Genomic DNA, 57,671 nt, shown 5'->3' on the forward strand with positions numbered 1-57,671 from the left:
GGTAGAAATGAATAGGTTCTATCGTCACCAACACATGTCAGATTAAATCCGGCAACTACTCTCTTTTTTAAATTTTCAATATTTCGACTTAAATACACAATTGAACCGATCGTTTCCGGAATAATGACAAAACGAAAGCTGTGTTTTCTATTTTTAAGCTGCGAAACCCATTTTGCCAAAAAAGTGGTTACTACCGGACCAGAAAGTTCGTTATTAGCCATTGATGGATGGCAAAGGTAACTAGAAAAGAAAATTTCATCCTGAATTTCACCAGGAATATATATTTCCCCGTAAGTCAGGTTTCCATTTTCTAAAACGCTATCTATTACAACTTGATAATTCCCTTGCTTAAGCGTCTCTCTTTGCTGATGCGTAATACAAAAGCCCCAGCGTTCCTTATAATAAGAAGTCATGTATGGAATAGCATCGGGCTGGTCTGGCAGTGAATATAAATGCTCTTGCAATTCATTAAGCGTTACACTCTTATTTACTGGAATAGAATATCCCATCACATGTAAATTAGATTGCTTAAAATCACAAATCTTATTTCCTTCTGGATCTAAAATATATGCATCAGCAATATTCCACTCTTTAGGAACAGCCCAATCAAAACATTGCGTTCCCGAGGCGACTTCATGAATTTCTAGTTCAGGAACCAATTCTTTCAGCATATTCAATGACTGGCGGAATCCATTGCCTGTTATGCTACGACAAATTGGAAACAGTTCATGGCAAAATTGGTGCATCATGCTGCCTTCACTCGAATCATTCATTACTCTTCACCTTCAATCGAGTAAAGTAAACCCTTAGCATTACCTGATTTAATTACTTCTGCCACTGCATTAAAAATATCTTCTGCATAAACCCAGCGTAACCCAACATCTTCAGATGGGCGGAAACCATGATACAGGCCTTTTTCCCACAGAAGTTCTCCCATAGGATCAACATCTGTTAAAACCCCTTCCTCAACATTTCTTACAAACAGAGAGTATGTTTTATCAGAACTCAAGCCATTACTTTCTGTATAATTTCCAGTAAATTTTTTATAATATCGATATGAGACATTATGCATTTCTTCTACATAATGATAAAAAGTCATACTATCTTGGTCGGGCAATCCTAAAACAGCCACTTTCGCTTTATTGTGGTGAAGAATTCCAAAAGGAGAATCTTCCGCATAACCACTTACATTGTCGACGGATAAAAATTTATCGGCATTCTTACCTAAAGCAACAAATGAATAAATCGGGTGACCTGTTCTTACCGCACCTTCTCTTTTTCTAGCTGCCTCAGTTAAAACACCCATTTGTGAAGGTGTTGATCGGATATCAAAACCAGAACCACTAGTGAAATCAAAATTAAACAAAGGTAGTAACAATGTACCTTCAGAACCAACCGCTAATAATAGTGAGTCGAGAATATCATCAGGTGTTAATTTTATTTTCTGACGTAAATATCTGCGAATGGTATTTTTGATACTACTATGAAGAAGAATCATGTCGCCAGATTCAATTCCAGTTTTTTTCCAGTCTTCTGCTAGCTGTTGTACGCTCATTACAAACACCTCTTACTTCCGCAAGGTTTGGATTGTTCGATGATCCTTAAAGGCTGTGATCTCATCTAGGTCGTTGAATATTCCCATAAGATCTTGCTGCATTACAGCTTCACTTCTCTCAGAGATCATCTCATAGTCAGAGTCAACAATTCCGACCCAACAGTTCTTAAGCCAACTTTCGAAATGTTTTCTAATACTGTCAGGATTAATTTTTTCTTCAGAAATTTCTTTCAGGTTCAATTTAGGATTGAATTTATAAACACCTGGGAAACCATCATACCAAGCATCGCCAAATGTCAGTACAGGTCTTTTCAGGCGAATAGATTCCCAACCAGCAGTACCAGTTATGGTTGCAACTATGCATGATTTTTTAATCAACCATTTAGTATCAATGTTTTTCCCAACAAAAATCAAGTTATCGATACTATGCATTCGTTTAAAAAATTCATCGCCACGATAATAATAATCGTAATATTGCTTAGGGTTTTCCTTAACTACGATTTTCCAACCTTTTGGCAAGATCCTAGATAAATGCTCAATAGAAAGCATCTGATCTTTATAATCACCGCCCATCACTGAGGTCGTCATTTCAGGCTGAAGGTGTAGTGGATAATATATGAATTTTCCATAACCGACGGCCTTCTCAAGCTTTTTCTCATCCCAATGGCCAAAAGATTGCATATTATTCCAATATGCTTTTTCGCCAGCAATACGACGATCTATTTTCTCTTTAGGGTACTTTTTGAATCCTAAACGAGACTTCACCCACTGACGAAACCATTTAGCACGATCTGGCTTATCTCTCCATTCCTTTTTTTATTTTTCTTCATGTAAAACATTTCCTCAGCCTCGCAATCAGGCATCGGTAATATTAGTTCTTTCGGAGGAAATCGAATAGGATAAAGATCAGCATTGTAATCTTCATAAATTCTGAGTAAATTCGGGAAAAGTGTTTGCATTACATAGAATACTCTACAACCTTTCCACTTCAAGTAATCCGAGAGAATCTGATCAATACCAAAGTGAGGGACAATACTGAATAAAACCCACTGAATCGAAATGGTATCAATTTTTTTAATATACCACTTTAAAATATTAATAAAATGAGCTTTTGCTCGCTCTTCACCATGAATTTTATATAGTGTAGATCTTGAAAATTGCTCTAGGTATTGAGGAAGGTTATCCTCAAAAATTTGTTGCATAGCTTTGGGGATCTTAATATTTGAAACATCAATATTGTTATCGACAAAGAAAGCCTCAGTTTCCATTGTTTCAACACAGTAATCATAATCGACTGCATCACCATGATAACCGAACCACATTTTATCGATGTCCAGATTATTGACCGACTGAGCCAGTAGTCCTCCATCAAACCGCCATAAAATCTTGCACAATTTCTGTTGATCTTTCATTCTAAAACCTACTTATGATTAACAGCTTAACTTCATTCGCTGCTGCGTAAGATCTACAAATAATCGAGTAATCAGACTGATATTTTCTTTTAAATCGACGCCCGATGATTCATTGTAATCAGCATCAATGACACCACGATAGCATTTTTCAATAAATATCTGAAAGTCTTGTTCAAGTTGATTTATTGAAATAGTCGCGCTTGCCAGTTCATCCAGTTTCAGATTGGGATGATAAGGTGTGATTCCTTCAAAACCCTCATACCAAGCACGGCCAAACATTAGTGTAGGTTTTTGCATTCTAACGGCTTCCCACAAAGCTGTACCGGTAATTGTTGCTGTTATCTGTGATTTTGAAATCAACCACTTTGAATCAACTGAAGTGCTAGAAAACACTACATTCTGCAACATTTTAAGACGCTTAAAAAATCTATCATCTCGATATTGGAATGTCTGAATTGGATTTTCTTTGACTACTATCTTCCACCCTATAGGCAACTTCTCATGCAATACCTCTATAGCAAGCACTTGGTCTGAAAACACACCGCCTAGCGCTGATGTTGTCATTTCTGGTTGGTAATGTAGAGGGAAATAAACAAAAGGAATATCATCTTTAACAATCTTATCAAACTTATACTTATCTTTATTTATTTTATCTTCTATTCTTTTGAAATATTTTTTTCCGTCAAAATAAGCCATATCTGCCCATTGAACAGAGTAACGAGAATCTCCAAGGCCTGCTTTAGTTCTTGATTCCAACCACTTTAAAAAAGAAGGTTTTTTGAGTCGCAGTGTTTTCATGTAGAATAAAATTTCTTTTTCACAATGCGGCATCTCTTGTTTGCCAATATTTTTTAGCAAACTCGGCGCAGGAATAACATTCAAGTCAGTATCAGTAACCATATACAATGGAGGAAATAGCGTTTGCATTCCCCAACGAACCATCACACCTTTCCATTCAAGATAATCAGACAGAACCCGATCAACACCCAAATGTGGTGGCATAGCAAAAAACGCCCATTCTATATCAACATCTTGATATTTGTCGTACCACCACTTCAAAAGCAACAATATATGTTGTCTATTTTGCTCTGGAGTTCCAGTTCGACAACTGCGTGTTCTTGATAGTTGGTCAAAATAAACAGACATATTTTGATTAAATTTTCCCAACAACGATGCGGGTAATTGAATCTTTTTTATTGAGTCAGGCAGATTTTTGCTGAATGAAAAGAGCTCAAGTTCATTACGATTATAATCAACACGCGGAGAGTATTTCCCGATACCGTACCAATCAGCATCATCGAGCTTCGAAATGGCCTCTGCACCGCCAAAACCTTCAAAACCATATATAATTTTTTTTTTGTTCACCACGAAAATCTCTCTGTCATGTTAAACCAATACACTAATCAACAGCTGAAAGTCGATGCATTTCACAATACACATCAAACATGTTCTGCGACAATTCCTGCTCCGTTGAATCTGAAATGTTGACATAGTATTCATCAACAATCCCTTTCCAGACAGAACCAATAAATCTATCGAAATCTTTCTCTAATTTCTCATGATCAGTTTTACAACTTATAATTTTTTCTATATCAATTCTATAATCAAAAGAATACACGCCATCAAATTTAGCGTACCATGCTTTTCCAAAAGTTATTATCGGCTTTCCATATCTAATCCCTTCCCAGCCCGCAGTACCTGTGATGGTTGCAACCGCCGAACTTTTTTTAATCAGCCATTTTGAGTCAATACATTTACCAATAAACAACGCATTTTTTAAAGCTGACAATCGAGTGAAAAAAACTGAGTTTCTATATTGAAAAGTTTGCTTTGGATTTTCCTTCACAATTATCAGGTAATCTTTTGGCAACACCTTACTCAGTCTTTCCAGAGCAAGCATTTGATCGTCATATTCACCACCAAACATTGAAGTCGTGAGCTCAGGCTGATAATGAAGCGGAAAGTATATTATCTTTCTTTTGTTTAAAGTTCTCTCTAGCTTATCCTGAGTCCAAAGCCCTGCGGACTTGAGGTTTCTATAATATAAGTATTCCAATCTTAACTGTGTAATATTTACCCGGGAACGCTCACTGAAAGCAGTTAATGAATACTTAATTAGTCGACGCGTCCATCGCCAATACTGTGCTTTTGGCTTCCCATGAATGACTCCAACCATATATGATAACTCTTCATTATCTACATCGGGAAGATCTACTTTCATCTCAACCATTTTTGTTTTTGGCTGAATTTGATTAAGATTCTGATCATAAACTACAAATAAATCAGGGAATAACAATTGATATGAAAAATATGTTTTGCCCCCACACCAAACCACATAATCTGAAAGAATTAAATCAAAACCGAAATGAGGTGGCGCGACAAATGAAACATAATCAATTATTTCATTTTCAAACCGCTGGAAATACCATTGCAAAATTCGGTATAAATGAAGATAGACTCTAGGTTCATTTGTACTTTTCCCAATTCCTTTATGGCAACGGGAAAATTGTTTTCTATATAAAGAATACCGATCGTCAAATATCTCTTTAAGAGAATCAGGGATTGATACTTCACTAGAGTTTTTAAAGAATTTTTTTGTAAACTGGTCGTTCTCCATTTTGTCAATCCAAAATGAATCTGACTCGTCTAATAGACTTGTTGAGAAAAGCATCTTTTTATCAGCATATTGATTATATGCATGCATTTGAAAGCCTTCATTCAGCCCCCAAAATATACTAAGTCCCATAACAACCTCATCAATTTAGTATTTTTTAGCCATACATTCTTTCAGAACTGTTTCGAACTCTTCACCTAACTCTTGATCTCTTAGCGCATACTCAACATTGGCTTTCATATAACCTAACTTACTACCACAGTCGTAACGAGTACCTTCGAATTGATAACCAAAGACTCGCGCCTTCTCTAAAAGACTCGCAATTGCATCCGTTAACTGAATTTCACCGCCCGTTCCTTTTTGCGTTGCTTCCAACTCAGTAAAAATTTCAGGTTGCAATACATAGCGCCCAACTACCGATAAGTTAGATGGCGCATCTTGCATCGCTGGCTTTTCTACAATGCCTTTCAATTGATGTACTTGTTCGTGGTGAGTTACACCGCCTTCAGTGACTGGATCAATCACTCCATACTGATGAACTCGCTCCATCGGCACTTCTTCAACCGCCACTACTGATGATTGCTGTTTCTCAGCTAATTTGATCATTTCATCAAGGCATTGCTTTTCTTCACAATAAATCATGTCATCAGCCAGCAGCACTGCAAAAGGCTCATTACCAATTAAAGATTTTGCGCACAAAACGGCATGCCCAAGCCCTAAAGCTTCATGCTGACGAACATAAGAACAACTAATGCCTTTTGGAAGAATATTTTTAACCATTTCCAATTGTTCAAGCTTATTAGCTTTTTCTAACTTATATTCCAATTCAAAGTTACTATCGAAGTGATCTTCAATTGCTCGTTTTGACCAAGAAGTGACAAAAATTAATTCTGTTATGCCAGCAGAAACTGCTTCATCAACCGCATATTGAATTAGTGGTTTGTCTACCACTGGGAGCATTTCTTTAGGGCAAGCTTTTGTTGCTGGTAAAAAACGAGTACCCATTCCTGCAACGGGAAATACTGCTTTACGAATTCTTTTTGTCATAACTTTTCTTCCGAAGACGGGCTAAAAAACAAACTACCTTTAACTTCTGCCATACGCCTTTTTGATTTACCCAATGTGGTTAATTGACGTCTAGCCATTCTAAGCTGGCCATTAATTCTTCTCAATTTGCAAACATAGGTTTTTAATGAAGAATCGGCATCAGCGCGTAACGGCTTGGACTGTAGATTAATGGTGGAACCTGGATTAATAGGCGAATTAACATTATAAAAATCGCATCGATCAGCTTGAATCGCTGCTGCTGGCTCTACCTGATAACTATTGAGATTATAACTCGCACAGATTATTGCATCAGCCAAACCGGCCTTTCCTGCAACATTATCCAGCAGTTTTCTAGCTCCTGAAGGCCAGAGTACATATGCCGCAGCGCCTGTTCGATCTTGAAACAATCTTCTTAAAACAAATTGATTAAACAATGGATGGCTAGAACTAGAGAGGATTTTCTTACGTCCTCGTGCTTCCAGAGAAACATGATCAATTTCACGCATCGCCATTAAATTCTGAAGAATCGCTGAGGTATCATTTACAAGAATTGCATCATCTTCCAAAACCAATATGGGTTGTTTTGCTTGTGCAATTTGTTGCCAGACCTTGTAATGGCTTTTAAAGCAAGCCACCTCTGTCTCAAGCATTGGGCGTTCCCATGTACAATAAATAGATTGGTACTCTTGCGGCGAAATATCTGAGCAAGTCACTGCGCTAAATATTTCTAGTTCGAACCCTAGCGCTTTGGCTTGCTTGAGCTGAAATTCACGCCTTTCTAGCGCACTTTCAAGGTTAATAACTATTGCTTTCATACCGTTTATTAATTCCACCAACCAGTTCTGTCACGAACATGTCTTTTCTTAAAACGACCATATACAGTATCTTCGCCTTGAATCCGTTCAAAAATTTCTAGGAAAATCTCACCTGCAGGATTACCTTGGCAGTTACGGTCTATTCGCCAGCGCATATTACGAATCGTGTCGTCAGTACCTACAGCAAAACAGGACATGCCACTAAATAAATCAACTCGGCCACTTTGTAATGTTGCTTTAATCTCATCAGAGTCTGCAGCATCTTTGCTTTCTTGCAACAAACGTTCAGTTTCATGCAATTTGATGGTATTCATCATTACCGGAACAAGTAGTCCTAAAGCTTGAGTAGTTGGGTCTGAAGAATGATCAATGAAAGTATCTATGGCAGAAATAAGCCAGCGAATATTTAGATGTTGACGCAAAAAATCGCCTTGCTGATCCCACAGTTCAAAAAAACTTTGTAAAGACTGCTGCAGATTAGATTCTCGCCGAATCAAAACGATCAGCTTGGCGTGGTGGTAAACCAATTCTGATTGACCTGAAAATTCATGGCGCAGATGTTCAATATGTGTTTGTAGATCTTTATCTGCACCATGTGTGTATTTCAGTTTTGCATCATTGATCAGATTATTTTTCATTGCTTCATAATCAACTGAAACAAGCTGACTGATAAGCTTGTCTCCACCTTTTCTTTTTTGATGCCTACTTAGAGAAAAAAACTTGGCGAAAGAAGATTTTTCTTTTTTCATATTTTCCTTCCAACAACCATGCGGCTACTGTCGGTAGCCCACTAACGAAGAGGATGCGAAATCAATCACCACTCTTATAACAATCACCCTACTACTTCCAGTGATCCGCTAACCAAGGGCAAGGGCGAATTGGCCGATACCACTTGTGAGTGATCCCTGCAATTGCATGTTCCGGCAAAGGGTAACCGTGAAAAATAAGAATCTTTGTATTGGGTGGTACTTGCGGATCTTTGAAGTAGGCAATTGGCCACGGCGATACGCAATTATATTTGAAGCTAATACACCACTCTTCAGGCCAAAAGCTCAGTTTGTCTTTTTGATTAATTTGATCAGAAAGATAAGCCTGCTCATTTCTAAAGCTACTTTGTACTTTGGCAAAATTCTGTTGGAAATAACTAAGTACTTCTGGGTGCTCACCAATTCTAAAACGGTAGACGGATGAATTGCCAATCAAGCGGCGCTTAAATTTTTTGTCTCGAATGATTAAAAAATCACCCGGATGACTAAATAAATCATCTATATTGCCAACAATAACAACATCAAGATCAAGGAATAAAGTCTCACCAGATAACCCTGCGAGATCAGGTTCAAAGGTCGAGAGTTTATTCCAGCCTCGTTCTGGAGCACCTTCTGGTAAATCTAAAGAAGGCAGTGGCATCGCCTCAATTCCATCTTCCAAACCAGTATCGTCGTCAGTAAAACAAACAAAACGGAAGTTCAGGGTTAAGTGGCGTTTAACCATTCGATATAAGCGATTTGCATAATCAGCACCATACTTCTGGCCCCACTTCATACAAATAATATTCACCGGTTGCATTGCTTTAATGATCCTTTGGTAGCTTGGAACATAGTTGACCCACCCACAGCGAGATGAAGCCATATATATACCCAAACCACCCTAAGATGCAGAATTCAACTGAAACTAAAAGCATCTCAAATAGCTTGGGTATGAAAGCTGATCATGGCTGGGCAATCTTCGATGCTTTGCCCGTGAAATGATCAGATTCAAAGTCGAGCCAATATAACATTGATGCTAAATACTGTCAGGACTCAGCTTTGCTCAAAACATAGATCTCCATCTTATTTATCATATGATTTGTAACAAACAGGCGGCTTCTTGATGAAATTTCTGATAGATACAGGCAAAATCCAGATTGAATTTACTTTCATTGGGGCGATTTAGTCCTATACAGGTTGCATGGAAACAGCACTCTTCAAACCAGCCAACTGGCTACCATGGCTGGCTATGGTAGTACTTTGGTTGCTATCTCTTATTCCGCATTCAATACAACTTCTTCTTAGCAAGCTGCTTGGGCGTTTGTTAATGAGGCTATTGTCTGAGCGACGTCATATCGCCCAAACCAACCTCAAACTCTGTTTTCCTGAAATGCCTGAACAACAACGCGACCAACTACTCAAAGAAGTTTTCAGCAATACGGCAATGATGTTGTTTGAGTCGGGTATTGCTTGGTGGGGTTCAGATAGTCGTAAAAAGCCAATGCTTGAGGTGCGTGGTGAGGAACACTTGCGTCCCTATCTAGAACGCAAACAAGGTGTGATTTTACTCAGCGGGCACTTCACTCCAATCGAGATGGTTGGCAGCCTGCTGAAGTTTATCCATAGATTTACCATTGTCCGCCGCCGCAACAAAAACCCCGTCTTTGAACATGTTGCCCATACTAGCCGACTAAAAAGCTACAACATTATCGACAAATCATCACCACGTGAAATCGCTCGAGCATTGCGTAACGGTGAAGCTTTGTGGCTCAGCATGGACCAGGACCCCGGCAAAAAGTCACATGTATTTGCAGATTTTATGGGGGTGAATACCGCAACAATGACCGCAGCAACCAAGTTAGCACGCTTGTCAAAAGCAGTGGTTGTCCCCATGTTCTACTTCCGCGAAGGTAGTCGCTATGTGGTAGAGTTCATGCCTGCTCTGGATAACTTTCCCGGCGAGTGCGAGCAAGAAGATGCAAGGCGAATTAATCAGCTGATTGCAGATAAAGCACGCCAACATCCCACTCAATACTATTGGGTGCATCGTCGCTTTAGAACTCGTCCAGAAGGTGAATCACCCATTTACCCGCCGAGTCCTCGTCAAGTGAAACGAGCACAAAAACAGGCACAGTAATTAAGTGGCTAATCTAGTAGATAATACCACCCATTTCCGTCAGTTGAATGCAGGGAAAAACCTACTCTCGACTGACCAATAATAGAGATGAATCAATCCCAATGAGCCACCAATCTAGCTCAAAAAACCAAAAGTCCAGCTCAAAAAAGCCGCAACCTGATTCGACCAATAAAAATACTGGCAGTAACCAGGAAGACTTATGGCAAGTTTATTTACGCCTACTGGATTATATCAAACAACATAAAGGTGCTTTTGCTCTGAGTATGTTTGGCTTCGTACTTTTTGCAATTTCACAGCCAGGCTTTGCCCAGCTAATGGAATATTTTGTTGAAGGATTGCAAGGTGACGATGACAGTCTTATTTACTTAGTCCCAGTAGGTGCTATCGCATTAGCAGTATTCCGCGGTATTGGCAGCTATTTAGGTAATTATTATCTAGCCAAAGTGTCACTTGATATTGTTCATAAATTGCGCAGTGAAATGTTTCAAAAACTGATGGGATTACCACTCCCCTATTTTGAAAAATATAATTCTGGGCATATCATTTCTAAGCTAACTTACAATGTTGAACAGGTTACTAGTGCCGCAACAGAAGCATTAAAAATAATGGTGCGCGAAGGTTTCACTGTAATTGCACTATTAGTTTACTTATTTTGGAATAACTGGAAGCTTACTTTTATTCTATTAATCCTCGGCCCCGTTATTGCTTTTATTGTTAAAAAAGCTAGCAAGAAATTTCGAGCTATTAGCAAGCGAATTCAAGAGTCAGTGGGTGATGTTACCCATATTGCTTCCGAAACAATTCGCGGCATCGACGTAGTTAAAGGCTTCAGTGCTGAACAACAAGAAGCCAACCGTTTTTCCGATGCGTCCAAAAACAATCGTGACGCCAATGTTCGCTTGGCTCGCAACCAGTCAATTTTTACCCCAACACTGCAAATACTGGTAGTGACCGCTATGGCTGGTATTATGTTTTTGGTCTTGCTCATGCGTAATGAAGCATCGCCCGCAGAGCTAGTCGCCTTCATTACAGCTGCAGGCATGCTACCTAAACCGGTACGCCAACTAAGTGAAACCAACGCCAGAATGCAGCGAGGCTTAGTCGCAGCAGCCAGTGTTTTTGATGTGATTGATGAAACACCTGAAGCCGATAATGGTCAACTACTACTGAGTGCATGTCAGGGAAAGATCGATATTAAAAATCTCGGTTTTACCTACCCAGAACAAGACAAAGCAGCACTAATTGATATTAATTTATCAATTCATCCAGGACAAACCGTAGCCTTGGTTGGTAGTTCTGGCAGCGGAAAAACAACACTAACTAAATTAGTGAGCCGCTTTCTGGAACCGACTGAAGGTGAAATTCAACTAGATAGCACGCCCATTCAAAAAATCACTCGTGAAGATTTCCGAAAGCAAATTGCGTTAGTGAACCAAAACGTTATTTTATTCAGCGATAGCGTACGCAAAAACATTGCCTACGGTGAATTAGCCCTGCAAGAACAGCAGGCAGTCGATTCAGCAGCTGAACAAGCCCAAGCTCTGGACTTTATTAACAACCTGCCAGATCAAATGGAAACGGTACTGAGTGAAAACGGTGCTTCATTATCGGGCGGACAAAGGCAGCGATTAGCCATTGCCCGAGCACTGCTAAAAGATGCACCTGTGTTAATTCTTGATGAAGCCACTTCTGCACTCGATAGTGAATCAGAAGCTGCGATTCAGCAGGCTTTGGAAATTGCTACTCAGGACCGAACCACACTCGTGGTTGCCCACCGACTTTCTACCATTCGTAATGCCGATGTGATTGTCGTAATGGACCAAGGCAAGATAGTTGAAACCGGTTCTCACCAGCAATTACTGGATAAAAAAGGCGCTTATTATCGCCTGCATTCTTTACAGTATTTCCAGTCTTGATTTAAAAAAGCCCGGGAAATATTTCCCGGGATTTTTTAATCATTCAACAGTTTGAATTTTTTTATTAATCGATTCGTTGAGCTGTCTTCTACATCAGAAAAAGCATCTTCTGATAAGCAATCAAAAATCTTATTTCCCAAAACTTTCCCAAGCTCAACCCCCCACTGATCGAAACTGTTTAAATTCCAGATAATCCCTTGTACAAAAACCTTGTGCTCGTAAAGCGCAACTAGAGCACCAAGGTTTTCAGGCGTTAGCCTGTCCATGGTTAACATATTGCTGGGGCGGTTTCCTGGAATCACTTTTTGCCTTGCCAATGATTCAAGTTGTGATTCATTCAAACCTTTATTAGCTAATTCAGCTCGGGCTTGCTCCAGGTTTTTACCTTGCATTAAGGCCTGACTTTGTGCAAAAGCATGCGCAACCAACCAACGGTGTTGCGCTCCAATCGGGTTACAGCTTTGCAAGGGAACAATAAAATCTATCGGAACTAGGCGGCTTCCTTGGTGAAATAACTGATGATAAGCATGTTGACCATTCGTGCCCACATCCCCCCAAATGACAGCTCCTGTATGATAATGAACAGCTTCGCCATCACGGGTGACTGTTTTACCATTAGATTCCATATCCATCTGCTGCAAATGTTTGGGGAAAGTTGTTAGTCGGGAATCATATGGAATAACCGCATGACTTTCTGCACCAAGCCAGTTCTGGTGCCAAATGCCTAACAAGGCCATCACAACCGGCATATTTTCTGTAAAAGGCGCAGTTAAAAAATGCTGATCCATTGCACCTGCACCTTTTAACAGTCGTTCAAATACTGCATAGGATGTTGCCAGCGGAATCATTAAACCAATGGCGCTCCATAATGAATAACGCCCGCCAACCCAATCACCCATCGGAAAGATATTATCTTTGGCAATACCAAACGCAGTTGCAGCAGAAATATTGGATGAGATTGCTACAAAATGGCGGTGAATATCTTGCTCAGGCACCCCTTGCTCCAGCATCCAACTTCTGGCTGCTGTGGCATTCAGTTTGGTTTCCAAAGTTGAGAAAGATTTGGATGCCACAATAAATAAAGCCGTTTCAGCATCAATATTGGTCAATACTTGGTGCAATTCAGTCGGATCAATATTAGCAATATAATGCGTCGTTATATCGTCTCGCTGCCAAGGTTGCAGGCCATCCAACACTGCTTTTATGCCAAGAAAAGAGCCACCCACACCAATGTTGATAATATGGCGAATTTTCTTTCCGCTGTATCCTGTCCATTTACCGCCATGGATATTACTGGTGAGAATTCGGATTTTTTGCAGAACATCTTCAATACCCGGCTTAATCGATTCGCCATCGACTTGTGGATCACTATTGGTAAAATCACGTAATGCTGTGTGAAATACTGCACGATTTTCAGAACTATTTATTTTTTCACCAGCAACCATTGCTGTACGCTTTTCAGCCACACCAGCTTCACCTGCCATTGCAGCAAGCGTTTTTAACAATGGCTGATCTATAGCGTTTTTGCTGAAATCCAGCTCCAGCCCGGCAGCCGATATCAGATAAGTTTCAGCTCGCCTTGGATCGCTGGCAAACAAACCCGAAATCGTTTGACTGGATAACCGATCTCGGTGAGCAGCTAATATTTTTGCAGATGCATATTGAGAAAGCGGCGTTGTATTCACTGCCGGTTCCCACCCTTTAAAATTTGATGGCTTAAAATTTTCACTACTCATTTATCTATCCTTGAGCTGATTTCGCTATTCCATACCAACGACTAAATGCCAGCAGCTATGAAAATTTCTGAAACCAGCAACTGCGCTTCCTTTTGAATTTGCTGTAAATGCTCAGGCCCGCGAAAGCTCTCAGCATAAATTTTATAAATTGCTTCTGTGCCTGAAGGACGAGCCGCAAACCAGCCGAATTCTGTCTCCACTTTCAAACCACCAATTGCCGCACCATTGCCAGGCGCATGGGTCAGTTTACGAGTGATAGGGTCACCGGCCAATTGGTTACTGGAAACCTGCTCTGCAGACAAATTGGCAAGCAATTGCTTTTGTTGCTGATTTGCAGGTGCATCCATTCGCGCATAGCTAGGCTCACCATATTCAGCAGCTAACTCTTGATAGCGCTGACCAGGGTCACGCCCTGTAACGGCAGCAATCTCAGCAGCTAGCAGCGCTAAAATAAAGCCATCTTTATCAGTGCACCAGGTTTGGCCATCTTTACGCAAGAAACAGGCGCCGGCACTTTCTTCACCACCAAATAAAAAATCACCACTCGCCAAGCCATCGACAAACCATTTGAAGCCAACTGGCACTTCTTTCATGGTTTTACCTAGCCCATTACACACACGGTCAATCATTGAACTAGATACCAGTGTTTTACCAATAGCAGCATGCGCTGACCACTGCGGGCGATGGGTAGACAGATAATCAATTGCAACAGCAAGGTAATGATTCGGGTTCATTAACCCCAGCGGCGTTACAATGCCATGGCGGTCAAAGTCAGGGTCATTTGCCAACGCTATATCAAAACGGTCTTTCAACTCGACCAAAGAAGCCATTGCATATGGCGACGAGCAATCCATTCTGATTTTGCCATCGTGGTCTAAACGCATAAATGAAAAAGTCGGATCAACCTGATCATTAACTACTTCAATGTTTAAACCATAGTGCTGAGCGATTTTCTCCCAATAGGCATAACCAGAACCACCAAGCGGATCAACACCAATTTTTAGCCCTGAATTTGCAATTGCTTGCATATCCACCACCTGGTGTAAATCTTCGATGTAAGGCGACATAAAATCATAAGCTTTTATATGGCGTTGACTGATGGCCGCTTGATAATCCATTTTCTGAACAGCCTGCAGATTCTGCTGCAAGATTTGATTAGCTCGCTTTTGAACGCCTGAGGTAATCTCACTTTCTGCAGGCCCACCATGTGGCGGATTATACTTGATACCACCATCTGATGGCGGATTATGAGAGGGCGTAATAATTAAACCATCAGCCTGCTGACCAGCCGCAGCATTGCGATTATGCGTCACAATCGCATGGGAAATGACAGGTGTTGGTGTAAAGCCACCTTCTTTTTGGTAGTAACAAGTTACCTGATTGGCTGCCAGCACCTCGATAGCTGTTTGCTGTGCATACTCAGAAGCAGCATGAGTATCCATCCCCAGAAACAACGGGCCACCGATCTTATTTGCCGCTCGGTACTCACAAACCGCCTGAACAATCGCTAAAATATGTGCCTGGTTAAAGCTGCTATAAAGCGGGTTTCCTCGATGGCCAGAGGTTCCGAAATTGACCAAATGCTCAGGATTATCAGCATGAACTGCTTTGCTAGAGTATGCGGCTTTCAGTGCATTAACATCGATCAAATCTTCTGGCTGTGCAGGAAGCCCAGCTCTTGGGTGAGTCATACATATACTCCAGTAAGCAATTCAATATATCGCCCCTCAATCGCCGAAGCCGAGGCAAATGCCAAGCAATGCAGTACTCAACCACCAAGCGGTTCGATCACATTCTGGCTGGCAGCACTAGTAGATACTGCAAAAAAACATATTATGATGTTATGCCTTTATTACTGCAATGACCCACATTCAAGTAAGCAAGTACCCTGATACTGGCGTACCTAACAAGCCCTGAGCACCTGTTAAGATAAAACAATCGGTGCGCACTTCGTGTTTACTTATCGCGACACCTCTGAAGTTAATTATTAAATATCACAGTTTTAATAATTTACTTATGGTGCCCACCGCAATCACAACCACAATTTTCACTGGCATCTTTAATCGGTAACACCCCGGCTGCAATGGCACGTGCCGCTTGCTCAGGGTCTTGTAAAGTTGTCGCTACTGCTTGAATATTTCGCTTGGCCATTTTATTAACAAAGCCTTTTCCCATGCCACCGGCAATCAGCATATCAACCTGGTCTAACGGGTGTGCAGAATCATGAGAAAAACCATGAAATGCTTGCTCTTTAGATAATTCCAGCAATTGTTGGCCAACAATTGCCTTATTTTCAATATCAAACAGCCAGAACTTTCGACAACGTCCGGCATGGTCGGTAATACTTTTTTTGTTCTGACTGGCAATTGCAATTTTCATTTCGCGCTCCTTTAATTCTCATTTAACTCGTAACTAAACGTCGAATTAAATGAGAATAAAAAATACCTCTTTAAGAAACCTTAAAGTTTTAAAGTTTCATTAATTGAATCTGAGTTCAATAAGCAAATGCTAATCAATCTCAAGTCGATTCACTATGAGGTGGCGCAAATTCTAAGTAATATAAAAAGAATAAATTGTGCAAGAAAACCTAACTAAAAACAGGTTGTTCTCACTATTTGCTTTTGCTTTTTCTTGCGGCTTTAAGCGGCAAAGTATCTGACAGATAACACTGTGCAGCGATTCTTGGACCCGTTAACGAAGTCGCTAATGCTTTAATTTCACGCTTGGCCATTTTGGCAACAAAGCCTTCACCAACACCTGAAGCAATTAATACTGAAACACCATCCAAAGGATGAGGTTGGTCCTGCTCAGCAACACTTAACAGTTGATCTTCAGTTAACTCAATGATCTTTTCTGACATGATTTTTCTGTTTTCAACGGTGAAAACAATAAATTTTGGGCATCGACCTGGCTGGCCAGTAACGATTTGTCCATTGAGACTAGAGATTGCAATTTTCACTTTATTCGCCTTGATGAGATTTAATGTTAAATAACTTTATAAAAAGTCAGCATACATTCCATCCTTGGAAATATTCGAACCAGCATCCTGCTTCCTTCGATATACATTCCATCCTTGGAAATATCCGCACCAGCATCCATGCTTCTTTGCGGCATACATTCCATCCTTGGAAATATTCGAACCAGCATCCTGCTTCCTTCGATATACATTCCATCCTTGGAAATATCCGCACCAGCATCCATGCTTCTTTGCGGTATACATTCCATCCTTGGAAATAAAAACGCCACCCGATTCAGGTGGCGATTTATATGACATTTTGAAAAATTAAGCTTCGATATCAATCAGCTCAACATCAAAAATCAGTGTTTCGTATGGGCCAATGGCTCCACCAGCACCCTGAGCGCCATACGCCAGGTTGTGCGGTACATACAAACGCCACTTAGAACCAACAGGCATTAATTGCAGCGCTTCAGTCCAACCGGCAATAACGCGGTTAACTGGGAAGGTCGCTGGCTCACCACGTTCAACTGAGCTGTCAAATACCTGACCATTCAGTAAAGAACCATGGTAGTGAACCTTAACAGTCGCTTCTGCCGTTGGCTTTTCACCCGTGCCTTCAGACTGAACTTCATACTGCAAGCCAGACTCAGTAGTGATAATGCCTTCGCGCTGGCCGTTCTCAACCAAGAACTTCTCACCTTCGCCCACTTTAGCTGCCGCTTCAGTTTTCTGCTTAGCTTCAATACGCTGGTGAATTTCTTCAAAAGCTTCTTGCATTTTTTCTGGAGCAACCGGGCTTTCAACGTCGTTCAAACGATCCGCTAGACCACTTAAGACTGCATCAATCGACAAACCTTCAATTGGATTATCTGCCAATTGGTCACCAACCTGACGGCCGATGCCGTAGCTTACTCGTTCTTCAACTGTGTTGTACTCAGACATGCGCTTTCACCTGTATCAATCAAGGCTGCGATTGTAAATTTATAGCCAAACCACTGCAAGGTGCAGAATTCGGCTGGCGTTAGCAACGTCTTTAGGCACAGCATCATAATTACAGGCGGATTCTCAATCAGAAAATGCCTACTATGCTGAAAGTCAGATTAATGGGTCATGGATGATCATGGATGCTGGCGACAAATAAGCTCTGTTTGTTACTGCTGTTAACAACGCTCTTTCCACTAATTGGTTGTAATAGCCAATGGTTTTACCGGCCAAATGATCATCGTTATACCCACGCTTACCCATATCCAATCAAGCCAATGCAACTGGTCATTCCCTCTAACTCAGGTAATAACCTCAGTGGATTATATTTTTCTGCTTCAAACAATCAGAGCCTGCTGGTGCATTTTCATGGCAACGCGGGAAATATTTCAGGCACTTCAAGAAAATTTAACTGGCTAGTTAAGCATGGATTCAACGTTTTAACTTTTGATTACTCAGGATATGGAAAATCTTCCGGCGATGCTTCACCGCAATCTATAGCAAAAGATGCAACCAGTATTTTGAATTTCTCATTGAGCTTCGCTGATAGAAAAAATCTCAGCAATATTACCCTTGCAGGTACGTCACTCGGTGGTAATGTGCTGCTACAAGCCTTAGCTCACAACCTTGATGCTAGTAAATTTCAGCAAGTGATTATTGATAGTAGTTTTCTGAGCTATCGCAATACGGCAAGCCATGTGATTCGAAAAGGTCCGCTAGGCAACTACCTTGATTGGATACCCAACTATTTAATAAGTGAACAACTTTCGGCACTCAATGCGATGCAGCAACTACCACAAATCCCCTATTTAGTTACCCATTGCACCACCGACGCTCTGATTCCAATTGAATTTGGCGAACAAATTTTTCAGCAAATACCTTCGGCAAACAAACAGATGTGGAAAATTAATAACTGTGGTCATGCCAGAGCATTTGAAGCTGAAGAAATCAGTAATCGACACCGCTTAAAAGAATTTCTTCAGCAGAATGTTCTTAGCCATCTAAGTAAACATTTCAACAATCAGCCCACCCACAAGCTAACAAAGCTGGAAATTAAAGATGAACTCTGACAAATTGGCCAAATACCGTTAGCCAGACAACTAAACCTATGAACCAAACACCTTACCAACCACCCAGCTCCAGCCTTTCTGATCCACAAAAACCCGGTACACCTTTGCGGGCGATTATTACCGGAACATTGTTTGATTTAGGTGCCACCATATTGATGAGCATGGTCTTTTTTATTGGCTATTCGATCATGCTTTCTAGCCAAGGCATGCCTGAGCAGCAAGTACTAGACACCATCAGCAACTTCGATAGCATTTCTGGCTGGGGGTTATTGTTAAACGGGCTAGGTTTACTTATCTCGGTTTGGGCCGGTTATGTTTGCGCCAGAATCGTGCAACAGAATGTGATTAAAACCGTACTGATTATGGCTGCTGTGATAGCCGTATCTGGCACCATTTTGAGCGGTAACGAAAGCACCACCACCTATGTTGTTCTTTCAACCATCGCAACCATCATTGCCAACATGGCCGGTGGGGTAATTTATCTAAATAAAAAAAGCAGGAATTAACTGCCCGTGTAGATTTAATGAGTGTTAACGAAATCAGACATTTGGCAACAAATTCAAAAGTGTCTGATTGTGCCTTTGGCTTATCAAACTTAAATATTAATCGTTGCATCATTCGACAGATACGGCGCATATAACTCCCGGGCGCACCCAACAATCACTTGAAGTAAGGTGTCATCTTGTGCAAATACTTACGCAACGATTAATAAAACAATGAATATCAGTAAACCCCATGGCATTTTTCTATGCCAACCTAAGCCATTTCACTCATTTCAGGCTTAACTTTGAGCTTTTGCCATTCAGATTTAAGCATGCCCCAGTTTTGATGATCAATATATTGCCCATGCAAACATTCATGCTGACGAAGCACGCCTTCCAAAGTGAATCCCAATCGCTTAACAATTTTCTGGCTCGGCGAATTATCAACACCACTGCAAATAACCACTCGGTTCATCTGTAGTTTTTCAAATGCATAGTCAACCACAGCAGCCACTGACTGACTCATAATTCCCTTGCCATTGGCTTGCTGGCTTAACCAATAACCCACCTGACATCGATGATGGTTCGCATCAATCAAATTTAAGCTCACCATACCGACAATCTTTCCCTGATGAAGCACCAGTAAATCCATGTCGGTTCCATCGACCATCTTGCGAATTGAATTTTTAACAAAAGCACGGCAATCATCGACCGCTTCCCATTGTGAAACCCAGCTCAGCCACTGGCCAAGAAACAGCCGATCATCATCCACCAAGGCAAACAACTGCTCGGCGTGCGCCGAACAAAGCGCTTCCAACTGAATGTCCTTATTCACTGGTATTGGCATATTTCAGTTCCTTTTAATTATTAACACAAAGCACTCGTAGGTTAGATAAGCGCAGTGCCATCTGACATTGTTGTTTTCAAAAGGCACGAGTACTTATTTAATCTTACAGATACAAGCTTGAATAAGCCAAGGCGTAATTAGACACTTTGAATGTATTGCTAGACGCCTGATTTCGTTATATGACCCACATGGAAGTAGGAGCATTTCGAAAATCGATGTGACCATCCCGCGTTAAATTGAATGATACAACCTACGCCAACCCATGCAATAGAATCAAATGGTTAATGTTTTAGTGATAACTAGCTGGTACTCATCGTGATTGCCGAAAGTTGCATTTCGCCGTAGGCTCTATGGCAACCTACACTGCGAGCCATCAATCAGGGCCACTAAGCATGTTGCTACTCGCGTCAAAAATTCTAATTACCTTTGCCACAGTGGTTCTACTGGCCAGTGTGGCTGAAAGACTGGGGCCACGACAAGCCGGTATTTTATCGGGTTTTCCTTTAGGCACCGCTATTGCGTTATTTTTCTTTGGCTGGCAGCAAGGCGCTGTGTTCGCTGCACAAAGTGCTGTTTATACTCTGGCCGGTTTAGCATCAGCAATCTGCCTTGCCTGGGGATATTTAAAATTGCTGCAATTAAAAAACCAGCATTTGCCATTGCCTGAAGCACTCGAATCGAGACCCAAGCTAACAGCAACAGCTGTAAATAGTCGTGGTTTATCTATATGGATTATTCCAGCAATTTTTATCAGCTTGGTCTGCTTTCTCGTCAGCAGCTGGCTATTGCAATTCTTACCTGCAAGCCGCTGGCTTAATCTTGCTTTGGTGGCAATCGCCATTATATTTTTTCGACAAATATTTAAACCAATCCCCGAGCATAAAATTCAAATCAGTCAGAAAACAAAAAAAACAGATAAATTAAAAACACTATTTTTTCGTGCCAGCATTGCCACTTTAACTATTTTACTGATTACCGGTTTAGCAGAACTATTGGGGCCAACTCGGGCAGGGCTTCTGGCCGCATTTCCTATTAGTTTTTTTCCGCTAATGCTGATTTTACATATTAGCCATGGTGAGCAAGCGTTAGCTGCAACGATTAAGCATTATCCAGATGGGTTAGGTGCGTTGGTAGTGTATTGCTTCAGTGTAAGCTGGCTTTACCCAATAATTGGCATTGGCTGGGGAACAATTGTTTGCTTGTTATTATCTTGTTTTTATTTATGGGTTTATTCCAAGTTAATATTGTCGAAAATCATCGCCAGTTGATTTAAATGCAGGTCGTCATGAACGAAGTGAATAGCGACGGTGAACAGGTAAACATTGTCACGCTTCGCCAAGACTCAGGGATGACCTACTGAGCGCCCATTAACCGAATCATGATTTTTTCTCTGAGCTTAGGCCGCTGTTTAACTCCTGCACTACCCATTATAATCGCTATCAAACCAAATCACCGAGCAACACCAATGAACCAGATTACGCTTGAACAGCTATCACCCCATCAAGCTTTAGCTATTCAGCTAGCCAAGCGTGATGTTCCTATGCTGGTGTGTGATGCAGTCAATTTGGAAGGTATTGCTATGACCTTGCCAGAGGTGCAAACCATTCTTGATGGTATTACGGTAGGCGGCCATAAAATTAGTGATCAGAACATCACAATCAATCAATCATCCGCCTGGCAAGTATTGTTTGAAATGGTAAAGAATGGACAATTTGTTTTTAATAAAGAAACTGCATTAGCCATTCACAAAATTGCTGCAAAAGAAGAAGCCTTGGAGTGGGGCCCAGAAAAAATAAATAGCAGGTCAGGGTATGTCACCATCAGTGGCTCCGAACATCAACCCCTACTGCCGACCAGCTTGAAGAAGCCTGGGAAGCGACTGAAAAACAAATTACTAAAACAAACAGTATTTACGACAAAGCGATCAGTGCTTTTTTATTAATGGCAAGAAACCAATTTTTTTGGGATGTAAATAAAAGAACTGGCCGATTTATGATGAATGGCATTCTATTGGATGCTGGTTTACCGATTATTAATGTGCCTGCATCACGCCAACAAGAGTTTAACCAGTTAATGTTAAATTTTTACAGCGACGGTGATATGACAGATATGAACCAGTTTTTACGCAGTTGCCTCAATCCATTAATTGTCGCTAACTTTCAAAAAAAATGAGGACGGTTTTCACTGGGAGTGCGGGCGGCCGCCTGCGCTCCCAGCAGAGGCTAATGCGTCTATAAGATTGAACCTTCGGTTCCCGTGTGCGCCTATAGGCTTACCCAGGCTACGAAAACCAATTGGTTTTTTGAATAAACATCGTAATTTAAATTAACACCAAACTAAACAAGGTTGGGTAAGCCTGTAGGCGCACCCAACAATCCAAGCAATAGGCGCACCTAACATTTTAAGATGATATTTCCAGCCATCAATTTCAATGACATTAATTATTTCAGAGTGTAAATATTTGCCAGTAAACAACTGCCATCTTGCAGAGTGATTGGCGTTAATAGCCGTCGATAAGAATCACCCTCAAAAGCATCAATTTCATTCCAATGCTCGGCTAGTTGATCGCAAGTAAAAAGCTGTACTTCAATATCCGTTCCTTGCTCGGTTTTTAAACACATTGCAGCCCAATGGTTATCGACCTTATTTTCAACTAGCTCGCCGACAACGGTCGCCTTACTCCAGCTACCATCTAATGGTTCAAGAATATGTTGATTCACCGCACCCGGTGCCAAACTAGCATAAACCACTAAATATCGGTCATAACTCATTAATTCTTCAGAAGGGCAATAACCGACTTCTATTCGCTGCTGATTAATGGTATCAGCTAAAGTTTGTAAGCTTGCATTACAGGATTGTTGCTGAGACATAATCGCTCTCTTAAATAGAAATTGTTAATCCAAATCGGCTGAATAAAAAAACACATGATGATCAATAAAAATTTCAACCGACAAAACAAAACACTAGAAAAACGCCCCGCGGCAATACATTATGGTAATAGTTCAACACAGAAGCGGAATAGCGATGATAGAAGCCATATGAAAAAACTTCAGCCATCAAGTGCGCACTCCGTCCATTAGCTCAAAGCACTTTACCAGCAAATATCAAGCATTCTCCAACCAAGCTAAAAGATACTGACTTGAGCCGTCAAGCAAATTATATCGCTAGCTAAGATCAATGGGGCATAGCTTATGACCAGCGCTTCAAGCCAATGATTCCATAATTATTGCATTAAATTACAGATTGTTATCTTTCAATAGATTCGTAGCAATTTTTATCCTCGGGTACACCGTGGCTTACCCAAGCTACAGTAGCTTGTGGTTTGTCAAAGCTCCCCTAGAAATCACTTTCCATATCTCCCCTTTCCTTCTTAAATATGAATTTAAATACCGCCTTCTAGTGCGAACTCTGATCACCAGTAAAAGGCGTTTGTATGCAGTAGATAATATTTGGACTTACCAATTTGCTAACAACTCAACACTATTTTTCAAAACACTGCTTTGTCAAGAGTTTCTCTGTTTGATACGCAACAAAAGCACCTTACGCACTACCTAGCTCAAGGTATTTCCCGATTGAAAAGCCACAATGGTTGTATTGAAAAGTTGATCACTTTGTAGGTCTGATAAGTGCAGCGCCATCTGACATTTTCGTTTTCAGAAAGTGTTAATGCTTTTCCAATCTTGCAGATACAAGACTGAAACTAATTTAAATTATTGTTAATCATCGTGCAGCACACGATAACCGCTTTTCTGATGTTGTTTTGATTAAAATTATTCGCACAGCGACATAGGGCGTGTAGAAAGAAATACTCTTTATCTAGGCCATCATGAGCGAAGCGAATAGCGACTTGCCAACAAAATATCACGCTTCGCCGAGGCTCAGGGATAACCTACGAGAGAGCACGGAAGGATTATTTATTTCTACGACTCTAACAGCAATAACATCAGTAAAGCCCAGGATTTTTAATTTCTGTATTTATCAGGAGTAATTTAATGGCTGTCACCAATATTAATGAACTGGAAAACTTGGTTGCCCGAGTTAAAAAAGCCCAGCGTCAATTTGCCTCTTTCGATCAACAAACAGTTGATAAAATCTTCCGCGCCGCAGCATTAGCCGCTGCCGATGCTCGTATTCCTCTAGCTAAAATGGCAACAGAAGAATCTGGCATGGGCGTGATGGAAGATAAGGTAATTAAAAACCAGTTCGCTTCTGAGTACATTTATAACAAGTACAAAGATGAAAAAACCTGCGGTATCCTCGAAGAAGATACAACCTTCGGCACCATTACCATCGCCGAACCTACCGGTATCATCTGCGGCATCGTGCCCACCACTAACCCAACGTCTACCGCAATTTTCAAGGCGCTTATTAGCCTGAAAACCCGTAATGGTATTATTTTCAGCCCGCACCCACGGGCAAAAATGGCCACAGCAGAAGCCGCTCGCATTGTATTAAAAGCAGCAGTTGAAGCGGGTGCACCTGAAGATATTATTGGCTGGATTGACGCACCAAGCGTTGAATTATCTAACGCATTAATGACCCATGCAGATATTAATCTGATTTTGGCCACCGGCGGCCCAGGCATGGTAAAAGCGGCTTATTCTTCTGGTAAACCTGCAATTGGTGTTGGCGCAGGTAACACGCCAGTCGTGATGGATGAATTTGCCGACATTAAACGCGCCGTTGCTTCTATTTTAATGTCAAAAACCTTCGATAACGGCGTGATCTGCGCTTCTGAACAGTCAGTGATTGTTGTTGATGAAATTTATGACGATGTCCGCCAGCGCTTTGCTAGCCACAAAGGCTATATGCTGACAGGAAAAGAATTGGAAGCGGTACAAAATGTTATTTTAAAAAATGGTGGTTTAAATGCTGCCATCGTCGGACAACCCGCGCCAGCAATTGCTGAAATGGCCGGTATTAAAGTACCCGCAGATACCAAAGTATTAATTGGTGAGGTTGAAGACTATAGCGAAGCCGAGCCATTTGCCCATGAAAAACTTTCTCCAATGCTGGCAATGTACCGTGCAACCAACTTCGAAGATGCCGTTGTAAAAGCCGCAGCGTTGGTTGCAATGGGCGGCATTGGTCACACTTCTGCTTTATATACCGACCAAGATAGCTGTAGTGACCGAGTTCGCTACTTCGGCGATAAAATGAAAACCGCTCGAATTCTGATCAACACGCCTGCTTCCCAGGGTGGTATTGGTGATTTGTATAACTTTGCTCTAGCACCTTCTTTAACGCTTGGTTGCGGTAGTTGGGGTGGTAACTCTATTTCAGAGAACGTCGGCCCAAAACACCTGATCAACAAGAAGACTGTCGCCAAGAGAGCAGAGAATATGTTGTGGCACAAATTACCTGAATCTATCTATTTCCGTCGTGGCAGCTTGCCGATTGCTCTAGAGGAACTGTCTGACAAAAAGCGCGCGCTAATCGTGACCGACAGCTTTTTGTATAACAATGGTTATGTTGACGACACGGTTCGCATCCTTAAATCCCATGGCGTAGAAACCGACGTATTCTACGAAGTAGAAGCCGACCCAACCTTAAGCGTGGTTCGCAAAGGTGTGGAACTGGCCAATGCCTTCAAGCCCGATGTCATTATTGCGCTGGGCGGCGGTTCGCCAATGGACGCGGCTAAAATCATGTGGGTGATGTACGAACACCCAGAAGTCGATTTTAAAGATTTGGCACTGCGCTTTATGGATATTCGTAAGCGCATTTACAAATTCCCTAAGCTGGGCGTTAAAGCCAAAATGGTGGCGATTCCGACTACCTCTGGTACCGGTTCAGAAGTCACCCCATTTGCCGTGGTCACCGACGACAGCACCGGCATGAAATATCCAATTGCCGATTACCAACTCACCCCAAACATGGCAATTATCGATGCCAATTTCGTTATGGATATGCCAAAAAGCTTAACTGCATTTAGTGGTATCGACGCCGTGACGCACGCACTGGAAGCTTATGTGTCGGTATTGGCTAACGAATATTGCGATGGCCAAGCACTACAAGCATTAAAGCTGCTGAAAGAAAACCTAGTGGAGTCTTACGAATTAGGTGCGGCTTCACCGAAAGCCCGCGAACTGGTTCATAACGGCGCGACCATCGCAGGTATTGCTTTTGCCAACGCATTTTTGGGCGTTTGCCACTCCATGGCACACAAGTTAGGTGCAGAGTTTCATCTGCCGCACGGCTTAGCTAACGCATTGCTCATTAGCAATGTAATTCGCTACAACGCCACCAACAACCCAACCAAACAAACTGCATTTAGCCAGTATGACCGCCCACAAGCGCGTGCTCGTTACAAGGAAATAGCCGACCATTTAGGGTTGGGTGACCGTAGTAATAATACCCACCAACAAGTCGAAGCATTAATCGAATGGATCGATCAAACCAAACAAGCCATCGGCATTCCAGCTTCTATTAAAGAAGCGGGTGTCAGCGAAAAAAACTTCCTAGCCAAGTTAGATGACGTAGCGATTGAAGCCTTCGACGACCAGTGCACCGGCGCTAACCCTCGCTACCCACTAGTGAGCGAAATCAAGCAGCTACTATTAGCTAGCTTCTATGGCCAGCCATATGTAGAAGGTGAAATAATTAACGTTAGTTAAATTCAGTTCGCCCTATCTCTCAATCATCATTAGAACGTCATCCGGACAAATTCAGATGGCGTTTTTTTATTCCCCATTAGTTGGTTAGCGCTAAATTGAATTTAGTTGGCTCACGCTTGAATTGAATAATGATGTCAACAAAACTAAAACAAATATCATACATTCAGTTGCAATAATACTCATAAGAGTAATATTAAATTAAATACAAATACTTAACCCATACAATACAAAGAAAAAACAATCTAAAAAATCTTTTCTGAGACTCGCGTCACAACCTGAAAACATTCACAAATCATAGCGCACTAACAAATGCTAGCACTTTACTAAACCATGTAATGATTCAGGTCAAATAAAGCTATTTGAAGATATTATGTCACGGACACAGCATAAAACAGCTGTTATTATCTAATCGATTTCACCCATACCAGAAATATATTGCGCAGAACACTGCGCAGCCTAATCAGCACATCTTCATATTACATACGCAGCCTAAAGGCAGATTAACGTTGGCACTGTTGTTCTTACAAGGCCCCATGGGCCCATTCTTCAGACATATGGCTTGCCAATTAGACCAGGCCGGATTTGATGTGCATAAGATCAACTTTAACGGTGGCGACCGGTTTCATTTCCAAAACAATCAGAACTTACCTAATAACAACTACACAGGCACACCAGAGAACTGGCGAATATTTTTGCATAATTATGTAAAAAAAGAGCAAGTCACCAGTATTTTTGTCTATGGTGATTGCCGTTTTTATCATCGTATTGCCAAAGAAGTAGCCCTGCGAAACAACATTGAATTTGTGGTGTTCGAAGAAGGTTATCTACGCCCCCATTTTATTACCATGGAATTTGGTGGTGCCAATGCCTACAGTCAACTGGACCTTTCCTCCGAGACAATTGAAAATGCAGTTATTCCCGAGCAACCAAAACCAAAATCTACTGGATCTAGGTTAAGAAACTGGGGGAAATATGCAACTACCTATTATTGGGCTGCTCGGTTAGTAAAAAATAACTTTCCAGATTACTTACATCATCGTGATGCCAGCCCACTGCGAGAAGGTTACAATTGGATTCGCTCTGGAATAAGAAAGTTATTAGTAGAAAAGTCAGATCAGAAACTGCAAAAAAACTTAATAGATAACTTAAAAAAACAGTTTTTTGTGGTTCCGCTGCAGGTTCACAATGATTCACAATTATTATTTCATTCTGATTATGAATCGATGGAAGATTTTATTATCCAAACAATAAAATCCTTTCATAAAAATAGTAACGAAAAGCATCACTTGGTATTCAAGCACCACCCTATGGACCGCGGCCATAAAAACTATAGGGATTTAATTAGTATAATTTCTAGAAAATTAGATCTAACAGGCAGAGTTCATTACGGATTTGAATTGCATCTACCAACATTATTAGATAATGCTCTAGGCTGTATCACAATAAATAGCACAGTTGGAATCTCTGCATTATTACACAGCTGCCCAACTATCTGTTGCGGCCGAGCACCGTATAATATCAAAGGGCTAACCAATCAACTGGCTATTGATGATTTTTGGCAACAACCAGGATTTGTAGATGAAATATTTTATCAAAAATTTCATGATTATCTACAGCACCATAACCAACTAAATGGAAACTTTTATAAAAACCCTGAAAAAACAGCAGCGAAATGTTGTGAATTTTTTTTAGAACGTAGCCAATGCATTATTAAGACGAGCAATTTCAAGTTAATCAAAGCGAAAGCTGCGTAAACATTTCAATCCTGTTCTCGAAACTATCTTCAGATTGAACCCTTGGTTCCCGAGTGCGTCTATAGAATTGCCCCGTCTTGAACCTTCGGTTCCCGGGTGCGTCGTAGGCTTACCCAGACTACGAAAACCAACTGGTTTTATTGAACAAACACCACAATTAAAATTAAATACCGAACTCAAGTAGGTTGGGTAAGCCTGTGGGCGCAGCCAACAAACTGAGTAGATTAAGCAGTTTCAGAAAGGTCTTGTTGATGCACCCTTCTATATTTATTTATTAATTTATTGGTCGACCCATCTTCACAATCGGTGTATATAACTTCAGAAAGATGCTGGTACATTTTATCTCCCAATACCTTTCCAAGCTCAACACCCCATTGATCAAAACTGTTTAACTCCCATAAAACACCTTGGACAAATACTTTATGTTCATAAAGTGCAATCAAAGCCCCAAGGTTTTCCGGGCTTAATGATTCCATAGTCAGTACATTACTAGGACGGTTGCCAGGAATCGCTTTCTGGCGAGCAACAGATTCTAGTTGAACTTTATTAAGCCCCTTTCCTGATAATTCTTCACGGGCTTGATTAATTGATTTTCCATTCATTAATGCCTGACTTTGTGCAAATGCATGAGAAACCAACCAACGATGTTGATCCCCAATTGGATTATAACTTTTTAACGGTACAATAAAGTCGACAGGAATTAAGCGACTACCTTGATGCAATAGCTGGTGATATGCGTGCTGGCCGTTAGTCCCAACATCTCCCCACACAATTTCTCCTGTATGGTAGTTTACACGTTCACCTTTATAGCTAACCGTTTTGCCGTTTGACTCCATATCCATTTGCTGCAAATGCTTAGGGAAACTGGCTAATCGAGAATCATATGGCAATACTGCATGACTTTCTGCGCCACACCAGTTCTGGTGCCACACACCTAACAACCCCATTATTACAGGCATATTTTCTGACAATGGCGCCGTTAAAAAGTGCTGATCCATTTCACCTGCGCCTCTCAACAAACGCTCAAATACATCATATGATGTGGCAAGTGGAATCATTAAACCAATAGCCGACCACAATGAATATCTTCCCCCCACCCAATCACCCATAGGGAAAATATTTTCTTTGGCAATCCCAAAAGCGGTTGCAGCGAGAACATTAGAAGATATTGCTACAAAATGGCGATGTATTTCTGACTCAGGAATCCCTTGGCTTTTCATCCAATCTCTAGCAGCTGTAGCATTTGATTTGGTTTCGAGAGTAGAAAATGACTTTGATGCAATAATAAACAATGATGTTTCAGGTTCAATATTTTTGAACACCTGGTGCAGATCAGTCGGGTCAATATTAGCCACATAATGAGTCTCAATATCGTCATGCCACCATGGTTGTAATCCGTCTAAAACTGTTTTGACCCCAAGAAAAGATCCTCCAATACCAATATTTATAATATGGCGAATTTTCTTTCCACTATAACCAGTCCACACACCTGAGTGAATCTTACTGGTCAGCTCTTTAATTTTATTCCGAACATCTTTTATTTCTGATTTAATTGATTGACCATCCACTTTCGGGTCTGCATTGGAAAAATCTCGTAATGCAGTATGTAATACAGACCGGTTTTCGGAGTAGTTAATCTTTTCACCAGCAAACATTGCCCTGCGCTTTTCATCTAAACCTGCTTCGCTAGCCATGCACATTAACGTATCTAACAACAGAGCATCGATGCAGTTTTTACTATAATCTAGCTCCAACCCGGCAGCTTCTATACAATATTCTTCTGCCCGCATAGAATTATCAGAAAAAAGACTAGCTATTTTTTTATCAGCTAATCGAGCACGATGGCCATCCAATACTTCGGCACAAGAATACTGGTAAAGCGGTGTCGCATTAGCAGAGTTCATCGAAACTGAAGACTCAACCGAGTTAATAAATTCCATCTTCATAACAAAATCCTAAAACAAATTAACATGTGAAATTAATTCAAATTTGCAGCTGAAACTTCAAGTGTAGATATTTGAACACATTCGGACATAGCATGCGTATCCATGCCAACAAATAATAGCCCATAGATTTCATTAGCAGAACGGTATTTACAAACAGTTTGTACAATCACCAACACATGCGATTTATTAAAAGATGTAAGTATTGGGTTTCCGCGATGACCAGAAGTACTAAAACTAACTCTATGAGATGAATTAGTCAGATCAGGTTGATTTTTATAATACGCTGCTTTTAGTTCAGTGATATTAATCAAATCTTGCCGCATTGCAGGCATGTCGGCCCTAGGGTGAGTCATAAGTACTCCAGAAAATCTAAGCAGTCATTACTGAAAGGAATAACCTTTTACTAGAATGGTTTTTATGAGCTGCTTGGCTCATATTAAATCCTGATGATCATACTCTGATATTTATGTTATTTATTGACGGAAGGCATTAAACAACACCCTGTTTTATTTACATCAGAATATTAAAAAATCTCTAAAAGATATTTTAACTTTAGTCGATAGCGATTCATTTTTTGAGGAACACTGCGCGTCATTTTTTTGACACTTCTTTTTTCAATTTCCAAAGCATCAATCACCGCCTCTGGCGTAGTATAAAACCCATGATTCCAATGAATATACGTCGGATACAAACAAAGCGTGGCAAAAACCAATTGGTTTAAATTCAAATTCCGGTTACGCCGATCACAGTGATGTCGATCAACCGTTAACCCCCAGTTAGCATAAAAAGGAATGCCATAGCAGTGCACTTGTTTACCTGCCAATAAAGCTTCAAAACCTGCTAGAGATGTCATGGTATGCACTTGATCAACCGCATCAATTACATCATAAATACCCGCATCGGTGACAATCTGACCTGCATATTCACTTGCTTGCTGCAGAGCAATTTTACCCAACCGATTACCGGCTAATACATCGGGGTGCGGCTTATAGATAATCCATGCTTTTGGATTATCCCGACGAACTTGTTTTAGAAGATCCAAGTTGGTTTTAATATCAATACAACCATATTGAATCGACGCATCATCTTCTACTTGCCCCGGGACCAGAATTTTCAGCGGTAGGCTTGATAAGCATCTGGCGCCATCAGGCGAATGATCCGAGACAGGCGTGCTGTATTTTTCTGTGTGTCGGATGGCGCTGCGTGACCTCCATGGAGGGAGGGAATGCTTTGAAATGAAGAGATCATTTCCTGCCTTATCCAACTTACCACCATCGTCTGCATCATTATATTTGCTGATTTTAGTGGCACGCAGTTTTTCAATTAATTTTCCAGAACGTACTTCTTCTTCTGAAGAAAACAAATGATTCTGTAAGTAATGTTCTAAATCCGAAGGCCGCGTTGGGTCAAAATAAATACCACGGGAATCAACTACCAACGACCAGGGCCGCTTAAAATCAGAACCCAAGCCCACCGAACGAATAAAACCATCTTCCATTCTTAATAAACGAGGTTGGCCAGGCTCCGGCTGATAATCGGCAGCATGTCTTCGCCCCCAAACCAATAAAGCTTGCTCAAGTGCCTCCGACTTAACCGGTGTTTGAAACTTTTTAGAGAAACTTATTTTCGGCGCATAAGCAGATACAAAATTGGGTAAAAACTGCTTACGCCAAATTGAACACTTGCAAGCTATGATCTTTGAGAATTTTAGCGAACGCCCACGCTGTGTTTTTTGGTTAACAATCAACTGCAGCGCTTGCTCCATTTCACATTGCTGGCCAGTTTCAGGGTTCCAATATCGGCTATATCGCAGGCAAGCCGCTGCAAACAAAGAGGCTACCGTATGTTTTTGGATTCGGCGACGGCAGGGTTTTCTATCATCAGTCAACCCCCAACCACTATAAAATGGCACGCCAAAACAAATGGTCGGCGTACCATAAAGCAGTGCTTCAAAACCCATCTGTGAACTAACGGTATAAACTTTATCTGCCTGGTCCAATAAAATACCGGGATTAATGGCTTCAGTAGAAAAGATCAATCGACCATTTTTAATTTCATCGGCATATTTTTTTCGAAGTGTTTCTGATTTCACTCCAGCAGCGCTGATCAGCCAACCCTGCTTTTTTCCAAGCAACACATCCGGGTGCGCTCTAACAACAACTTGATCCTTGGGATTTTCCTCAAGCGCCGCTTTCAGCATTAAGTCAAAATCAGCTTGATTCGCTAAAGCGCCTGACACAGACATATCTGCATAAGTTTGATCAATCACTAAAACAAAAGATTGCTTTAAACCGCAACCATGGCCAATAGCAACATCATGATTATACTTTGAAATATGATATGAAGTAATTCTGTCTATCAGTTTTTCGGCTCGGGAAAGTAATTGAAAATCTAACCAACTTTCAGGTGAATTTAACAGCAACTCCAAATCTGACGGCTTGCTAGCATCATAATAGATGCCGCTGCTATCAAACACCGCAGACAGGCGAACACCTTTAGCGGCAGGATGGCCTAGCCAACCGAAAAAACCATCTTCTATCGAATAAAATGGTAAGTTATTTCGCTGCGCGAACTGTTTTCCACTATGCGTATTAGGTTTACTTCCCCAGCCAACAATTGCAGCATTCTTATTGCGTAAAACAGCTGAAAACCGAGGTAAAGTTTGAATTTTTTTTTGAAAGATACCTTGCAAAGATAACTGCCGAGATAGCTTTCTACTTGAAGTATGCCAGATTAAATCGTCAGGCAAGCTTATTTTGGGCACTGCTGCAACTCCTTGCACAAATGAATTGCATTAAATACAGTCTGCTGTTTTCGGTTTTCAAAGTCTTCTGATTGCAAAATTTCTTCAATAGCTTTCGCCCACAGCAGCGGCTGGTTTTCACAAACAACACCTGCTTCAGCGCGTTTAATATCATCAGCAAACGAAAAGCCGGGTGAGAAAACACCTATTGCCTGACTCAAGCAAAAATCAATCAATTTATTATGAGACCTGGAACGATTAAACAAACTATCCATTTGTGGCGCCAAGCCAATATCCAAAGATTCCGATTTAATAAAATCCAGGTAAGCATGCCACACCATAGGTTGAACAAAATCAATTTGTGGTAATAGCGGGTAAAGCTTGCGGATTCTCTTATCAGCAATCACCTGAATTTTCACCGTTGGCTGTTTATCAAGCAATATCGGAAAAACCTTCGCCATAAATTGATGATCAATTTTATGTGAAGCACTGCCATGATAAAAAATACAAGCTTCCTGACTATGCTGCAGCGCTGAAGTACCTGAAATATCATAACCCGCAACAGAATCTGGCACAGATCTAACTAACGCTAGTTCATTTTTTTCAGCCAATGCAGGGGGTAAAAAAATATTTCCGGTTAGATACTTATTAGCAAGATGCGAAGTCGACACTAACAATCGATTACAAATTTTTTCCAGTAATCGCTGGTTGCTATATAACCAGATAGTATGCTTCAGGCGATAAGGTAAAGGCAAGCTAATATCTTGCATCATGGTTGGAATATCATCATCCAGAAACCATATCGCTTTGCGTATTCCCAGTTTTAAAAAATACTGCAACACGGCTCTGGGTAACTTCCGAACAAACAAACAACAAGCACCTTGAAGCTGGAACTCCTTAAGCCGATTAAGGCTACTCTGCCAGTTAACAGTAGATGTATCGATCCATAGCAGGTTTTCTGTTGCAATACGGCTAGTGAAATAACGATCAACTGTCGCTTGGCAACCATGAGAAATAACGATTACCTTGCTGCTTATAACTTGCTCTAAATGATCGACTTCAGAAAATTTCTGCATACAATTTTTTCCGAATAGATGGCAAATTAATCAGCTTGGGAACCCCGGCTTTAAAAACATTTACCCAACTGATTTTGGGCGATGTCGATTTACCAGACAACCAAGGGTGCCAATACGCATCAACTTGCTTATGCGTCTGCCATTGTTGCCTCATATAGGCAACTTCACCCCGCGCCCGCGCTTTCTGCTGCGGTGTAACATCCTTACCACGGGAAACAGACTCATGATGATACAAAACCGCCTCAGCAACCCAGATATTATGATAACCCGCGAGCTTAACCTTAAGGCATAAATCTACATCATTAAAAGCGACCGGAAGATGCTGCTCATTTAAACCACCAACCTGCTGGTAAAGCGATTTCTTAATTAACAAACAAGCGGCAGTAACCGCACTGGCACGCCGTGTAGTTTGCAAACGACGACCATCACCCGTGTAATCATGTGAATAAAATTTATACTCATGATTAGCAGTCCCTGCCACCCCGGTAATCACTCCGGCATGCTGAATACGGCCATCAGGATAAAGTAGCTTGGCACCAACACAACCACTTCCAGGCTGAGAGAGCCAATGCAGCATATGCGATAACCAATCATCCGAAATCACTTCAACATCATCGTTCAACAATCCAAGTACAGACCCATTAGCATATTCAACTGCGAAGTTATTAATAGCTGAATAATTAAATGGTCGATCATATTCAAGCACTCGAATTTTATCCAACTTCGAATACTGCTTAAGCAATGAAAGTGTCAAGGCATCATCACTCTGGTTATCTATCAGAATAATTTCATAATTTTTATAGCTGGTTTTATTCAGAATACTATCGACACATTTTTTCAAAATTCCCCCACCATTACGAGTCGGGATAACAATTGAAACCATAGAATGGTTAATGTGTGACAGGTTGAGCGCCGACTGAGCACCAGGCTCTACCGCCTGCGGGCTCGGAAGTTCTGCTGGCTGATTCGAATATACCAAGACACCGCTACAGTAAAAAGGATCGGAATCGGACACTTCAACAGCCAGTTTAAGTAACGCATCAGAAGATAATGAATACAGCTCAGGTACTGTATCTTTGAGCCGCCTTAACAACGCAGGGCTGATTAAATAATCAGCCCCAATATAATCGTATTGTGAAAATCGAACCGGGTCCCATTTCCCTGTCAGTTCAATTTTACAATATGGAAAATTTCCTGTTGCCTTTACCCCGTCAAAATAGACAATCGAATGATTTTTAATCAGTTCTAACATGTAGGATTGCCAATCCGAAAGTCTTCATGTTTTAGAGTCAGATTAGGATTGTAGGCAGGGTCATTATTCAAAGCGTCTCCCCACTTCTCTTTCATAAACTCAACCTCCTTCTCAAATCTCTGCTGCTTCTCCGGCGTATCCTCAGCACCACGTGATTTTGACTCATGGTGATACAACTCGGCGTAAGGTGTCCATAAATTACGGTATCCGGCTTCACGGACTTTTAAACAAAAATCAATATCGCTAAGTGCAACTTTTAAATTATCTTGATCAAGACCACCAACTTCTAGATATGTCTTTCTTCTAACTAGTAAGCAGGCACCCGTAACTGCAGAAAAATTTTGAATGAGTTTTAATCTGGAAAAATAACCACTTTTATTTTTAGGGTAATGCTTATGCGCATGACCAGCATAGCCAGCAATCCCAAGAATCACACCTGCATGCTGAATAGTATTGTCTGGATAATATAACTTAGCTCCAACACAGCCAATATCAGGTCTGATTGCATGAGAAACCATTTCATTCAACCAGTCTTTTGAAATAACTTCCGTATCATTATTCACCAAACCAATCAATTCAGAATCGACCAGATCAACAGCAAAATTATTAATTTCAGAATAATTGAATGGTTTGTTAAACTTTACCACACGGATTTTTTCGTAACATGATATTTTTTTCAAATAACTCAGTGTTTTTTTACAGCTAGATTGATTGTCTACTACTACAATTTGATAATTTTGATAATGCGTTTTACTCAAAATATTATCAATGCACTGTTTAAGTATCTGAAAACCATCACGGGTAGGAACAATCAAGGCAACACTTGGTTGGCTGCCAAGTATTGGCCAACGAACCTGATAAGTATTAGGAAGCATACCTTTTTTTATAGAAACTTCTGGGGATGCTGAAAAATGTCTTATTAATGATTTAATGCCCGCTGCTGTTGTATAATTTTTAGCTGAATGTTCGAGTGCAGTTGATCCTGAACAAGCTCTCCAGTGATATAAAACCTCCGGAATATGAACAATTTGATTAGGATTTATCTTTGAAATACATCGAAGCAACAAATCGTAATCTTGACTTCCTTCAAAACCTTGACGAAAGCCTCCAACACCAACAACTAAATTCGTTTTGTAACATGTCAAATGGCAAATATAATTTTGAGACAACAACAAATCATAATTAAAGTCAGGCTTAAAATGTGGCGAATACCTACGACCTTCTTTATCAATCTTATCTTCATCTGTGTAAATTATTTTAGATTTTGGATTTTTTATTATAGCGTCGGCAAGAAACAAAAGTGCATCAGAGTGCAAAACATCATCATGATCTAACAAAACAATATAATCACCATGAGCTAGAGACAAGCACTTATTACTGGCACTAGATATACCTTGGTTATCATTGCTCAAAATAGAATATATTTTTGAGCTATTATTCTGATATTTTTTGATAACATCATGAATCCGTTTATCAGACGAACCATCATCAACAATACAAAGCTGCCACTCAGAGTAACTTTGGCTTAAGACAGACTTGAGCATTACTTCAAGAAACTTACTATTTACTTTATACACCGGCACTAGAATCGAAAAAACAGGCCGTATCGAACTTGATGAAACATTAAACTCAACTGATTTTTTTTTAGAATCAGATTGAAGCCCCAGCCAACTTTGGTAATCCCTTGAATCAAAATATCGATTTAAATTAAATTTCATTTCAACCACAGCATTTCGCACGCAACTCACAGTGCGCGCGAAATGCTTTGAGAAAATTGATCCAATCAAAGAAATCACTTTTTCTAGTAACTTTTGAAATACTTATGGACCAACAACTCTACTTCTTTATTAAACTCTACAACTCTTTCTTGATAAGACATTTCAGCAACATTGGAAACAAGTGAGCTATCTAATGATTCAATAATCATACCAGCGGCTACTGTACTATTGAATATACGGTCTATAACTACAAAATTACCGGTATTTCTAGATTCTTTATACGCATCAAATACAACTGAATCATTTATATAAACTTCAACTACCGCAACTTCATTTAATTGCAAGCTTTCAGCTAATATACAATTCATTGTATTAACATCAATACGATGTTTAATCGATTTTATAGTGCCAAATGAAGATTTCGTGCCCAGCTTAAACAAATACTCTTTATTCAATTCAAGAGGTTGATCATCCATCCATATCAAATTTGCAGTAAAAGCATTGGAAGTGGTTGGCAAGACTCCCTTAACAATCATATCACCCCGGGAGATATCAATTTCATCCGCTAAGGTGAGTGTTACAGCTTCTCCAACAATTGCAGAAGCAACTTCTCCTGAAGCTGAAACAATTGATTTAACTTTGCTTTGTTTGCCAGATGGTAATGTTTCTATCATATCACCAACAGCAATTTCTCCAGCAGCGATAGTGCCACAAAAACCACGAAAATCTAAATTAGGTCGATTAACATATTGAACTGGCAGCCGAAAATCACTGGATCGATCATTACAGTGGATTTCAATCGTTTCAAGCTTTTGAATGAACGTTTCTTCCTGGTACCAAGGCATCTGTTTGCTTTTATCTACTACATTATCACCTAGCAGAGCCGACATAGGAATGAAGCTTACATTGCTAATTCCCAAACCATTAGATAATTCTAAATATTCAGATTTAATATTTTCAAAAACAGTTTCGTCGTAATCCATTAAATCCATTTTATTAACGGCGACGATTACATTTTTGATACCTAGCAAATTCACAATATATGAATGACGTTTGGTTTGAGTTTGAATGCCTTTTCGCGCATCTATAAGGATAATAGCTAAATCGCAGGTAGATGCCCCGGTCGCCATATTACGAGTATATTGCTCATGACCAGGACAGTCGGCAATGATAAATTTACGTTTGTCTGTTGAAAAATAACGATAAGCCACATCAATAGTAATGCCTTGCTCACGTTCAGACTGAAGACCATCAACCAACAATGCCAAATCAAACTCTTGATTGGTCGTGTTAAATTTTTGAGAATCTTGTTTAATTGCAGCAAGTTGATCTTCAAAAATCAACTTTGAATCATGTAACAACCGCCCAATCAGGGTAGATTTACCATCATCCACATTACCACAAGTTAGAAAACGTAGAATGTCTTTCTCTTCATGCTGCTGTAAATAACCAAAAATATCATCTTTTATTAAATCTGATGCGTGCGCCATCCTAAACCTCTGAAATAAAACCTGCTAAAAATATAACAACAACTACTCATTAACTTTATTTTTAATAATTAAAAATAACCTTCCATCTTCTTCTTTTCCATTGAACCAGAAGAATCATGGTCGATAGAGCGCCCCTGGCGTTCGGATGTAGTCGTCAATAGCATTTCTTGGATAATTTCAGGTAGCGTTGCAGCTTCAGATTCAACAGCACCTGTAAGCGGATAGCAACCCAATGTACGAAAACGCACCATCTTCTCTTCAGGTACTTCACCTTCATTAAGAGGCAATCTATCGTCATCAACCAACAACAACATGCCATCACGGTTTACTACGGGGCGCTTTTCAGAAAAATAAAGCGGTACTATGTCAATATTTTCTTTATAGATGTATTGCCAAATATCCAACTCTGTCCAATTAGATAAAGGGAACACGCGAATACTCTCACCTTTATTTATACGGCCATTATAAGTATTCCAAAGTTCAGGGCGTTGATTTTTTGGATCCCAACGATGGTTCTGATCACGGAATGAATACACCCGCTCTTTTGCACGTGATTTCTCCTCATCACGCCGTGCGCCACCAAAAGCAGCGTCAAAACCATATTTATCCAGAGCCTGCTTCAGCCCTTGGGTTTTCATCACATCAGTATGAGTAGATGAACCGTGGGTAAAAGGCCCTATACCCTGGTCTACGCCGTCTTGGTTGATATGAACAATCAATTCCATGCCCACTTTTTTTGCCATTTTATCTCGAAAGGCAATCATTTCTTTAAATTTCCATGTTGTATCAACATGCATTAAAGGAAAAGGTGGCTTTCCAGGTAAAAAAGCCTTTGTCGCCAAATGCAACATAACAGCAGAATCTTTACCAACAGAATAAAGCATTACAGGGTTGTCGAACTCAGCAGCAACTTCACGAATAATATGAATGCTTTCAGCTTCAAGTTGCTGCAAATGCGTCAAACGTTTTTTCGAAATAGACATAAAACAATACCAAAAATTAATCTTTAATTATTTACTTAAAGAAATGAACGTTGACTGCCATTTTTCACTAACAGGCCCACAGACAATAAAGAAAGGGTTTAATAATTCTTCTTTCTGCCCATACATAAGAGGCAATAATTCATCAGATGTTTTTGTAGGAGCAAGTACCTGACCACCAGCAATTTCCACTATTGCTTGCGCAGCACCAGTGTCCCATTCACAGGTCAGTGCCAAACGTGGATACAAGTGAGCAGCACCCTCAGCAACAAGGCATAATTTAAGAGAACTACCCATAGAGACAGTTTCTACATCACCCAACTGCTCTGCAAATTTCTCCAGCGCTTCAGCACCATGGCGACGAGAACCAACAATCTTCCAAACTTCACTTTCTTTGGGTGCATCAGCAACAGAAATTTTCTGAGCAGGTTGCAAGCCATCTTGGCGAAAAGCCCCCATAGATTGCTCAGCAAAATACAAACGGTCCAGCGGCGGACAATACACAACCCCTAAAACAGCCTTACCATTTTCGATCAGTGCAATATTGACCGTAAATTCATCATTTTTATTAATAAACTCTTTAGTACCATCTAAAGGGTCAATTAACCAATAAATACCCCAGTCTTTACGTTGCTGCCAATCAACACCATCCGCTTCACCAGACTCTTCAGACAAGCATGGGTAACTACTCATCTTTTTTAGCCCATCAACAATAATATGATGCGCGGCTAAGTCAGCTTCGGTTAAAGGGCTGGTATCTGATTTTTCGTACTGTTTAAAATCTGTTTGATAAATTTCCATAATGGCTTGCCCTGCTTGCTGGGCAATCGCAATCACATCATCTACAAAAGCAACCATTTCACTTGGTTTAGGCACAACACTTCTCCCTGTGCGTTTTCAAATAGCCATTCTTATCTAAATAATCAATGACCTGGTCAGCAGCATCTTCAATAGAAATATTGCTATTTAAAATAGTTATTTCAGGGATTTGTGGTGCTTCATAAGGTGAGTCAATACCAGTGAAATTTTTGATTTCTCCTGCTCTGGCTTTTTTGTAAAGTCCTTTTGGATCACGCTTTTCGCACTCTTCAATTGAAGTATCGATAAAAACTTCAATAAACTCATGCTGCTGCAACATACGCCTAACCGCAGCACGATTATCACGGAATGGAGAAATAAAAGCGGTTAAAACAATTAAGCCAGCATCGACCATTAAGTTCGCGACTTCTCCAACCCGACGGATATTTTCGTTACGATCTGCATCGCCAAACCCAAGATCACCGCATAAACCATAACGAACATTATCTCCATCCATTAAATAGGTGTGGTGATAAAGCTCTGCCAATTTGTGTTCTACAGCACCAGCAATGGTTGATTTCCCCGATCCGCTCAAGCCAGTAAACCACAACAGGCAAGGGCGCTGTTTCTTCATTGCTGCACGGTGCGCTTTATCAACAGGGTGTTGATGCCAAACAATATTCTTTTTTTCCATAACTAACTCTTTAAAAGGGCCAAACCACCGGGATTAACATCAGAGAAATTGATGCAGTAAGCACACTCAGAGGGAAGCCCAACTTGAAGTAATCGGTAAACTGGTAGCCTCCAGGCCCCATAACCATCAAGTTTGTTTGGTAACCCGTAGGTGTTAAAAAACTGGTTGAAGCTGCAATCATTACTGCAACGGCAAAAGGTAGAGGGCTCACCACTGCAGATGCGGCAGCAGACAACGCCACAGGCAGCATAATGATTGCTGCAGCATTATTACTGATGATTTCAGTCAAGATCAGCGTTAATAAATAAACCATAATCAACAAATGCATAGGTTGATCACCAACAAGCAATAACAGTGTTGTGACTTGGGCTGCCAATCCTGAATCTGAAAATGCAGCGCCAAGCCCAAGTGCACAAAAAATCACGGCTAAAACTTTATAATCTATAGCTTTACTGGCTTCTTCAAATGAAATACAACCTGAAACAATCATTAAAACACTGGCAACAATAGAAGCTTTAAAAATACTCAATACGCCGAAAGCACTTAAAACAAGCATCAGAGAAAAAACCAGCAGAGAAATAACACTTTTAGTTGCATCAACTTGGGGGCTGTCTGTCAGTTTGCTCACCAGTAAAAAATCACTGCTATTTCTATAGCGAAATAAAAAACCTTTTTGAGATTCTATTAACAAAGTATCACCTGCTCGCAGGGTAATATCACCTAAGCGGCCTGCAAGGCGCTGCCCATGGCGACATACACTAAGAACAACTGCACTATATCTATGGCGAAATCGCGCTTGTTTAAGCGTACTTCCAACAATCGGATTAGAGGGCGAGATGACCGCTTCAAAAAGCCTGCGTTCTGAGCGGTTACCTTCCAGTTTAAAGCGATAGTCATCCGCAATAACCAGACCATGGATATTTTGCAGACCAAGCACAGAGTCTGGACTACCTGCAAAAATCAAACGATCACCACCTTCAAGCACCGTTTTTGGGCTAACCGCTGTCAGAATTTGCTCACGCTTATGGACCTCAACCAGAAACATTCCAGGTAAGTTTCTTAAGCCTGCTTCAATAATATTTTTCCCCACCAACTCGCTTTGAGGCAGTATCAACATCTCAACCATATATTCCCGCGTATGATCAAAAGTTTCTGTTGAGCCATCACGATTTGGCAGAATTAAATGAGAGAAAAAATGCAAATACAACCAACCTGAAATTGCAATTGGAACACCAACCCAAGCAATTTCAAACAGGTCAAATTTATAATTAACAGCACTCTGAACCATGCCATCCACCAACAAATTGGTGCTCGTTCCAATCAGCGTGCAGGTCCCGCCAAGAATCGACGCATAGCTAATAGGCAATAACCACTGGGAGGGTGATATGGAAAACCTTCTGGCATGCCCCTGCACTACATGCGTCAACATGGCTACAACTGGGCTGTTATTAACCACTGCGCTTAATATCGAAGTAAAAATTAGTACCCGCTTTGGTACATAACATTTTTTGGGGCTGTGCATAAAATAACGAGCAAGCAATCTGGTCGCACCAGTATTTCCAAGCGCTGCAACAACCACATACAATGCAGCCAAAGTAACTAATACCGGGTTGGCAGCCTGACTAATCAGCGATTCGCTATTTGGGTACAAAAGCAACAAACTGACAAAGGCAAATACAAACCCTTTTACTGGCATTACACGGCCACTAACCAATGCCATTAGCAATACAGCAGTAATAATACTTACAACTAACACATCCAGCCCCTTAAATACCTTGCACTTCTGTAAGTTGCTGCCCAGTTTTCTTTATAACAACTCGAATGTTTTTCCTGTCACAAGCATCAGGAAATTTAAAAGTAAAACCAACAAAGCCAGAACGAGGCACAGCATAACGCTTCATTGCTGGTTTAATTAGAGACGCAGTACAATCACCCAAGTGAACTTGGCCTTGGCCTTTATCATGAAAAACACTTAACTCAACTGGCTTATCTGAATCTGCCCAATATGCAAGCCCTGAAACCTGATCTTTGGTCGGCTTATCAATAAAACCATAACACCAGGGCACCCCTCGATTGGTTAATTCAGTTCGTTGCGCCAGCAAGTCCTTACAAAGCTGGTACAACTCAAAGTCTCTCGTATTATTTTCTTTAATAAGTTCAACTAACGGTTGTGAGACAGCTACTTTTTTATCTTCTGGAATAACATTAAGTCGTTTACCTTTAATGTTTGTTTTATAAGATTTATTAAAAATCTCCAAGCTTGAATCATAAGCTTCAGTCAGCCCAACAAATCCAATCAACTGAACCGGCACTCCACCTAAAAATCGGCTTTGTAAATTTTTAAAACCCTGTTGATTAATAAAGGTTTCAACCGAAGCAGAATAATCATAATGCAGCCGATAGTGGTTAAAATGTGATAAAACCTGCTCTACCGGATGACGAACAAAACTGACAATATCTTTGGCAGGAAATACATCCATCATCGATGCCAGGTGAACATGCCCGGTATAAAGCCCGACACCTTGGCGCTGCATATTAAGGTAAATTTCATACTGCTGTTTTTTATTCAGCAACATTTCATGAACAATTTTCGAAGTTTCTGGTGATTTTTTACCGTAATTTTTAATTACTGCATCATTACCAAAATAATCAGCTGCAGCTCTTTTAAAGCTAGTGCCTGCAGTTTTTGGTATATGCACAAAAAACAAAGGCCTATGATGGTTTACAGCATTACATTTTTTCCCCAAATAGCTAACACTACATTTTTTATCTACCCAGCAAGAAATATCATAAGAAAATCCACACAAACCAGTCCTATGCCGAGAAACCCGCCGCACATCAGGGCGATAAATATCTGAATGAATCACAACCTGATCGGTGCTCGAGGCTATTTTAATCATCGACCCGGCTAAATCATCCAATGACTCAACCCAACCACGAATCAATTGATTATTCGCCTGGTCTACATGACACGAAGGCTCGACATCAGGGCTAATCTTGGCGAATAACTTGCTACCTAACTTCATATCGAAAAATCTTCTCTGGAACGGGTTAAATTAGGGTTATAAAAAGGGTCATTTGCTAGCTGATATCCCCAGCGAGACAACAATAATGATTTTTCCTTGTCGAATCGCTGTTGCTTTTCTGGCGAATTATCATCACCACGAGTTTTTGATTCATGGTGAAGCAGCTCAGCATAAGGAGTGTAAATATTTTTGTAGCCTTTTTGCTGCACCCGCAAACAAAAATCGACATCATTGTAAGCCACTACAAAAGCTTCATCTAAACCACCAACTTCCTCATATATTTCTTTACGAATAACCAGGCAAGCCGCAGTTACTGCAGATAGTTGCTGACGAATTTGGGCTCGGCAAAAATAACCTGGCTGGCTATTATCTAGCCCACGGTGAGAATGCGCAGCATAACCACCTAAACCAAGAATCACCCCAGCGTGCTGAATTGTATTATCGGGATACAATAATTTGGCACCCACGCAACCAGTCGTTGGTCTGATTGCCAAAGAGACCATTTCTGATAGCCAATCACTGTTAGTTATTTCTATATCATTATTTAACAGGCAAACTAATTCGCCATCCGCATGAGCTACAGCGTGGTTGTTAATTCGAGAGTAATTAAACCCCCCATCATCACGAATAACTTTAAAACTGGATTTACTTGAAAGCATAGAGAGATATTTAAGCGTTTCTGGTTCAACAGAACCATTGTCCAAAACTATCACCTCATAATTTTCATAAGCTGTTTTAGTAATTAAAGTTTCAATACACGGTTTCAATACTTCCAAGCCATCGCGGGTAGGGATAATAATGGAAACCAGAGGTAACTGCTGGGGAAGGGCATAATCAACCTTATAAAAATTGGTTCTGTCTGCATGGCAAACCATGGCATTGGAATCATATTTATGTATATGGTCAGTTAATGCTTTTAATCCTGCTTCTGTGGCGTAATTTTTTGCTCCCGCATCGCTTGCGGTAGAGCCTTCTACCATTCTCCAATGGTACAGCACCTTAGGAATATGAATAATATTCTCAGCGCCAACAACTTCAGATGCACGAAGAATCAAATCATAATCTTGTGCACCTTCATAACCTAGGTGCATGCCGCCTAGCTTATCTAATAGTGTTTTTTCATAGCAACATAAATGGGTAACGTAATTATGTGACCGAAGTAGTTCAATGTTCCAGTCACTTTTAAAATGGGGGGCAATCCTTTCTCCAGCTTCCGACATTAAGTCTTCGTCGGAGTAAAATACTTTTGCTTGAGGGTTTTCTGCTATTGACAAAGCCAGTTCATTTAATGCTTGGGGAGCAAGCATATCATCATGGTCAAGAAATAATAAAAAATCACCGGTCGATTTTTGAATACCGCTATTAGTCGCAGCACAAATATGACCATTTTTCTCTCGATGAACAATTACTAGACGGTCATCATCTAATGCATGCCATTTTTTTAAACAACTTAAGCTCTCAAGCGAGTTAGATGCATCATCGACAATAATCAATTGCCAGTTAGCATAATTCTGCGCCACAACAGAATTAAAACAAGCGTCTAACCAAGCGGGTTCTGCATTGTAAGTAGGCACTATAATAGAAAATAAAATAGAACAGCTGTCGCTTTTATCACGCCATAACTCTGGCTCTTGGTTGACGATCCAATTTAGATAGCCCGTTGGCATGGGTGAATTTTCAAATAATTTATCATAGTCAGCGTATATAGCTTTAACATTCACATTGCAGTTAACAATGCTTGCGCTTTTATTGAAGTTTCGTAGCTTTTTTAACATCAAACGCTTGGCATATATAGAATGTAATTTTACCAATTTAAAATCGACATTACTTGCCAAGTGTGCTTTTACACCAAAATTACTAACCGATTCACTCTTTACCTCACTCACAGACCAATATATTGTTTCAGCCGCATTCGGGAAATAGCATATCCGTTTAAAAATTTGTGGTTGAGTAGCGGTAGCACCAATAGACAATTTAAAAAATTCATTGTCGTTTTCTTCATCTGTAAAAAAATAATTCAAAGTCGATACTGGGCAGCTTACCACAGTCACTTCTAGCATATAGTAGCCAAGAAGCGAGGCTGGCAAAGGGTTCGCTAGTTCAAAAGCACACACCTTATTTCTATAACAAACATTTCGCTTTAACTTATTTTTTTTTATATTTGATATTTTTTCGTCAAGATCAGCAAGCTCAATTTTTTTTTCACGCTGAAAACTCAAATAAAACGAACAGTAGAACCAACGCTTACAGCTAGAAATTACGTCCTTAAAAAAACACATACCACTCTCAATAGAAAACAACTTAACAAACTATTTATAATAAAAAACCATCACATTGCTAGCGATTCAAAGTCTTGTTTATAAACATTTAAATAGACACCTTCTTATCAAGTTCTTTTCGTCGATGCATTGTCTTCTGGTTATGCTTATACATAAAATCAGCCATTGCTTGGCTAACATCTGGATGACGCAAACCATACTCCATATTGGCTAGCATATAACCTGCCTTACTACCGCAATCATGGCTTTTACCGACCATTGAATAGGCCTCTACGTTTTCAAACTCCATCAGCGTTGATATTGCATCGGTTAGCTGAATTTCATCGCCAGCGCCGGGTTTTGTTGTATCGAGAATATCCCAAATAGCCGCAGACAATACATAACGACCTACAACCGCAAGGTTAGAGGGTGCATCTTTTAAAGCAGGCTTTTCAACCATACCAGCCATATCCACTGCTTGGCCAGGTTGAATATTTTTACCGCCGCAATCAACAATCCCATAATTAGAAACAAGCGCCTCAGCTACACCCTCAACCATAATTTGGCTCTTGGCATTTTCTCGAAAACGGTTAATCATATCGGCTAAATTATCTTTCGATAAGTCACATGCTGCATCATCTACCAACACATCCGGTAGCAATACAATAAAAGGGTTATTGCCAATACAAGGTCGCGCACACGAAATAGCATGCCCTAATCCCTTAGCTTCTCCTTGGCGCACATGCATAATCGTTACGCCTTTCGGACAAATAGCACGCACCTCATCTAGCAACTGACGCTTAACTCGCGCTTCAAGGGTCGCTTCTAATTCAAAACTCTTATCGAAATGATCTTCAATCGAGTTTTTACTAGAATGTGTCACCAATACAATTTGTTTAACGCCTGCCGCAATTGCTTCATTAACCACATATTGAATTAATGGTTTATCAATAATCGGCAACATTTCTTTTGGTATTGCCTTTGTTGCTGGGAGCATTCGAGTCCCAAGGCCTGCTACGGGTATAATGGCTTTCATATTAGTATATTGAATCTCCCTGTTGAACCTGAGACCAATGATTGACTTTTTTATGTGACAAATCATTAACCAAATCAAAATATGGTTTTAACTCAGACTGAGGGATACATTCCACACCATCATCAATTAATTGATTAAAAACACCTGGGCCAGATACTTCCCACACATTATTACTAAACTTCTTTGAGACATTCTCAAGAATCATCAAAAAGACTTTATAAATATCTTCATTTTTAGAAGGTGTAGCAATAAAACCATTCCATATGGCACCATGCCACTTCTTCATCAATATCAAATTGTATTTATCACTCAGAAGTTCCTTTAGAGGAAGGATGCACCTTGTCGCAGCATCAACGTATACACCACCATTCAAATATGTATATGCAACTCGAAACACATCAGACTGCATAGCTGGTATTTTTATACTCTCGAAAACAGCAGCCAAATCCTTGCCGAAATTATCCATCATAAATACGATCGCATCAGATCTAGTATATAAACAATAATTAAAATCTGGATTTAGATCCTTCCACGTTCCCATCAGTTCTGATATTTCAGTTGGAACCGTATCAGAATTCCAATATTGAACAATTGTCTTAGGGATAAAAAAAGATGTCTGCTTTTTGACTTGAGATGATATATTATAAAGTTTGTAGAAGTCACTGACTAAATCATAATCATTCCTAAAGTGAACTCCAGACATTTGGGCGTTTAAAACATTCCCCACCCTGAACCCCATACCTTTATGATAAGTCTCACCTTCTTTCCTGTCCTCTAAGCTTAAAGGAATGAACGGCCCTAGGGGTTCTCCGATAGAGTAAGTATCTTCAACGCTTAGACCTAGGTGTTTTAGAATACGAGATGAATATTCAATTAACAGCAATGAAGTTGGGTGGTTAAATGTATGAAATAATCTTTCAGTCGCATAATTCTCAATGATATAATCAACAACTTTAACATCAACCCGAAGCTCTCTATTTTTCAGTTCAGAAATGGATTGCTCAATCGCTACCATAGAAATACTTTCAAGATAGTTATGACTAGACAATATTTGCTTACACTCAGTCAATCCTACTCCGTACATCCAGTTTTTATAAATAGTCTTATTATGGTATTCCCCCATAGGCCCCTGTAGCGTTGACCTACAAGGATCTCTATAATAAAACCAATCTACATCATAAATCTGGGCATATAAATTTATTATACTTATCACTTTGTTTTTGTATTTATTTTTTAATGCAGTAGTCCTAACAAATCCACAAGGGTATGAATCTGCCACAAGCTGAGTCACAATTACATCAGCAGTATCGAATATTTGAGCGTACTTCTCTTCATCCTCAAGATTAAGTAGATGAACAATAGCCACACCGACAATATTAATCCGCTCATTAGCCCCCATTATTTCTGCCAAAGGCCTCGCTTGGCAGTTACCTACAATCGCAACTTTAAGCATAGTTTCTTTCCGTCTTCAAATAAGAATATAACGTCAAATCGTCCTCATTAATTGCAATCACTTTTTCAAAAATAGAATCGCCAACATTGCGTTTAAAATCAGACATTTTATCTTCTATAGATTTTGATACCCTAGATACATTCTTTTCCACCACCTCCAAAGAAGTACCTTTTAAATCCGTTGCATTCAATAGATCCTCAAGACGCTTCAACGAGGCTGCATAATCACCCACGTCACCCACGAAAGCTAGCTCATCAATGGCACGCTTAGAGCGCTCAAGCTCAGAGCCTGCATCAGGAGTAAACATTGTCATGAATCTTTCGATATGAAAATTACGACACTGCCTGTCATGAGATAGCGATAAGCGTATTTCAATATAACCCGCCAGGTCAGTATTTCTGGCTAAAACAGAACCAAAACCATTACCACCTTGTTTCTTCTCAAAGGAATAAGCAGATATAATGCGATCAATTGGATGACGCATAAAAATAACAGGGATTATATTTACACCTTCAATTTTCGGCACGGGAAAAATAGCAGTATGAGACGAAAAGCATTTTGCTTGTGGATTATCAATTATCCATTGTTTAAGCTGCTGTCTATTTAGCGCCTGATTTAATGGGAATTCTTTTGTTACCCACTCATCACCCTTGAAGTTATCTTTGAAAGACTCGTCAAGTGAAGTGCCGGCATTTTTAAATAAATGGTAATGTAATATTACGGTTCTCATATTTCTTACTCTACTTTGTATAAATGCCAACAAACTCAAATACTTTACGCATCATTTCAATGCCCCTATCTTCACTGTACATTTCTTCTACTAGTATTTTAGAATTCTCTGCGAATTTATCCCAAAGAACCTCATCTTGGCAAAGCTCAAAAACACCTTCAGCCATTTTCTTCGGGTCGTCTTGAATCCATGCGCTGATTTTATGACTCAAGCCTGTTGCTTCAGCCGCAACTGACGTTAGCACCTGAGGTGCGCCATAAGACATTGCCTCTAGAACTTTACCCTTGATTCCCGCTCCAGATAATAGCGGTGCAACAATCACTTTATGGTTATGGAAAACATCATCTAGATTTTTAACAAAACCAACCACAACTATGTTCTCAGAGGCTAACGCTTCAATTTCTTCTGAAGGGTTACTGCCATAAATATAGAATTTAAGATCGGGTTCTTTTTTAATCAGTAAAGGCATGACATTTGCTGCAAAGTATTTTACGGCTTCAACATTCGGGTGATGATTAAAGCCACCAAGGAATGCGATATCTTTACGCTGTTCAAAGCTCTTGCCTGCTTCTTTATCGGTTAGTACCCAAGGACAGCGAAAGATATTATCAGCTCGTAAATTATGCGAAAGAATCACGGCATGTTCTGTTTCGTTATAACTTAAAATAGCATCAACATCGTTCATTACCGCCAATTCTTTTGAGCGAGTTTCTAAAGCTTGCTCAACAGAATATTCGCCCGTTGTTCCCGCAGCACGAAGTTCACGCAAAAAATGTAAGTCGGCATTATTGAATACGACTTTCGCTTGGGTTCTGGCACGTATACTTTTAAGGTATTTTTCTGCAACGGAATAACGGGTGATATAAATTACATCAAATTCTTGAATGCGCTTCTCTATTACATCAAATACCGAGTTATAAAAAGGCGCGTATAATACTTCAATACCCTCTCTCTGGAGTTCACGAGAAAGTTTTCCCATGTGTGCCATATTCTCAGGTACAAATGTTACTTTCATCCCTAGCTTTTGCAGTAGTTTAATTTCTTGAATTGCAGCATAACTACCTGCGTCAGCATGCTGATCAGGTGTGGCATAATCGATAACAAGAACACGATGATCAATATTACGATCTTTATTAATTAATAAATCAATGCCTTCTGTGCCGTTATTTTTATACTCTTTAAACCATTTTACCTTAAACTTTGACTCATTAATTTCTTGGTAGCGCTTCAGGCCCTTTTTAACATCTTTACCGTGGCTCTGCCCTTCAAAATGAACAACTTGAGACATTGGGCAGTAAACAGTTTTGAATCCTTTATCTCTTACCTTGAACGCTATGTCGGTATCTTCGTAATAGCAAGGTGCATACTCTGCACTAAATCCATTTACCAGATCCCATACCTTTCTACTGATACACATTGCTGCGCCAGTTAAATAATCAACTTCGCGTGTATAGTTAAATTCAGGGGCTAATGGGTTATAACCGTTACCAACATTCCAAGGCTGACCTGAGCCCCAAATAATACCGCCTGCTTCCTGCAGAGTGCCATCTAAATTAAGCAGTTTACTGCCTGTTAGGCCTATATTTTTATCTTTCTTGATAGGTGTTACTAATTCATCTAACCAATAACTCGTGACTTCGGTATCGTTGTTTAACATAACGATAAAGTCACCTTTTGCATAAGTGGCTGCGTTATTACAACTGCGTAAAAACCTTAAGTTCTCTGGATTCTTGATATGAACAACATTTTTGATAACATCACAAATGTTAATGGTTTCGTCTGTTGAACAATCATCAGCGACAATCACTTCATAACTAGTCTTGTTATACGACAATATAATTGAAGCGATTGAATGATAGGTTAATTCAAATTTATTATAGGCTGGTATGATTATCGATACTTCTGGGTTTTCATGTTTTGGTAATATCAAATTTGGAAAGTCTTTGCGATCTAGCCAACCTTTAACGACGACATCATGAGCGACTAATACATTTGAAATATCTACAGTGGCATTGCTAGATTTTTCTAACTCGCTCATTTGAAATCGTAAAGACTCATATCTGCTTTTTGACTGCGCCGATAATCCCATAAAACCAGGTTCATTATATGAGTTTTTCAGATATTGCCAGGGGGTTAAAATTCCTGTTAGCTTTCTATTGTCAGTCCAAAGTGCAAAGGGGTAGCCCTCAACACCCACCGAAATTAAGTGGTAGCTATCATCGAACAACTTCACTGGCATTGGTATACTTAAACTGTTGCGTCCTTTTTTCAGTTCAACATCGTAGGTAGCAACAACCAACCCTCGCTCTTGAATTATTATTGTTTTAATGCCTTCGTATTTTTCAGAAAAAATACTTCCAACCAAGTGGCAGCTTTCAAAATTATCAACACCGAGCCAAAACTTACCATCTACTGCTTCAATATTAACTACTGTATCTTTAGCTACGGCACTGTTGATTTTTAATCGTATTTTACTTCCTGTTTTTTCTTTTAAGGCTTCATCGATAGCCATTCTAAAACCACTGTAGCCATCAGAAATACCTGACTTTTCTAAATCTTTTCGATACATGTCGGCTTTAGCTAAACCATAATGTTTCCCATCAACGTTCAGGGACACATAAGTGCCATTTTCATCTGCATTTGGATCATGCGCCCAGCCAGTTACAAAACCTGCCTCTATTGTATCTATACAACCAATTACTTCCTGGATCTCTTTTTGTTCTTTTTGTTTTTGAAAGCCCGTAATCTTCTTTGCCCGCTTTAACAAACTACTCATTTAACTAGCCACCATTCACACACTTAAGAAATAAAAATAAAAAACACATGTTTGCTCTTATTAGTCAAACTAAACTTGCTCCTGCAATCTATTATTATTTGTTTTTATTACTTGTGTTATTTCATTGGTTTTATTTTTAAGCAACAAACAATCATTCTTCGATTCAATATTTAATCGCAACAAAGATTCAGTATTTGATTCTCTAATATTAAATCGCCATGTCGGAAAAGCCACTGAAAGCCCATCAGTATGATCTAAAGTGGCACCATCTAACTTGGAGTAATCACTCTCAATTTTCTCAAGCAACAAACTGGCATTGTCAACTTTAAAGTTGATCTCACCTGAACTCGGGAATTTATCTATCCTATCTTTTATGAGTGCTGACAAACCAACTCTTTTTAAACTCAGCAGTTCAGCAATCAAAAGCCATGGAATCATACCACTATCGCAATAGTTAAAGTCTCTAAAATAATGGTGGGCACTCATTTCTCCACCATAAACTGCATCTTCAATTCTCATGCGCTCTTTAATAAACGCATGTCCTGTTTTTGACATAACGGGTTGCCCGCCATACTCCTTGATAATTTCTTCAGTGTTCCAATATACTCTTGGATCATAAATAATTGTTTCATTGCTATTTTTTTTAAGAAAAGCGTCAGCAAGCAATCCTACGATATAATAACCTTCAATAAAATTAGCATTTTCATCAAAGAAAAAGCATCTGTCAAAATCTCCATCCCAAGCTATGCCCATATCTGCGTTATGTTCACGCACAGCATCAGCCGTTACTTGCCTGTTTTCAGGTAATAACGGATTTGGAATTCCATTAGGGAAGCTTGCATCAGGCTGGTGATGAATTTTTATAAAATCGACAGGAATATGAGCTTCAATAAAATAGCTTTCCAATTCATCTATCACGTGACCAGCCGTACCATTCCCTGAATTGACAACTATCTTCAAGGGAGTAATATTTTCAACATTTACATATGTTAATAGATGTTTTGCATAATCTTTTAAAATTGATTTTTTTTTGTAACTTCCAAATCTTATGTTTTCTTTCCATTTATTTTCTTCAGCCAGCAACTTGATTTCATCCAAGCCTGTATCGCGGCTAATGGGCCTAGACTTTTCCCTAACTAGCTTCATTCCATTAAAATTGATTGGATTGTGTGATGCAGTAACCATAATGCCACCATCCATATTTAAATGGCTAGTTGCATAATAAATCTCTTCTGTACCCACCATTCCAATATCAACTATATTGCACCCTGAATCTTGCAATCCTTTAGCTAGTGCAAGCTTCAAGGGCTCACTAGTTTCACGGGCATCAGAGCCAACAACAACATTCTGGCAATTTAAATATTGTGCATAAGCTCTGCCAATTCTATACGCAATATCTTCATTAAGATCTTCTCCCAACTGCCCTCTAATATCATAAGCTTTAAAGCATTTTAATTTTTTCATTTTTACTGGCCTTAGGATTATAGTTGACGACCGTAACGATCTTCATAGCGAACAATATCATCCTCACCCAAGTAACTTCCTGTTTGAACTTCAATCATTTCCAAAGGGATTTTTCCTGGATTTTCAAGTGCATGAACTGTTCCCAGAGGTATGTAAGTTGATTGATTCTCTGTAACTAGTATTGTTCTATCGCCATTCGTAACTTTTGCTGTTCCTGAAACAACTATCCAGTGCTCGGATCTATGATGATGCATTTGAATTGAAAGCTTCTCGCCAGGTTTGACAGTAATTCTTTTTACTTGGTCACGCTCACCATGGTCAATTGAGTCATATTTTCCCCAAGGCCTGTAAACTTCCCGATGCAAATAATGTTCAGAACGCCCTTGATCTTTAAGCATCTGAACTATCTTTTTTACATCTTGATCATTTTTTTTATTCGCAACTAGTACTGCATCTTTAGTTTCAATAATAACAAGGTCTTTAACTCCTACAGCAGCAATTAGTTTTTTTTCAGAGTTTATATAACTATTCTCGCAATCTTGAGTTATTACATCGCCTTTACAAACATTATTATCTTCTGTTTTTTTTGACACATCCCACAAAGCCGACCAAGAACCAACATCGTTCCAACCAGCATCCATTGGCACAACGACTCCCTTTGTCGTTTTTTCCATCACAGCATAATCTATCGATTCAGATGCACATGATATAAAGTGCTTGTTTTGTATTCTTATGAAATCATTATCTACTCTCTTATCTTTCATGCAATTTAAACATGATTCATATATATCTGGTCTAAATAATTTCAGTTCCTCTAAATATCTAGACGCCTTAAACATGAACATTCCACTATTCCAGAAATATTCCCCACTATCTATATACTCTTGAGCTTTTAATAGAGACGGTTTTTCTTCAAACTTTTCAATAGAAAAACCATGTTCGAGTGACTTTCCACGCTTAATATAGCCATAGCCAGTCTCTGCGCTTAATGCCTTAATACCAAATGTTACCATTTGATCATTCATTGCTGATTTATAGCCTTCTTGAACGCTCGCTTCGAAGTCTTTTTGTCGTTCAATTACATGATCAGCAGCAAGAACTAACATCACTGAATCAGGGTTTGTTTCACAGATATGAAAAGCTGCTAACGCTATAGCAGGTGCCGTATTTTTCCCGACGGGCTCTAAGATCATTTGGCATTCTTTATTCAGTTCCCGCATATCTTCTGCAGCAATAAATCGATGCTCTTCATTACAAATCAATAAGCTTGCTGCATTAGTCAAGTTTACTGTTCTATTCACCGTTTCTTGAAGCATGCTACGATCACTAGTTAACTTCAAAAACTGCTTGGGTCGTAATGTTCTGGATAACGGCCATAGTCGTGAACCGTTACCGCCAGCCATAATTACTGGTATAATTTCAGATGCAACCTTAGTCATTAATGCTATCCCACCAGCCATTATTATTAACACACCATTCAATAGTCTTTTCAATGCCCGTTTTAAAAGATTCTTTAGGCGAATATCCCAATTCTGAATTGGCCTTGCTAGCATCTATCGCGTAACGTCGGTCATGACCTGCGCGATCATCAACATATTTAATTAAATTTTCTGAACAGTTATCTTCAGCTGACATTGCATTTTGATATTTTATTTTCAGCTCAGGACAATCTGAAAACCTTTTATTAACTAATTGACAAATTAAATTAACAATATCGATATTAAACCATTCATTATGGCCACCAATATTGTAACTCTCACCTACCACACCTTTATTCAACACCAAATCAATGCCACAGGCATGGTCTTCAACATATAGCCAATCGCGAACCTGCTTGCCATCACCATAAATAGGTAGCGATTTATCTTCTAAAATATTGGTAATCACAAGGGGAATTAATTTTTCAGGGAAATGGTATGGGCCGTAGTTGTTGGAGCAATTACTGATAGTAGTCTGCAGGCCATAGGTTTCTTGATAGGCTCGAACCAGGTGATCACTTGCGGCTTTACTGGCGGCATAAGGCGAGTTAGGCGCATATGGCGTGGTTTCTTTAAATGGAGGATCTTCTGGCTCTAGCGTGCCATAGACTTCATCGGTAGAAACATGGTGGAACCGATGATCTGCGCCTTGCAAAACGTCTTCATCTAACCAGACTTTTTTGGCAGCTTTTAACAAGCTATGCGTACCAATAATATTGGTTTCAATAAATGCATCGGGGCCAGTAATTGAGCGATCGACATGAGATTCTGCAGCAAAATGGACAATGGTATCTAATTTGTCATTACGCAGAAGCGCTTCTACCAAACCCGTGTCACAGATATTGCCATGTACAAACTTGAAGTTTTGATTATCTTTTACAGGGTCGAGATTGGCAAGATTCCCTGCATAGGTTAAAGCATCTAACACTACAACCTGATCATGCGGGTATTTGTTCATCCAGTAGTGAACAAAATTACAGCCAATAAAACCGGCGCCACCAGTGACTAATAACTTTCTATGATTCATTTCTAACCATTAACCTTTATTAAATTTTCTAGCATTTCTTCAAGTGCTTGCTGCCAATGCATGCCCTGCTCGCCAAGCAAACAAAGCAGTTTACTTTTATCTAGTACACAACACTGTGGCCGCGCGGCGGGAGTGGGGTAAGCACTTGCTGGAATAGGGCTAACTGGAATGCTCTGCTTCAATATTCCCAGCCTTAAGCCAGCTTGCTGTATGGCAGTAGCAAAGTCATACCAGCTAGCAACGCCATTATCTGTAAAGTGAAATGTGCCAGAAATTGATGTTTCTGCAGATACATCGATAAGCTGCAGCAGTGCTTTTGCCAAATTTGCAGCGTTAGTAGGCGTTCCTATCTGGTCACAGACTACCGATAATGACTCTTTTTCAGACATCAGTTTCAGCATGGTTTTTACAAAATTATGACCATGTACTGAATAGACCCATGCGGTGCGAACAATGCATACCGATGGCAATGCTTCTTTAGCTAAAAGCTCACCTTGTAATTTTGTTTCGCCATAAACCGATAATGGGTTTGGTGTATCTATTTCTAGATAAGGTGCTGTTTTATTGCCATCAAAAATAAAATCAGTAGAAACCTGAATCAATTGGCAGTTATTTTGTTTACAAGCTAACGCCAGGTTATGCGCACCGGTTGCATTAATTGCATAAGCTGTTTCTTTCTCAGATTCTGCTTTATCGACAGCAGTATACGCCGCGGCGTTAATGCAAAAGTCGGGTTGATTTTGTAAAAAATACTGGTCAATCGATAGCTTACAGGTAATGTCTAGCTGCTGGTAATCGGTCGCCAGCACTGAAAACTTCTCTACATATGCTTCACTATTTAATAGCCGCTGTAGTTCATAACCTAACTGACCATCTGCACCAGTAATCAGAATTTTTTTCATACTTGCCACACACCATCTATGAAACAACCCGCACCACTAAAGTTTGTCCCGGTTGCATCTTTTTCAGATAATTGTGGTAACTCACCATTAACCAACGGCCATTCAATGGCTAATTCAGGATCATCCCAGGCAATAC

48 protein-coding genes and 1 pseudogene (2 of these 49 cut by a window edge) are annotated in these 57,671 nt (G+C 40.0%); 9 read left to right on the plus strand and 40 right to left on the minus strand.

Features of this window, described 5'->3' with window-relative positions:
- From DC094_RS06265 to DC094_RS06310, 10 genes are all read right to left on the minus strand, one after another.
- Positions 1 to 773, minus strand: partial view of a DUF4910 domain-containing protein gene (locus tag DC094_RS06265; RefSeq protein ID WP_116686280.1) — the 5' portion only. It extends 514 nt beyond the left edge of the window; only the first 773 of its 1,287 coding nucleotides appear in the window; the start codon lies at positions 771 to 773; the stop codon falls past the left edge of the window.
- The gene (locus DC094_RS06270) at positions 773 to 1,555 is read right to left on the minus strand and encodes an AAC(3) family N-acetyltransferase (protein WP_116686281.1); all 783 of its coding nucleotides are present in this window, start codon (positions 1,553 to 1,555) and stop codon (positions 773 to 775) included. The genes DC094_RS06265 and DC094_RS06270 overlap by 1 nt, the downstream gene beginning before the upstream one ends.
- A 12-nt stretch (positions 1,556 to 1,567) precedes the next feature.
- Positions 1,568 to 2,320: a capsular polysaccharide export protein, LipB/KpsS family gene (locus tag DC094_RS06275; RefSeq protein ID WP_116686282.1), complete on the minus strand. Its 753-nt coding sequence runs from the start codon at positions 2,318 to 2,320 to the stop codon at positions 1,568 to 1,570.
- Entirely contained in the window at positions 2,317 to 2,967 is a 651-nt protein-coding gene (locus DC094_RS06280) for a hypothetical protein (protein WP_116686283.1), read from the minus strand. Before DC094_RS06280 ends, DC094_RS06275 begins: the two co-directional genes overlap by 4 nt.
- Positions 2,968 to 2,985: 18 nt before the next feature.
- A complete protein-coding gene (locus DC094_RS06285; protein WP_133245480.1) occupies positions 2,986 to 4,332 on the minus strand; it encodes a capsular polysaccharide export protein, LipB/KpsS family in 1,347 nt (448 codons plus the stop codon).
- A gap of 34 nt (positions 4,333 to 4,366) precedes the next feature.
- Complete coding sequence (locus DC094_RS06290) at positions 4,367 to 5,713, minus strand: capsular polysaccharide export protein, LipB/KpsS family (RefSeq protein WP_116686285.1); 1,347 nt, start codon at positions 5,711 to 5,713, stop codon at positions 4,367 to 4,369.
- Positions 5,714 to 5,728: 15 nt separating this feature from the next.
- Positions 5,729 to 6,628: a UTP--glucose-1-phosphate uridylyltransferase GalU gene (galU, locus tag DC094_RS06295; RefSeq protein WP_116686286.1), complete on the minus strand. Its 900-nt coding sequence runs from the start codon at positions 6,626 to 6,628 to the stop codon at positions 5,729 to 5,731.
- The gene (locus DC094_RS06300; protein ID WP_116686287.1) at positions 6,625 to 7,443 is read right to left on the minus strand and encodes a glycosyltransferase family 25 protein; all 819 of its coding nucleotides are present in this window, start codon (positions 7,441 to 7,443) and stop codon (positions 6,625 to 6,627) included. Before DC094_RS06300 ends, galU (DC094_RS06295) begins: the two co-directional genes overlap by 4 nt.
- Positions 7,444 to 7,451: 8 nt before the next feature.
- Complete coding sequence (locus tag DC094_RS06305; RefSeq protein WP_116686288.1) at positions 7,452 to 8,192, minus strand: hypothetical protein; 741 nt, start codon at positions 8,190 to 8,192, stop codon at positions 7,452 to 7,454.
- Between the two features lie 91 nt (positions 8,193 to 8,283).
- A complete protein-coding gene (locus DC094_RS06310; RefSeq protein ID WP_116686739.1) occupies positions 8,284 to 9,009 on the minus strand; it encodes a glycosyltransferase in 726 nt (241 codons plus the stop codon).
- A gap of 381 nt (positions 9,010 to 9,390) precedes the next feature.
- Here DC094_RS06310 and DC094_RS06315 point away from each other — a divergent pair, with 381 nt between their 5' ends.
- Positions 9,391 to 10,326, plus strand: a complete 936-nt coding sequence (locus DC094_RS06315; RefSeq protein WP_116686289.1) for an LpxL/LpxP family acyltransferase — start codon at positions 9,391 to 9,393, stop codon at positions 10,324 to 10,326.
- Between the two features lie 101 nt (positions 10,327 to 10,427).
- Entirely contained in the window at positions 10,428 to 12,242 is a 1,815-nt protein-coding gene (gene msbA, locus DC094_RS06320) for a lipid A export permease/ATP-binding protein MsbA (RefSeq protein WP_116686740.1), read from the plus strand.
- 35 nt (positions 12,243 to 12,277) lie between these two features.
- Here the strand turns inward: msbA and pgi (DC094_RS06325) are convergent, their stop codons facing one another.
- The 6 genes from pgi (DC094_RS06325) to bamJ form a co-directional block, all read right to left on the minus strand.
- Positions 12,278 to 13,978: a glucose-6-phosphate isomerase gene (gene pgi, locus DC094_RS06325; protein ID WP_116686290.1), complete on the minus strand. Its 1,701-nt coding sequence runs from the start codon at positions 13,976 to 13,978 to the stop codon at positions 12,278 to 12,280.
- Positions 13,979 to 14,019: 41 nt separating this feature from the next.
- Positions 14,020 to 15,669 (minus strand): phosphoglucomutase (alpha-D-glucose-1,6-bisphosphate-dependent), encoded by a 1,650-nt coding sequence (pgm, locus tag DC094_RS06330; RefSeq protein WP_116686291.1) that lies wholly within the window; start codon positions 15,667 to 15,669, stop codon positions 14,020 to 14,022.
- 319 nt (positions 15,670 to 15,988) lie between these two features.
- Entirely contained in the window at positions 15,989 to 16,357 is a 369-nt protein-coding gene (locus DC094_RS06335; protein ID WP_116686292.1) for a NifB/NifX family molybdenum-iron cluster-binding protein, read from the minus strand.
- A gap of 232 nt (positions 16,358 to 16,589) precedes the next feature.
- The gene (locus DC094_RS06340; RefSeq protein ID WP_158527239.1) at positions 16,590 to 16,937 is read right to left on the minus strand and encodes a NifB/NifX family molybdenum-iron cluster-binding protein; all 348 of its coding nucleotides are present in this window, start codon (positions 16,935 to 16,937) and stop codon (positions 16,590 to 16,592) included.
- Positions 16,938 to 16,963: 26 nt separating this feature from the next.
- A complete protein-coding gene (locus DC094_RS06345; protein WP_133245481.1) occupies positions 16,964 to 17,179 on the minus strand; it encodes a hypothetical protein in 216 nt (71 codons plus the stop codon).
- Positions 17,180 to 17,261: 82 nt separating this feature from the next.
- Positions 17,262 to 17,879: a BamJ family beta-barrel-assembly machinery protein gene (gene bamJ / locus DC094_RS06350; protein WP_116686295.1), complete on the minus strand. Its 618-nt coding sequence runs from the start codon at positions 17,877 to 17,879 to the stop codon at positions 17,262 to 17,264.
- A 182-nt stretch (positions 17,880 to 18,061) separates the two neighbouring features.
- On the opposite strand from bamJ, the gene DC094_RS06355 reads away from it, so the two are divergent.
- Together DC094_RS06355 and DC094_RS06360 are read left to right on the plus strand one after the other, a co-directional pair.
- On the plus strand, positions 18,062 to 18,988 hold the full coding sequence (locus DC094_RS06355; RefSeq protein ID WP_116686296.1) for an alpha/beta hydrolase: 927 nt from the start codon (positions 18,062 to 18,064) through the stop codon (positions 18,986 to 18,988).
- A 38-nt stretch (positions 18,989 to 19,026) separates the two neighbouring features.
- Positions 19,027 to 19,494: a hypothetical protein gene (locus DC094_RS06360; RefSeq protein WP_116686297.1), complete on the plus strand. Its 468-nt coding sequence runs from the start codon at positions 19,027 to 19,029 to the stop codon at positions 19,492 to 19,494.
- A 250-nt stretch (positions 19,495 to 19,744) separates the two neighbouring features.
- On the opposite strand, the gene DC094_RS06365 is transcribed toward DC094_RS06360, so the two are convergent.
- A complete protein-coding gene (locus DC094_RS06365; RefSeq protein ID WP_116686298.1) occupies positions 19,745 to 20,317 on the minus strand; it encodes a GNAT family N-acetyltransferase in 573 nt (190 codons plus the stop codon).
- Positions 20,318 to 20,667: 350 nt separating this feature from the next.
- On the opposite strand from DC094_RS06365, the gene DC094_RS06370 reads away from it, so the two are divergent.
- The 3 genes and pseudogenes from DC094_RS06370 to DC094_RS22360 form a co-directional block, all read left to right on the plus strand.
- Complete coding sequence (locus tag DC094_RS06370; RefSeq protein ID WP_116686299.1) at positions 20,668 to 21,585, plus strand: hypothetical protein; 918 nt, start codon at positions 20,668 to 20,670, stop codon at positions 21,583 to 21,585.
- 197 nt (positions 21,586 to 21,782) lie between these two features.
- Positions 21,783 to 22,259, plus strand: coding sequence for a hypothetical protein (locus DC094_RS22540; RefSeq protein WP_241503981.1), 477 nt, complete (start codon positions 21,783 to 21,785; stop codon positions 22,257 to 22,259).
- Positions 22,199 to 22,489, plus strand: a pseudogene (locus DC094_RS22360) (Fic family protein); the annotation flags it as partial. The gene DC094_RS22540 and the pseudogene DC094_RS22360, both read left to right, overlap by 61 nt.
- Before the next feature lie 269 nt (positions 22,490 to 22,758).
- Here the strand turns inward: DC094_RS22360 and DC094_RS06380 are convergent.
- Complete coding sequence (locus DC094_RS06380) at positions 22,759 to 23,187, minus strand: gamma-glutamylcyclotransferase family protein (protein ID WP_116686300.1); 429 nt, start codon at positions 23,185 to 23,187, stop codon at positions 22,759 to 22,761.
- A 1,122-nt stretch (positions 23,188 to 24,309) separates the two neighbouring features.
- Between DC094_RS06380 and adhE the strand changes: the two genes are divergently transcribed.
- Together adhE and DC094_RS06390 are read left to right on the plus strand one after the other, a co-directional pair.
- Positions 24,310 to 26,934: a bifunctional acetaldehyde-CoA/alcohol dehydrogenase gene (gene adhE / locus DC094_RS06385; RefSeq protein ID WP_116686301.1), complete on the plus strand. Its 2,625-nt coding sequence runs from the start codon at positions 24,310 to 24,312 to the stop codon at positions 26,932 to 26,934.
- 554 nt (positions 26,935 to 27,488) lie between these two features.
- Positions 27,489 to 28,688 carry a capsule polysaccharide biogenesis protein gene (locus tag DC094_RS06390; RefSeq protein WP_241503998.1) on the plus strand — a complete coding sequence of 400 codons (1,200 nt, stop codon included), beginning with the start codon at positions 27,489 to 27,491 and terminating at the stop codon, positions 28,686 to 28,688.
- Positions 28,689 to 28,912: 224 nt separating this feature from the next.
- On the opposite strand, the gene pgi (DC094_RS06395) is transcribed toward DC094_RS06390, so the two are convergent.
- The 22 genes from pgi (DC094_RS06395) to rfbC form a co-directional block, all read right to left on the minus strand.
- Positions 28,913 to 30,634, minus strand: coding sequence for a glucose-6-phosphate isomerase (gene pgi, locus DC094_RS06395; RefSeq protein WP_241503982.1), 1,722 nt, complete (start codon positions 30,632 to 30,634; stop codon positions 28,913 to 28,915).
- 32 nt (positions 30,635 to 30,666) lie between these two features.
- Positions 30,667 to 30,987, minus strand: coding sequence for a hypothetical protein (locus tag DC094_RS06400; protein WP_116686303.1), 321 nt, complete (start codon positions 30,985 to 30,987; stop codon positions 30,667 to 30,669).
- A gap of 170 nt (positions 30,988 to 31,157) precedes the next feature.
- Positions 31,158 to 33,398 carry a capsule polysaccharide biogenesis protein gene (locus DC094_RS06405; RefSeq protein ID WP_158527240.1) on the minus strand — a complete coding sequence of 747 codons (2,241 nt, stop codon included), beginning with the start codon at positions 33,396 to 33,398 and terminating at the stop codon, positions 31,158 to 31,160.
- A complete protein-coding gene (locus DC094_RS06410) occupies positions 33,386 to 34,453 on the minus strand; it encodes a hypothetical protein (RefSeq protein WP_116686305.1) in 1,068 nt (355 codons plus the stop codon). Before DC094_RS06410 ends, DC094_RS06405 begins: the two co-directional genes overlap by 13 nt.
- Positions 34,437 to 35,705 carry a glycosyltransferase family 2 protein gene (locus DC094_RS06415; RefSeq protein ID WP_116686306.1) on the minus strand — a complete coding sequence of 423 codons (1,269 nt, stop codon included), beginning with the start codon at positions 35,703 to 35,705 and terminating at the stop codon, positions 34,437 to 34,439. Before DC094_RS06415 ends, DC094_RS06410 begins: the two co-directional genes overlap by 17 nt.
- Positions 35,699 to 37,423, minus strand: a complete 1,725-nt coding sequence (locus DC094_RS06420; protein ID WP_116686307.1) for a glycosyltransferase family 2 protein — start codon at positions 37,421 to 37,423, stop codon at positions 35,699 to 35,701. Before DC094_RS06420 ends, DC094_RS06415 begins: the two co-directional genes overlap by 7 nt.
- 83 nt (positions 37,424 to 37,506) lie before the next feature.
- Entirely contained in the window at positions 37,507 to 38,913 is a 1,407-nt protein-coding gene (gene cysN / locus DC094_RS06425; protein ID WP_116686308.1) for a sulfate adenylyltransferase subunit CysN, read from the minus strand.
- 68 nt (positions 38,914 to 38,981) lie between these two features.
- Entirely contained in the window at positions 38,982 to 39,890 is a 909-nt protein-coding gene (gene cysD, locus DC094_RS06430) for a sulfate adenylyltransferase subunit CysD (RefSeq protein WP_422615581.1), read from the minus strand.
- A 33-nt stretch (positions 39,891 to 39,923) separates the two neighbouring features.
- On the minus strand, positions 39,924 to 40,769 hold the full coding sequence (cysQ, locus tag DC094_RS06435; RefSeq protein ID WP_241503983.1) for a 3'(2'),5'-bisphosphate nucleotidase CysQ: 846 nt from the start codon (positions 40,767 to 40,769) through the stop codon (positions 39,924 to 39,926).
- On the minus strand, positions 40,762 to 41,385 hold the full coding sequence (cysC, locus tag DC094_RS06440) for an adenylyl-sulfate kinase (RefSeq protein WP_116686310.1): 624 nt from the start codon (positions 41,383 to 41,385) through the stop codon (positions 40,762 to 40,764). The genes cysQ and cysC overlap by 8 nt, the downstream gene beginning before the upstream one ends.
- Positions 41,386 to 41,395: 10 nt before the next feature.
- Positions 41,396 to 43,141: an SLC13 family permease gene (locus tag DC094_RS06445; protein WP_116686311.1), complete on the minus strand. Its 1,746-nt coding sequence runs from the start codon at positions 43,139 to 43,141 to the stop codon at positions 41,396 to 41,398.
- A 10-nt stretch (positions 43,142 to 43,151) separates the two neighbouring features.
- Positions 43,152 to 44,411 (minus strand): sulfotransferase family protein, encoded by a 1,260-nt coding sequence (locus DC094_RS06450; RefSeq protein WP_116686312.1) that lies wholly within the window; start codon positions 44,409 to 44,411, stop codon positions 43,152 to 43,154.
- Entirely contained in the window at positions 44,408 to 46,432 is a 2,025-nt protein-coding gene (locus DC094_RS06455) for a glycosyltransferase family 2 protein (protein ID WP_158527241.1), read from the minus strand. The genes DC094_RS06450 and DC094_RS06455 overlap by 4 nt, the downstream gene beginning before the upstream one ends.
- Before the next feature lie 346 nt (positions 46,433 to 46,778).
- Positions 46,779 to 47,705, minus strand: coding sequence for a UTP--glucose-1-phosphate uridylyltransferase GalU (gene galU, locus DC094_RS06460; protein WP_116686314.1), 927 nt, complete (start codon positions 47,703 to 47,705; stop codon positions 46,779 to 46,781).
- Between the two features lies 1 nt (position 47,706).
- The gene (locus DC094_RS06465) at positions 47,707 to 49,158 is read right to left on the minus strand and encodes a WcbI family polysaccharide biosynthesis putative acetyltransferase (protein ID WP_116686315.1); all 1,452 of its coding nucleotides are present in this window, start codon (positions 49,156 to 49,158) and stop codon (positions 47,707 to 47,709) included.
- A complete protein-coding gene (locus DC094_RS06470) occupies positions 49,151 to 49,888 on the minus strand; it encodes a sulfotransferase family 2 domain-containing protein (RefSeq protein WP_116686316.1) in 738 nt (245 codons plus the stop codon). Before DC094_RS06470 ends, DC094_RS06465 begins: the two co-directional genes overlap by 8 nt.
- 10 nt (positions 49,889 to 49,898) lie before the next feature.
- A complete protein-coding gene (locus DC094_RS06475) occupies positions 49,899 to 52,664 on the minus strand; it encodes a glycosyltransferase (protein ID WP_116686317.1) in 2,766 nt (921 codons plus the stop codon).
- Between the two features lie 69 nt (positions 52,665 to 52,733).
- The gene (locus tag DC094_RS06480; protein WP_116686318.1) at positions 52,734 to 54,128 is read right to left on the minus strand and encodes a phosphohexomutase domain-containing protein; all 1,395 of its coding nucleotides are present in this window, start codon (positions 54,126 to 54,128) and stop codon (positions 52,734 to 52,736) included.
- A gap of 17 nt (positions 54,129 to 54,145) precedes the next feature.
- Positions 54,146 to 55,567 carry a mannose-1-phosphate guanylyltransferase/mannose-6-phosphate isomerase gene (locus DC094_RS06485; RefSeq protein WP_206605594.1) on the minus strand — a complete coding sequence of 474 codons (1,422 nt, stop codon included), beginning with the start codon at positions 55,565 to 55,567 and terminating at the stop codon, positions 54,146 to 54,148.
- Positions 55,560 to 56,633, minus strand: a complete 1,074-nt coding sequence (gene rfbB, locus DC094_RS06490; protein WP_116686319.1) for a dTDP-glucose 4,6-dehydratase — start codon at positions 56,631 to 56,633, stop codon at positions 55,560 to 55,562. Before rfbB ends, DC094_RS06485 begins: the two co-directional genes overlap by 8 nt.
- A gap of 2 nt (positions 56,634 to 56,635) precedes the next feature.
- Positions 56,636 to 57,535 (minus strand): dTDP-4-dehydrorhamnose reductase, encoded by a 900-nt coding sequence (rfbD, locus tag DC094_RS06495; protein ID WP_116686320.1) that lies wholly within the window; start codon positions 57,533 to 57,535, stop codon positions 56,636 to 56,638.
- On the minus strand, positions 57,532 to 57,671 hold the end of the coding sequence (rfbC, locus tag DC094_RS06500; RefSeq protein WP_116686321.1) for a dTDP-4-dehydrorhamnose 3,5-epimerase. It continues 427 nt past the right edge of the window; only the last 140 of its 567 coding nucleotides appear in the window; the start codon falls outside the window, past its right edge; the stop codon is at positions 57,532 to 57,534. Before rfbC ends, rfbD begins: the two co-directional genes overlap by 4 nt.

Origin of the sequence: Pelagibaculum spongiae (assembly GCF_003097315.1) — a bacterium.
Classification (GTDB): domain Bacteria; phylum Pseudomonadota; class Gammaproteobacteria; order Enterobacterales; family Pelagibaculaceae; genus Pelagibaculum; species Pelagibaculum spongiae.

Bases quoted from the DNA above. Each gene is read 5' to 3' on its own strand.
- DC094_RS06410 (WP_116686305.1), bottom strand. From the start codon at position 34,453: ATGCAGAAATTTTCTGAAGTCGATCATTTAGAGCAAGTTATAAGCAGC.
- galU (WP_116686286.1), bottom strand. From the start codon at position 6,628: ATGACAAAAAGAATTCGTAAAGCAGTATTTCCCGTTGCAGGAATGGGT.
- DC094_RS06360 (WP_116686297.1), top strand. From the start codon at position 19,027: ATGAACCAAACACCTTACCAACCACCCAGCTCCAGCCTTTCTGATCCA.
- msbA (WP_116686740.1), top strand. From the start codon at position 10,428: ATGAGCCACCAATCTAGCTCAAAAAACCAAAAGTCCAGCTCAAAAAAG.
- DC094_RS06470 (WP_116686316.1), bottom strand. From the start codon at position 49,888: ATGAGAACCGTAATATTACATTACCATTTATTTAAAAATGCCGGCACT.
- DC094_RS06280 (WP_116686283.1), bottom strand. From the start codon at position 2,967: ATGAAAGATCAACAGAAATTGTGCAAGATTTTATGGCGGTTTGATGGA.
- DC094_RS06315 (WP_116686289.1), top strand. From the start codon at position 9,391: ATGGAAACAGCACTCTTCAAACCAGCCAACTGGCTACCATGGCTGGCT.
- DC094_RS06305 (WP_116686288.1), bottom strand. From the start codon at position 8,192: ATGAAAAAAGAAAAATCTTCTTTCGCCAAGTTTTTTTCTCTAAGTAGG.
- DC094_RS22540 (WP_241503981.1), top strand. From the start codon at position 21,783: ATGAACCAGATTACGCTTGAACAGCTATCACCCCATCAAGCTTTAGCT.
- DC094_RS06380 (WP_116686300.1), bottom strand. From the start codon at position 23,187: ATGTCTCAGCAACAATCCTGTAATGCAAGCTTACAAACTTTAGCTGAT.
- pgm (WP_116686291.1), bottom strand. From the start codon at position 15,669: ATGACTCACCCAAGAGCTGGGCTTCCTGCACAGCCAGAAGATTTGATC.
- DC094_RS06370 (WP_116686299.1), top strand. From the start codon at position 20,668: ATGGCAACCTACACTGCGAGCCATCAATCAGGGCCACTAAGCATGTTG.
- DC094_RS06300 (WP_116686287.1), bottom strand. From the start codon at position 7,443: ATGAAAGCAATAGTTATTAACCTTGAAAGTGCGCTAGAAAGGCGTGAA.
- DC094_RS06480 (WP_116686318.1), bottom strand. From the start codon at position 54,128: ATGAAAAAATTAAAATGCTTTAAAGCTTATGATATTAGAGGGCAGTTG.
- adhE (WP_116686301.1), top strand. From the start codon at position 24,310: ATGGCTGTCACCAATATTAATGAACTGGAAAACTTGGTTGCCCGAGTT.
- DC094_RS06270 (WP_116686281.1), bottom strand. From the start codon at position 1,555: ATGAGCGTACAACAGCTAGCAGAAGACTGGAAAAAAACTGGAATTGAA.
- pgi (WP_116686290.1), bottom strand. From the start codon at position 13,978: ATGAGTAGTGAAAATTTTAAGCCATCAAATTTTAAAGGGTGGGAACCG.
- DC094_RS06345 (WP_133245481.1), bottom strand. From the start codon at position 17,179: ATGGATGCTGGTGCGGATATTTCCAAGGATGGAATGTATATCGAAGGA.
- DC094_RS06415 (WP_116686306.1), bottom strand. From the start codon at position 35,705: ATGTTAGAACTGATTAAAAATCATTCGATTGTCTATTTTGACGGGGTA.
- rfbB (WP_116686319.1), bottom strand. From the start codon at position 56,633: ATGAATCATAGAAAGTTATTAGTCACTGGTGGCGCCGGTTTTATTGGC.
- DC094_RS06290 (WP_116686285.1), bottom strand. From the start codon at position 5,713: ATGGGACTTAGTATATTTTGGGGGCTGAATGAAGGCTTTCAAATGCAT.
- DC094_RS06420 (WP_116686307.1), bottom strand. From the start codon at position 37,423: ATGAAATTTAATTTAAATCGATATTTTGATTCAAGGGATTACCAAAGT.
- DC094_RS06450 (WP_116686312.1), bottom strand. From the start codon at position 44,411: ATGAAGTTAGGTAGCAAGTTATTCGCCAAGATTAGCCCTGATGTCGAG.
- DC094_RS06475 (WP_116686317.1), bottom strand. From the start codon at position 52,664: ATGAGTAGTTTGTTAAAGCGGGCAAAGAAGATTACGGGCTTTCAAAAA.
- DC094_RS06465 (WP_116686315.1), bottom strand. From the start codon at position 49,158: ATGCTTAAAGTTGCGATTGTAGGTAACTGCCAAGCGAGGCCTTTGGCA.
- rfbD (WP_116686320.1), bottom strand. From the start codon at position 57,535: ATGAAAAAAATTCTGATTACTGGTGCAGATGGTCAGTTAGGTTATGAA.
- pgi (WP_241503982.1), bottom strand. From the start codon at position 30,634: ATGAAGATGGAATTTATTAACTCGGTTGAGTCTTCAGTTTCGATGAAC.
- galU (WP_116686314.1), bottom strand. From the start codon at position 47,705: ATGAAAGCCATTATACCCGTAGCAGGCCTTGGGACTCGAATGCTCCCA.
- DC094_RS06310 (WP_116686739.1), bottom strand. From the start codon at position 9,009: ATGCAACCGGTGAATATTATTTGTATGAAGTGGGGCCAGAAGTATGGT.
- DC094_RS06355 (WP_116686296.1), top strand. From the start codon at position 18,062: ATGCTGGCGACAAATAAGCTCTGTTTGTTACTGCTGTTAACAACGCTC.
- cysN (WP_116686308.1), bottom strand. From the start codon at position 38,913: ATGGCGCACGCATCAGATTTAATAAAAGATGATATTTTTGGTTATTTA.
- DC094_RS06485 (WP_206605594.1), bottom strand. From the start codon at position 55,567: ATGACTAAGGTTGCATCTGAAATTATACCAGTAATTATGGCTGGCGGT.
- DC094_RS06335 (WP_116686292.1), bottom strand. From the start codon at position 16,357: ATGAAAATTGCAATTGCCAGTCAGAACAAAAAAAGTATTACCGACCAT.
- cysC (WP_116686310.1), bottom strand. From the start codon at position 41,385: ATGGAAAAAAAGAATATTGTTTGGCATCAACACCCTGTTGATAAAGCG.
- DC094_RS06400 (WP_116686303.1), bottom strand. From the start codon at position 30,987: ATGACTCACCCTAGGGCCGACATGCCTGCAATGCGGCAAGATTTGATT.
- bamJ (WP_116686295.1), bottom strand. From the start codon at position 17,879: ATGTCTGAGTACAACACAGTTGAAGAACGAGTAAGCTACGGCATCGGC.
- DC094_RS06365 (WP_116686298.1), bottom strand. From the start codon at position 20,317: ATGCCAATACCAGTGAATAAGGACATTCAGTTGGAAGCGCTTTGTTCG.
- DC094_RS06390 (WP_241503998.1), top strand. From the start codon at position 27,489: ATGGCTTGCCAATTAGACCAGGCCGGATTTGATGTGCATAAGATCAAC.